The sequence below is a fragment of the Paenibacillus sp. FSL P2-0322 genome (assembly GCF_037975315.1).
Lineage (GTDB): Bacteria > Bacillota > Bacilli > Paenibacillales > Paenibacillaceae > Paenibacillus > Paenibacillus polymyxa_B.
The window spans coordinates 2585001-2642671 of record NZ_CP150243.1; the positions used below are offsets into that span (position 1 = coordinate 2585001).

A 57671-nucleotide genomic window follows, 5' to 3' on the forward strand; every position below is an offset into this window, starting at 1 on the left:
ATGAGGTGGGGGTAGCGGAGAAATTCCAATCGAACCCGGAGATAGCTGGTTCTCCCCGAAATAGCTTTAGGGCTAGCCTCGGAAAAAAGAATCGTGGAGGTAGAGCACTGATTGGGTGCGGGGCCCGCAAGGGTTACCAAGCTCAGTCAAACTCCGAATGCCATAGATTTAGTTCCGGGAGTCAGACAGTGAGTGCTAAGATCCATTGTCGAAAGGGAAACAGCCCAGACCATCAGCTAAGGTCCCCAAGTGTGTGTTAAGTGGGAAAGGATGTGGAGTTGCACAGACAACCAGGATGTTGGCTTAGAAGCAGCCACCATTGAAAGAGTGCGTAATAGCTCACTGGTCGAGTGACTCTGCGCCGAAAATGTAACGGGGCTAAACACACCACCGAAGCTATGGCTTGATGCTTGCATCAGGGGTAGGGGAGCGTTGAATGCGGGTTGAAGGTGTACCGTAAGGAGCGCTGGACTGCATTCAAGTGAGAATGCCGGTATGAGTAACGAAAAGATCTGTGAGAATCAGATCCGCCGAAAGCCTAAGGGTTCCTGAGGAAGGTTCGTCCGCTCAGGGTAAGTCGGGACCTAAGGCGAGGCCGATAGGCGTAGTCGAAGGACAACAGGTCGAAATTCCTGTACCACCGTAATCCGTTATGAGCAATGGGGTGACGCAGTAGGGTAGTGACGCGGACTGATGGATGTCCGTCTAAGCAGTGAGGCTGGTGTGTAGGCAAATCCGCACATCGTAAGGCTGGGCTGTGATGGGGAGCGAAAATTGTAGTAGCGAAGGTCATGATCTCAGACTGCCAAGAAAAGCCTCTAGCCAGGAGAAGGTGCCCGTACCGCAAACCGACACAGGTAGGCGAGAAGAGAATTCTAAGGCGCGCGGAAGAACTCTCGTTAAGGAACTCGGCAAAATGACCCCGTAACTTCGGGAGAAGGGGTGCCTCGGTAGGGTGAATAGCCCGAGGGGGCCGCAGTGAAAAGGCCCAAGCGACTGTTTAGCAAAAACACAGGTCTGTGCGAAGCCGCAAGGCGAAGTATACGGGCTGACGCCTGCCCGGTGCTGGAAGGTTAAGGGGAGTGGTAAGCCTTCGGGCGAAGCTATGAACCGAAGCCCCAGTAAACGGCGGCCGTAACTATAACGGTCCTAAGGTAGCGAAATTCCTTGTCAGGTAAATTCTGACCCGCACGAATGGCGTAACGACTTGGGCGCTGTCTCAACGAGAGATCCGGTGAAATTTTAATACCTGTGAAGATGCAGGTTACCCGCGACAAGACGGAAAGACCCCATGGAGCTTTACTGCAGCTTGATATTGAATTTGGGTACGATCTGTACAGGATAGGTGGGAGCCGTTGAACTTTGAGCGCCAGCTTGAAGGGAGGCATCCTTGGGATACCACCCTGATCGTATCTAGGTTCTAACTTGGTACCGTGATCCGGTGCGAGGACAGTGTCAGGTGGGCAGTTTGACTGGGGCGGTCGCCTCCTAAAGAGTAACGGAGGCGCCCCAAGGTTCCCTCAGAATGGTTGGAAATCATTCGAAGAGTGCAAAGGCAGAAGGGAGCTTGACTGCGAGACCTACAAGTCGAGCAGGGACGAAAGTCGGGCTTAGTGATCCGGTGGTACCGCATGGAAGGGCCATCGCTCAACGGATAAAAGCTACCCTGGGGATAACAGGCTTATCTCCCCCAAGAGTCCACATCGACGGGGAGGTTTGGCACCTCGATGTCGGCTCATCGCATCCTGGGGCTGAAGTAGGTCCCAAGGGTTGGGCTGTTCGCCCATTAAAGCGGTACGCGAGCTGGGTTCAGAACGTCGTGAGACAGTTCGGTCCCTATCTGTCGTGGGCGTAGGAAATTTGAGAGGAGCTGTCCTTAGTACGAGAGGACCGGGATGGACGTACCGCTGGTGTACCAGTTGTTCCGCCAGGAGCACCGCTGGGTAGCTATGTACGGAAGGGATAAGCGCTGAAAGCATCTAAGCGTGAAGCCCCCCTCAAGATGAGATTTCCCAATTAGTAAGACCCCTTGAAGACGACGAGGTAGATAGGTTGGGGGTGGAAGTGCAGTAATGCATGGAGCTGACCAATACTAATCGGTCGAGGGCTTATCCTAAGAATAAAACGCAAATGAGTTTCGGATCCAGTTTTCAGGGTGTAACCTTGAAAGTATGTACAAGTGACATACAATAAGCGCATGGCTATTCATTCACACGATAAGTGATGAACCGAATAACCGTACGGAAGAATTTACAGTGTAAATTCATGTTTGGTGGCGATAGCGGAGGGGTTCCACACGTACCCATCCCGAACACGACCGTTAAGCCCTCCAGCGCCGATGGTACTTGGACCGCAGGGTCCTGGGAGAGTAGGACGTCGCCAAGCAAGATAAAAGAGCACAGCCCATTAAGGCTGTGCTCTTTTTGTATACCATAAGGCTTTCGCATTTTGGAAAATATACAAGAAACCATTACATATACTCCATTCCACTAAATTAATAAGATTGGGGCATAACTATTATAAAGCTTACAACACTCTGCATATCGACCGATAGTGAAGTCAAACATAATGAAATTTATAAAGCAGCAAGTCTCCAACAACAGGGAGCCTTGCTGTTTGCCGTTACTGTTTTTTGAGGGGGAAGATTAAAAGTAAGGCTATAAATTTCTAGAGAACAGGTACTTTTGAAGCGAGATAGAAACGTTTCTATTAGAGTTTGAAAAGAAAATTCATAGCTTTGGGAGAGAAAAACTCAATCCGAACTGAATTTTTTAGACGAAGAGTCAGAAAAAAATATGAAAAATATGGTCCTTTAGGACTATGAAATAACAATATTTATTACAAAATTAAAGAGTTATTAATTTTGGCTTATGTGAGCTTGATACAAATTCGATCCATTATTTAGGAGGTTAAAGAGGGTTGCGGAAAAAGGCGGAATTTGTCGGATGATATCAGGTTGAATTTGTTACATTTATGTTAATGGCATGTAAAGATAAAATTGTTGTAGGATAAGGGGTTGGAGCTTCAATGTAAATCATAATGAGTTTAGTTTTACAAAATTCGTGAAAACCAAAAATTTCGTTTTAAACTAAATTAACAGATCATGATTGACAGATAACTAATACAAAAAGTGAAATTGTTGCTTTTGAAGTTTGGAAACAAATAACATAATATGGATTTTATTTTATTTTTATGAGCTCCATCAATTTAGCCCTTTTGTCCCATGCCAAGCGGTTTTAAAGTTTGTATATTTAAAAACAGTTAGAAAGTGTTGGAAGAAAAAAAGAGATATAAGGATTTACTGTAAAATTATGAACTGCATAGAGGATGGAGGAATTCATTTGACAACTCGATCACAATCTTGGTTCGCAAAAACAGAGGTCCAACCGACTGCGAAGCTCCAACTATTTTGCTTCCCCTACGCTGGTGGTGGCGCTTACATATTTAACTCTTGGAAGTCTAGGTTCGCGCCTGATATTAACGTGTTGCCTATACAACTTCCAGGACGTGAAAGCCGCTCAACAGAAGCTCCAATGGATACTCTTCAGGACATCGTTCAATCGTTGATTCCCGCTATGGCCCCATACATGCATAAGCCGTTCGCTTTTTTTGGGCACAGTATGGGTGCACTGATTGCATTTGAAACAGCACGACAGTTGTACAGCAAAACTGGAAAGCTACCTGTGCATATCATCATATCTGGTAAATCCGCACCACATCTTCCATACTCCAAAAAACGACTCCATGATTTAGCAGACGATTCTTTCACCGAAGAGCTTCGTTTGATGCAGGGAACACCTGAAGAGGTGCTGCAAAATGCAGAATTGATGCAAATTATTATGCCTCGTCTGCGTGCAGATTTTAAGGTATGTGAAACTTATGTTTATCAGCCGGGAAATCCACTGGTATGCCCGATGACCGTTTTAGGCGGAATGATGGATTTTGAGGTTAGCACAGATTCACTCCATGCCTGGCAACAGCATACGACATCACCTATGGATGTTCAGATGTTCGAAGGTAATCACTTTTTCATCCATGAACAAGAACAAGAAGTTATGAGCGCAGTCGAGAACATTCTTTCTACATCCTCGCCGATGGCCCACGCGGCGGCAGCTCATACAGCTTACAACACAAGCACCCTACAACCACGATTCAGACAGAGTTGAATGTCCCACACATCACGATACACTTCGTTATTACCATCTCAGCAACAATCGACAACCAACCCACAAACAAGATGCAAATTCCAGCATAGTTCAAAATCGCATTTTATTCTGTACGGATACTCATGCATCCAAACCCAGAGTTTATCTCAACGACGTCCACAGCCAATATAAAAAGTTCGCACTGAAAAAGTGTGGGCAACGAAAAGAGGGATGCCCTTGTTTCGATCAAATTCTGCTTTTCGGAGACTCGCACGTTATGTAAGGCCGTATAATCTATGGGTTTTCATAACGGTGATCGCCTCCTTGTGTTTGGCAGCTATTGACATTATTTTGGGTAAGGCTATTGAGCAAATGGCACAGGGGACATTCTCCTCTACCCAGAACATGATCTATCTGGTTGTTGGTATGACGCTAATTGGAATGCCCTGTAAGTTTGTGATGAGGTACGCTTCAGCGCGTTTTAGTGTTAGTGCTCTGCGCGACTTGAGAGGCGATCTCGTACATAAGTTTTGCGATTTACCGGTTTCCAGCGTGGAAAGGAAATTTACCGGAGATTTGGTATCCCGTCTAACCAATAATACGGCAGTATTACAGAACTTTTTTATCCAGCAGTTTTCCAATCTGTTTTATTTACCGCTTGTGTTTACGGCATCACTCATATTGCTTTTACTGACAAGCTGGAAACTGATATTGGCAAGTCTTGCGCTCATGCCAATAGGAATGATCATAACATCACTAATGAGCAAGCCGATTGAAAAATATTCCGCAGATCTTCAGGAGAAAATTGCTCATTTGAACGCTGTGGGGCAAGATGCAATCGGAGGAATCCCTATCGTCAAGGCATTCAATATGCAAGCTGTGCTGTTGAAGAAGTATATGGTGATTATGGAGGAGGTCGTCAAGCGCGGCTTAAGGCTAGAAAAGCGCTATGCAGCCATTACTCCAGTAGGTGTGATGATGCTGGCAACACCAATTATTTTGGTCATTGTATACGGAGGATACCTGATACAACAAGGAGAGCTGAATGCTGGAGGCATTGTACTTTTTTTATACCTGATTTCGTTCATATTACAGCCTATTGCCATGCTGCCGACAATCATTTCGCAAATGAAGGAAGCGGGTGGAGCCGCAAAGCATTTGTTTGAGGTGCTGGATTGGCAGAATGAACGTCAGGACGGCGAAATGACCTTGGTAGATCAGAGGCGAGAGAATAGGGCGCCTCATTTGGAAGACGATGCAGATGGGGAAGCCAACCGAATGAGTGAAGGCGGAGCAGAAAGCGATGATGGCGTTGATGGTGTTGCTGTAGTCAGCTTTGAGCATTTGACCTTTGGCTACGATGAAGGGAACACAGTGCTGAAGGATATCAGCTTCCAGGCAGGGCAAGGGGATATGGTGGCGATTGTCGGTGCCAGCGGTGGCGGTAAAAGCACGATTTTCAAGCTGCTTTGCGGATTTAATGAACCTGGAGAGCATGCTGGAACCATTCAACTATTTGGAAAGAGTTTGACAGATTGGAATTTAACAAGCCTGCGCAGTCATATTTCGATGGTATCTCAGGAGTCGTGGCTTTTTCCGGCCACCATTGCAGAAAATATCGGATATGGACGTCTGGAGGCGACTCGGGAAGAAATTGTCGAGGCGGCGAAAGCGGCACATGCGCATGATTTTATTGTTCAACTTCCCGAGGGCTATGAAACCCTGTTGAGCGAGCGGGGAGGCGGATTGTCTGGCGGTCAAAAACAGCGTATTTCTATAGCAAGAGCATTACTGAAAAATGCTCCGCTGCTTTTATTGGACGAGCCGACTTCAGCACTCGATAGTCAGTCGGAGGCTCAGGTGCAGAATGCGATGAATGCGGTAATGCAAAACCGGACGGTACTGGTCATTGCTCATCGACTGTCAACCGTACGTCAGGCGAACCGTATTATTGTACTCGATCAGGGGAGCATTGTGGAATCGGGTTCTCATGAGGAATTACTAGGTCGTGATGGTGTGTACCGAAAGCTGTATTTGAAAAATTTTGAAGAAGAACAGCATACGGCGGAAAACGGTAATTCGTTGCCTGAGGAAAGGAGTGAGCGTCGTGACCTTCAAGCAGGGGTTTTATGAATTTAAGCAGTTGATGTCCCTGATGAAGCCGCATCGAAAATGGTATTTTACCGGGCTGGTTGGCAATAGTCTGACCAATGCCAGCATCACGATTTTACTTTCTTTCGTGGTGCATTATTTGCTGAATTTTGCGGTTAATGGCGATGTACAGGAGCTATACCGAGCGGTCTATTTGGTCAGTGGTACATTTTTGGCATTAAGTCTTATTTCCCCCCTGTGCAGCTATATGTATAAACGGTGTGTAAAGCTGGCGATTGCCGATGTACGAATGAAACTATTTGGCCACATTGTCAAGCTATCGTACGAAAAAGCCGAAAAACACCATTCGGGTGATCTTGTATCCCGTATGACGAACGATGTACAGGCGCTGGAGCAGGCTTACACCGTTCATATCCGCTCGATTATACTAGAAATTTCGCTTTTCTTGGGCTCGTTGGTCATTTTGATGGTTCTGGATTGGCGATTTGGGATTATGGCGGTTTTACTTGGGCTGGCTTCAGCCTGGATAAACGCTCATTTCGCGAAGAAAATGCGAAAGACGAGTGAAGAGTTACAGGGACGGATGAGCAGGTTCACGGAACGATTGAGTGATTTGCTTTCCGGTTTGCAGACGGTGAAGTTGTTTGGGTTGAGGACAAAGGTAGGTGGACTTTGTAACGATGCAAGCGAGGACATAAACCGCATCAGCATTCGGCAGGGACGTCATATGGGCTTGCAGGATATGTGCAATTTTGTCATAGAGTTCATCACGCTGGGCGGTGTGCTTGTCGCCGGATTGATTCTGGTATCGCAGAAGCAAATGGAACTGGGGGTATTGGGACAGATTGTGCAGCTGCAAACCGGTATTTCAACGGTGTTTTTGGAGCTAGGGGCGGCTGTAACACTGTTACAAAACTCCTTGGCAGGCTTGGCGCGTATTCGCGAAATTCTGGATGAGTCGAAGGAAGAGGAGCAGTTCCCCGCGGCTAAAAAGAAGGGACCGCTGACTAGGCTTATCGATCCCGAGACGGCAGCTTTATCAGCCCGTGAATCTGGGGGATTCTATGGCGATGTTGAGACCTTGCGTACAGACCACGCCATTGAACAGACTCCGGCTGCGCTGGAGCTGCACGACATCACCTTTGGCTATCAGCCTGACCATCCAACGCTGCAAAGGTTAAACTTGGTCGTGGCAGAAGGGCAGGTAACCGCGCTTGTCGGCCCGAGTGGTGGTGGCAAAAGCACAGTCATGAAGCTGTTGCTGGGATTTTACCCACCGGACGAAGGTGTGCTGCGGGTTCGTGGTCGCTTGGCAGAAGAATTTCCGTTGGATGAGGTCAGGGATTTAATGGCCTATGTACCACAGGAGGCTACGCTGTTCCACGGTACAGTAGCGGATAATATCCGTTTTGGCTCACCGGCTGCCACGGATGAAGAAGTAGAGGCTGCGGCCAAAACAGCCTATGCCAGCGGCTTCATAGGCGAGCTGCCAGAGGGGTACGACACGATTGTCGGTGAACGCGGAGCCAATTTGTCCGGCGGTCAAAGACAGCGGATCGCAATTGCCCGTGCTTTGCTCAAAAATGCACCGATTTTGCTGTTGGATGAAGCGACCTCGGCTTTGGATGCAGAATCGGAATATGAAGTCCAGCAGGGCTTAAATGAGCTGATGAAGGATCGTACGACATTAGTTATTGCCCATCGATTGTCTACGATTGAACGGGCGGATACGATCTGTGTCCTTGCCGATGGCGAACTGAAAGAGCAGGGTACCCATGATCAGCTCCTTGCCGAGGGAGGTCATTATGCAGAGCTGTATGAGCTTCAATTTCGAAAGCATCCCGAGGAACAAACCGCATAAATATGCGAATGTCCTTTTTACCAATATCTATTTTGCGAGGAGAGAGACGGATGACACAGCAAGATGTTCAATTATTTTCGCTAAGCCAGCCACAGCAACGGATTTGGTATACGGAGCTTCTGTATCCTAATCGGAACACATCAACAATTATTGCAACAGTAAAAATCAGGGGAACTGTTCGTATAGATGCCTTGCAACAAGCAATGAACCGGGTGATTGCCCAAAATGATTCTTTCCGTATCAAGATCACTGCTCAGGATGGGATTCCATATCAATATGTAGAGCCGTTTACGGCGGAAAATATAGAAACGCTCCAAGTTGCCCCGGAAGAAGCGAATGTATGGTTAAAGCGTCATAATCCACAGCCGTTCTCATTGTTGGATTCGCAGCTGTACCGATTTGTTATCTTGCAGCTCGGAGCAGAAGAAACATGGTTTAATTTTAAAATGCATCATATTATTTCAGATGGCGTGTCCATGAATCAGGCCATTAATGAAATCACCGGACATTATATGGATATTGTGCATGGTACAGGTCAAGATGCACCGACCAAAGGCAATCCCTATCTGGATTTTATCCAGGTAGAGCAAAGCTATGAGCAATCAGACCGTTATCAGAAGGACAAAACGTACTGGACAGAAAAGTTTGCCGATTTGCCAGAGACTACAGGTTTGAAATCATATAACCCGCTGACACTGAGCACAGCTGCACGCCGGGAGAGCTTTATACTGGAACATGAGTTGTATCGTGGTGTTACGGCTTTTTGCGAGGAACATAAAATTAGTATTTTCACGTTCTTCCTGGCGGCTCTGTATATTTATTTGCATAAAGTGACGGGAGAGCAGGACCTAACCGTGGGGACACTCTATGCCAACCGTACGTCTAAGAAAGAAAAGGATACCATCGGTATGTTCGTCAGCACCGTGGCTACGCGTCTGTTGGTCGAACCAGAATCCGAACTGCTGACCTTCCTGCAAGGTGTAGGGAAGGAGCAGGCGTCCATTTTGCGGCATCAGCGTTACCCATACAACAAAATTATTCAGGATTTGCGTGAACAGCAAAGCAGTCTGGACATTCAGCGTCTGTTTGGTGCTTCCATCCAGTATCGTACATTGAGTTTCTCCCGGTTTGATGAAGCCATTCAGCAGGTAGATAACGATTTCTGCGGAGATACGGTGAACGACTTCGATATTCACATGGTTGAAATGCTGGATGACGATAGACTCGTGCTGTACCTAGATTATCGTACCGAGCTGTTTAGTGAACAGGAAATTGCTCGAATTATTCGACAATTTTTGAGTGTGGCGGAGCATATGGTGCAGGGCCCACACAAGCGGATACAGGAATTGTCGCTGATCAGTGAGGAAGAACGGGCACAAATCGTCGACGTATTCAATGCTACTGCGGTGGAATATCCACACGAAGCAGGCATTCATGAGTTGTTTGAGGAACAGGCTGAACGTACACCGAATCAGACAGCAGTTGTGTTCGGAAATGCCCGTTTAACTTATGGCGAACTGAATGTTAAAGCAAATCGACTGGCTCACACGTTGCGCGGATACGGTGTTACCGCCGAGCAAACTGTAGGTATCGTTGCTGAGCGTTCCACCGATATGATTGTCGGCATGTTGGCGATTCTCAAAGCGGGCGGCGCATATGTGCCGATTGACCCTGATTATCCGGCTGAACGTGTACGTTACCTGCTGGAAGATTCGGGGGCGAAGTTGCTGCTGGTGCAGCATGCAGAACAGCAACTGGAGGAATACACCGGAATCGTACTGGATCTGAGCGATGCTAAGGTGTACGGGGCAGAGAATGACCAAGGCTTGAATACCGTACATTGGGAGCAAAACGAGGCTTATCATGCGGATTATACCGATTATACTAATCTGAAAAATGAGATTTTAAATGAATCATCCTCGTCTGTCGTAGACAGCACTGCTGGAGAACAAGAACGTAATTTTGGAAACCGACTAGCTTATTTGATGTACACCTCGGGCACGACCGGACAGCCCAAAGGGGTTATGGTAGAACATCGCAATGTCGTACGTTTGGTGAAAAGTACAAACTATGCGCAATTAGATGCTGATACACGCATTTTGCAAACTGGCGCCGTTGTCTTTGACGCGTCCACCTTCGAAATTTGGGGTGCGCTATTGAATGGTGGACAGCTCGTGCTGGTAAGTCAGGATGTCATTTTGGACGCTCCAAAGCTCAAGGAAGCCGTGCGCGACCATGGTATCACGACAATGTGGCTGACTGCACCGCTCTTTAACCAGTTATCTCAGCAGGACTTGGAGCTGTTCGAGGGGGTACAAGAACTGCTGGTCGGTGGTGATGTGCTGTCCGTACCGCACATTAACCGGGTGCTGGAGGCTCATCCGTCCCTGCGGATCATTAACGGCTATGGGCCGACAGAAAATACAACTTTTTCTACAACTCATGCGATTGCCAGCGTGCAATTGGAAGCGGTGCCGATTGGGCGTCCGATTCACAACTCCACAGCGTATGTCGTAGACCGTTCCATGCAGCTTCAGCCTGTCGGGGCATGGGGGGAGTTGATCGTCGGCGGCGACGGGGTGGCACGTGGCTACCGGAACCGTCCGGATTTAACGGCTGAAAAGTTTGTAGACAGCCCGTTCCGCAGCGGAGAGCGCTGCTACCGCACAGGCGATTTGGTGCGCTGGAATGAGGACGGGACGTTGGAATACAAAGGACGGATTGACGCACAGGTGAAAATCCGGGGCTACCGGATTGAGTTGGGCGAGGTGGAAGCACAGCTGCTGAAGCTGGAGGCGGTGCAAGAAGCCGTCGTCATTGCACGTGAGGATGAGCAGGGGCAAAAGCAGCTCTGTGCATATGTAGTCACCCTTGCGAATATCGCGGCTAGCGAGCTGCGAAGCGCCTTGAGCCAAGAATTGCCGGGTTACATGGTACCGTCATATTTTGTGCAGTTGGAGCAATTGCCGTTGACACCAAATGGCAAAGTGGATCGTCGGGCATTGCCGCAACCAGAAGGAAGCGTGGATTCCGGTGAGGATTACGTAGCGGCACGTAATGAGGTAGAACGTACGCTAGTGTCTGTGTGGCAATCTGTACTTGGTATTGAGCATATTGGTGTGCTGGATAACTTTTTCCATCTGGGGGGCGACTCGATTAAGGCCATCCAGGTGTCTTCAAGACTGCTGCAAAATGGTTACAAGCTGGAAATGAGGGAGTTGTTCCAGTATCCGACGATTGCTGAGCTGAATGGACGAGTGCAGCGGGTGAGCCGCGTTTCCGATCAAGGAGAAGTCAGTGGAAACGTGGCATTGACACCGATTCAACACTGGTTCATTGAACAGCAGCCATCCAATCCTGAACACTATAACCAGGCTCTGATGCTGCATCGTGAGGATCGATTGGATGAAACGGCGCTTCGTCAGGCACTGCAACGCATTGTCGAGCACCATGATGCTTTGCGCATCGTATTCCGCCAAAATGCGGACGGTGGGTATGAAGCATGGAACCGTCGCGTGCAAGAAGGAGAATTGTACAGCCTCGAAGTAGTTGATTTTACAAATGAGTCTGACTTTGCTCATTTGCTGGAGGACAAAGCCAGCGAAATTCAAAGCAATATCCGTCTAGATGAAGGCCCTTTGGTGAAGCTGGGTCTGTTCCGTTGCACCGATGGAGACCATTTGTTGGTAGCGATCCACCATTTTGTGGTCGACGGCGTGTCTTGGCGTATTTTACTGGAGGATTTGGCATCCGGTTATGAGCAGGCTTTACAGGGCGAGTCTGTCCGTTTACCCAACAAAACGGATTCCTTCCGTCTGTGGGCAGATCAGCTATCCGCTTATGCGAACAGTGGAGCGTTGGAGAATGAGCGTGCGTATTGGGAGCAGATTGAGCAAGCAGGGAAGAGTCAGACATCCTTGCCTAAAGATTACACTCGTAAATCTCAGGCTAAGCCACAGCTTCGCGATGATCGGACACTGACAGTAGCGTGGACGGTACAAGAAACGGAACAATTCTTGAAACAAGCTCATCGCGTCTACAATACAGAAGCAAACGACCTGTTGCTGACAGCTCTGGGCACTGCAATTCAGGAGTGGGCAGGCATCCGTCAGGTGCTTGTAAATCTGGAGGGGCACGGACGGGAAGCCATTTTGCCGGATGTAGACATTACGCGTACGATCGGTTGGTTTACCAGCCAATTCCCGGTTGTACTCGATATGGGCGAGGATCGGAATGTGGGACGGCGTGTCAAGAACGTCAAAGAAGGACTGCGCCGTTTGCCGCATAAAGGGATTGGATACGGGATTTTGAGATATCTTGCTGACAGGGAAGGGGAAGCCCCTTTTATCAGCGAGCCGGAAATCAGCTTTAACTATCTCGGACAATTCGATCAGGATTTAAAGAATAATGCCTTTCGCATGTCTCCTTATTCCATCGGAGCTTCCATTAGTGACACGTTAACCAAGCGGTATGCTCTGGATATCAACGGCATGATCACAAACGGTGCACTGGAGTTGACGATCAGCTACAGCAACAAAACGTTCATGAAAAAGTCAATCAAAAAGCTGGCTGATCTGCTTCAGGAGAGCTTGCGTGAGGTATTGGCTCACTGTGTGGAAAAAGAGTTGCCAGAGCTGACGCCAAGCGATTTGTCCTTCCAAGGACTGACGGCTGGAGAGCTGGATCATATTGTAGAGCAGACGGCTGCTGCGGGAGAACTGGAAAATATTTATTCGCTCACACCCATGCAAAAAGGCATCCTGTTCCACGGCTTAATGGAGCCGAAATCCGGGGCGTACTTTGAGCAGGCGACATTTGATCTGCAAGGCAGCTTTCAAGTGGAGGCTTTTGCCGAAAGCTTAAATCAACTGGTGGATCGCCATCAAATATTCAGAACTAATTTTTATAGCGGCTGGAATGAGCAGCCTTTACAGGTGGTGTACCGCCACAAACATGCCGGGTTCCGTTTTGAAGATGTGCGTTCAATGGGACAAGGAGAGCAGGACGCATACATTGCTGATTTTGCTGAGCGTGACAAAGTCGAAGGCTTTAATTTCAGCTCAGGCGAGCTGATGCGGGTGTCTGTTTTGCGTACAGGCGAGGAGTCGTACCGTTTTGTATGGAGCTTCCACCATATTTTGATGGACGGCTGGTGCTTGTTCCTGGTTGTGGGGGAAGCATTTAATACGTACTTTGCCATCCTCGAAGACCGCAAGCCGGAGCTTGTCCCGATAACGCCATACAGCGAATATATTGAATGGCTGGAGCGACAGGACAACGCGGAGGCTGAACGGTTCTGGAGTGATTACTTTGCTGGTTTCGAGCAGCAGACGGTATTGCCGCAGGCAAAACAGCTGGACGGTCACGCTAAAGAATATGAAGCGGACAAGCTTTCGTTTACACTGGGCCGCGAAGTGACGGAACGGATGAACAAGCTGGTTAAGCAAAAGCAAGTGACGGTCAACACCCTTCTGCAAGCAGCATGGGGCGTTGTGCTGCAACGGTATAACAACAGTCGGGATGTTGTATTTGGCAGTGTCGTATCCGGCAGATCAGCGGATATTCCGGGCATAGACAAAATGATTGGTTTGTTCATTAATACGGTTCCTGTACGGATTCACAGTGAGAAAGATATTACGTTTGCTGCGTTAATGAAGCAGATACAGGAGCAGGCACTGGCTTCCCGTGCTTATGAAACCTATCCGTTGTATGAAATTCAGGCCCTGACAGAGCAAAAACAGGACCTGGTGAACCATATTATGGTGTTTGAAAACTACCCAGTGGAACAGCGTATGGAGCAAATGGGTAGCCGTGGTGAGAATGGTTTTACGATTACAAATGCTTCCGTATCGGAGCAAACGAACTATGATTTCAACATTACGGTTGTGCCGGGTGATGAAATTCATGTCCATTTAGAGTACAACGCGCGAGTATTGGAACGTACAGCTATAGAGCAAATCCGCGGGCATTTGCTGCATATTATTGAAGAAGCGATTAACAGACCAGATGCGCTGGTAGATGAGCTTGAGTTGGTGACTGCTTCGGAAAAAGCGAAAATCATCGACGGTTTTGGATCAGTGGGCGTATCTGCATGGAGTAATGAAAAGCAATCAGAAGGGTTGTTCCACGCCTATGTGGAAGAACAAGCGCAGCTTGTGCCGGATCACGTGGCAGTTGTATACGAGGAGCGGCAACTTACGTATCGCGAGCTGAACGAGCGTGGGAACCAACTTGCTCGTAGATTGCGGAATGAAGGCATTGGGCGTGAATCCATTGTTGGTATTTTGAGCGAGCGCTCGGTGGACATGCTGGTCGGCGTATTGGCGGTATGGAAAGCCGGAGGTGCATATGTACCTTTAGATGCGGATTATCCGTCTGACCGTATCCGCTTTATGCTGGAGGACAGCGGTGCTACGGTGCTGCTTACGCAAACAGGTTTGCAGGAGCGTGCCCAAGCATGGCTGAATGAAAGCCGATGGGCTTTGGCCGAAGGAAAGGCTGAGGGTGAGCTGGAAACGGCGGTTAGCATTGAAACGATGGAAAGAGACAGCCTTAATGAGGGATTAAGCTTGAAATCAGATTCGCCATCTGACAGCGAAGCAGCATCCGAATCCGCAGCGAACTTGCGTCTGCATGCCGTGCTGGCGCTGGACGATGAGTCGCTGTACACTGGGGATCCCACGGATGTGGAGCACATCAATGAGCCGCAGGATCTGGCGTACGTGATCTACACGTCCGGGACAACGGGACGTCCGAAGGGCGTCATGATTGAGCATCGCAGCTTGGTGAATACAGCTGCGGCGTATCGCCGGGATTACCGTCTGAACCAGTTCCCGGTACGGCTGCTGCAATTGGCAAGCTTCTCCTTCGACGTATTCGTCGGGGATATCGCGCGGACGCTTTATAACGGTGGAACGATGGTCATCTGTCCGAAAGATGATCGCATTGACCCAAGCCGTCTATACGGCTGGATTCGCGACTATCAGATTACGGTGTTCGAATCGACCCCTGCCTTGATTGTACCGTTTATGCAGCATGTGCATGAACAGGGACTGGACATGAGCAGTCTGGAATTGCTGATCACCAGCTCGGATAGCTGCAGCGTGACGGATTACCGGGTGCTGCAAGAACGATTTGGTGCGGATATTCGCATTATGAACAGTTATGGCGTCACGGAAGCGGCAATCGACTCCAGCTTCTACGACGAAGAACTGTCGAAGCTGCCGGACAGCGGCAGTGTGCCGATTGGTCAGGCGTGGCTGAACGCACGATTTTACATCGTGGACAGCCAGTTGAATCCGGTGCCGATCGGCGTACTGGGCGAGCTGTGCATTGGCGGTGCCGGGGTGGCACGGGGATACCTGAACCGTGCCGACCTGACGGCCGAGAAGTTCGTAGCGAATCCGTATGTACCGGGTGAACGATTGTATCGCACAGGTGACCTCGCGCGGTGGATGCCGGACGGCAATGTGGACTTTATCGGCCGGATGGACTATCAAGTGAAAATTCGGGGCTACCGGATCGAGCTGGGCGAGATTGAAACGGCAATTCAGCGGGTGCCAGGTGTGCGTCAAGCGGTAGTCATTGACCGGACGGACGAACGTGGACACAAGTACTTGTGCGGATATATCACAGGAGAATCCGAGCTGCGGATCGAGGAGGTACAGGCCGAGCTGGAAGCAGGGCTGCCAGCACATATGGTACCTGCACGCTTGATGCGTCTGGAGACCTTGCCACTGACCCACAATGGAAAAATCGACCGCAAGGCCTTGCCGGAACCGGAAGGAAGCATCCATACCGGGGCAGCCTATGTGGCTCCACGTACTACGGTAGAACAGGTTTTAGCTTCAGTGTGGGCCGGGGTGCTGGGTGCCGAAACGGTAGGCACGCAGGATAACTTCTTTGAACTGGGCGGCGATTCGATCAAAGCGCTGCAAGTATCGTCCCGCTTGCTGCAAGCAGGTTATCGACTGGACATGAAGGATTTGTTCAGCAATCCGACGGTAGCGTCACTCAGTCCTTTGCTTCGTACAGATGGCAAGATTGCCAGTCAGGAAGAGGCAGTAGGCAAGGTAGATCTGACACCCATTCAACGGTGGTTCTTCGAGCAACAGCCGGTAGACCTGCACCACAGCAACCAGGCGATGATGCTGTATCGAGCCGGGCGCTTTGACGTCGACGCGCTGCGCTGTACGATGGAACGCATTGTCCAGCATCATGACGCATTGCGCACTGTATTCCGTGAGACGGAGCAAGGCTATGCCGCCTGGAACCGCAGTGTAAAGGAAGGCGAGCTGTTCACACTGGACATCGTAGATTTTAGCGGAGTTGAAGACGAATCCACCGCTGTAGAAGCCAAGGCGAGTGGAATTCAAGCCAGCATTCATTTGAGCGAGGGTCCGCTTGTGAAGCTCGGTCTGTTCCATTGCGCTGGAGGCGACCATTTGCTAATCGTGATTCATCATCTGGTTGTGGACGGTGTATCGTGGCGCATTTTGCTGGAGGACTTGGCAGCCGGATATGAGCAGGCCGTTGCAGGTAAAACGGGTAAAGCTATTCAACTGCCGCATAAAACAGATTCCTACCAGGTATGGGCCAAACAGCTGTCAGCCTACGCAAATAGTGTGACGATGGAGCGGGAGTTTGCATACTGGCAGCATATCGAACAGGCGGAAGCCAGCCTCGCGAAGCCTTTGCCGAAGGATTTTGCGAATGACAATGCACTGCTCGGAGACAGCGAGGTTGTGACGGTCCGCTGGACGAAGCAGGAAACCGAGCAGCTACTCAAACAAGCTCATCGCGCGTACAACACGGAAATGAACGACCTGTTGCTGGCTGCGCTCGGAAAAGCCGTCTATGACTGGTCTGGTTCCGAACGAGTGCTGGTCAACCTGGAAGGCCACGGACGGGAAGCCGTTGTACCCGACGTGGATATTACGCGCACAGTCGGCTGGTTTACGAGCCAATTTCCGGTTGTACTGGATGGAAGTCTGGGACAAGGTGGAAATACCGCTCGGCTGATTAAACGGGTCAAGGAAGGGCTGCGTCATATTCCGCAAAAAGGCATCGGCTATGGTATTTTGCGATACCTGTCAGATATGAATGTTCTGGAGAAAGCAGGCGTGCAGTTAAAGACTCAGCCTGAGATCAGTTTTAACTATCTGGGTCAATTCGATCAGGATTATAAAGGCAACGATCTGGAGCCTTCCTCCTATTCCATCGGTGTGCCTGTTAGCACGAACGCGGCTATGGATTTTGCACTAGATATCAATGGATTAATCGAGGATGGCGAGCTGATGTTCACTATTCGCTACGGTACCACACAATTCCGGCACGAAACGATTGCACGGCTTGGAGAACTACTGGCATCCGGCTTGCGTGAGGTGATTAGCCATTGCATTGCGCAGGAAAGAACGGTGTTGACCCCAAGTGATGTCTTGTTAAAACATGTAACGCTGGACGAGCTGGAGCAATTGGTGAAAGATACACAAGATATGGGTGAACTAGAAAATGTGTATGCTTTGACGCCGATGCAAAATGGCATGCTCTTCTTCAGTCTAATGGATGAGAGTTCGGCAGCTTATTTTGAGCAGGCAACCTTTGAATTGAATGGACGTTTTGATGTGGTTGCTTTCAGCAAAAGCTTTGATTTGCTCGTACAGCGTCATGAGGCGTTACGGACGAACTTTATCAGTTCATGGAAGGATGAACCTGTGCAGGTCGTCTTCCGTAATCGTAGCGGGCAATTATATTATGAAGACTTGCGCGGACTAGAAAAAGAGGAACGAGAAGCTTGTGTTGAAGCTTTTGTCATCGAGGATAAAGCGAAAGGATTCAATCTTGCAGAGGATGCACTCATTCGTGTCTCCATTTTGCAAACCGGGGATGATACGTACCACTTTGTTTGGAGCTTCCATCACATTTTGATGGATGGCTGGTGCTTGTCCTTTATGACACAGGAGGTATTCGGTAGCTATCTGGCACTGCGTGCGGGTCATGAGCCAACGCTGGAGCCTGTCACGCCGTTTAGTCGATTTATTGAATGGTTGGAGCGTCAGGACCGTGAGGCAGCCTTGCAATACTGGCGTGGATATCTGGCAGACTACGAGCAGCAAATTACGCTTCCTCAGCAAAAAACACAGCCTAAATCGATGCAAGATGGGGAATATGTTGCTGAAGATCTGGAATGTGACTTCCAGCCGGAGCTGGTTGCTCAGATCGAACGGGTGGCGAAGCAAAATCAGGTGACGGTCAACACGTTGATTCAGACCGTATGGGGCGTTCTGTTGCAAAAATATAACAACAGTTCGGATGTCGTGTTCGGTAGCGTAGTGTCTGGTCGTCCAGGCGATATTCCAGGTGTGGAGCACATGATCGGGCTATTTATTAATACGATTCCAGTGCGTGTGCAGTCTGAAGAGGGCGAAGCCTTTAACGAGCTGATGAAACGAACACAGCGGCAAGCGCTGGCGTCCAATGCCTATGATGCGTTCCCGCTGTATGAAATTCAGGCACTGACCGAGCAGAAGCAGGATTTAATCAATCATATTATGATATTTGAAAATTATCCGGTGGAGCAGCAGGTAGAGCAGCTGGGAGGCCAAGGACAGGAACCGTTCACGATTTCGAATGTGGTGGCTACAGAGCAAACCAACTACGATCTGAACGTAGCCGTTATGCCGGGAGAAGGCATAAAGATTCGCTTTATGTATAACACGCTCTGTTTTGATCGGAAAGGCATTGAGCGTCTGTATGGACATTTTACTCGCCTCCTGGAGCAAATTTCGCTCAACCCAAATGTTCGGGTTGAAGAGTTGGAATTGGTCACAGCAGCGGAAAAACAACAGATTACAGCGGCATTTAATGACACTGCTTGTGCATTTCCGTCCAAACAGACGATCCATCAGCTGTTCGAGGATCAGGTGGAGTGTACGCCAGACCAAGTGGCATTGGTGTTTGGAAATCAGAGTCTGACTTATCGGGAACTGAATGAACGGGCAAACTCATTGGCCCGAATGCTTCAAGCCCAGGGAGTAGGACCTGACAAGCTGGTGGGTCTGATGGTGCAGCGCTCAGTGGAAATGATTGTAGGTCTCCTGGCCGTTCTCAAAGCAGGTGGTGCTTATGTGCCAATCGATCCCGAATTTCCGTCCTCTCGTATTGAATACATGCTGGAAGACAGCGAGGCCGCAGTGCTTCTGACCCGTCGTGAGCTGGCAGAAGAGCACCATTGCCATGCCCATACCATGTTTCTTGAGGATGCAGCATTGTATCAGGGAGAAAGTAGCAACCTGGAGACGATTGCCCGCCCAGAGCATTTGGCTTACGTCATCTATACCTCGGGTTCGACTGGAAATCCGAAAGGAGTTATGCTCCAGCATCGCTCGGTACTCAACTTTATTACCGGGATGCGCGAAGCCATTGACTTTGAAACGAGCCAAACCATTTTGTCACTCACGACCATTTCATTCGATATTTTCGTCTTGGAAACCATCCTGCCCCTGCTGGGTGGAATGTCTGTTGTGCTTGGCGACCGCCAGCATCAGGTGAATCCGCAGGCGCTTGGTGAGTTGATTACTCAACATTCTATTGAGATGTTGCAAATGACCCCATCCCGGTTGCAAATGCTGCTGGGTCATGAAGCAGGTTCCCGCGCGCTGCGAAACGTGAAGGTCATTATGGTCGGGGGTGAAGCCCTTCCGTCCAAGCTGCTCGCAGCACTGCAAGAAATAAACGGTCCCCGCATTTATAACATGTACGGACCTACAGAAACGACGGTGTGGTCGGCCGTACAGGAACTGACCCATGCTCAAGACATTAATATCGGACGTCCCATCGCGAATACCCAAATCTATATCATGAATGCGAGTGGAGAGTTGCAGCCCGTCGGTGTGCCGGGCGAGTTATGTATTGCAGGGGAAGGATTAGCCCGTGGGTATTGGAAACGTGAAGAACTGACGGCTGAGAAATTTGTAAATAATCCATTTGCTGGTGGCAAGGCAGGCCATGAGCGGATGTACCATACAGGCGATTTGGCAAGATGGACGCCGGACGGCAACATTGAATATTTGGGGCGGATGGACCATCAGGTAAAAATCCGGGGCTACCGGATCGAACTGGGCGAGATCGAATCGCAGCTGTTGCAGGTGGAGTCGGTACAAGAAGCGGTCATCATGGCCCGTGGGGACGAAACGGGCCAAACACAGCTCGTGGCGTACTACGTCGCGAGTCAAGAGCTTGGCGCCGGTGAGCTGAGACATGAGCTGGGGCGGGAATTGCCGAGCTATATGATGCCGTCGTATTTCATTCAGTTGGAGCAGATGCCGCTGACACCAAACGGTAAAACCGACCGCAAGTCCCTGCCAGCACCGGAAGGCAGCCTGCAAAGCGGAGCGGATTATGTAGAGCCGCGCACTGCACCGGAACGGGCACTCGTAGCGGTCTGGCAATCCGTCCTAGGCGTGCCAACCGTCGGAATGTTGGACAATTTCTTTGACCTGGGTGGCGATTCGATCAAGGCGATTCAAATCGTGTCCCGTGCGTTCCAGGCAGGCTACAAGCTGGACATGAAGGATTTGTTCCGCTATCCCATCGTCGCAACCCTGGCACCGCATATGCACGAGGTCAGTCGTATGGCAGATCAGGGAGAAGTGAGCGGAGAGACGGCGTTGCTTCCGATCCAGCACGGGTTCTTTGCACAGGAGCAAGTGGATGCGCATCACTTTAATCAGGCCGTTATGCTGCACCGGGAGCAGGGCTTTGACGAAGCTGCTTTGCGTCAGGCGCTTGGCAAGCTGACGGAGCACCACGATGCTCTGCGGATGGTGTTCAGCAAGACCGAGCAAGGCTATAAAGCGTGGAACCGCAGAATACAGGAAGGCGAGCTGTATCACCTGGACGTGCTGGACTTTAGAAATTTGACGGATGAAGCCATGCTCAGCGCGGCAATTGAAGCGAAATCCACCGAAATTCAAAGCAGTATCCAGCTTCAAGAAGGACCGCTGTTAAAGGCTGGTTTGTTCCACTGTGCCGATGGGGATCATCTGCTGATAGTGATTCACCATTTGGCGGTGGACGGGGTATCCTGGCGTATTTTGTTCGAGGATTTGGCTACTGCCTATGAACAGGCTGTTCATCAGGAAGTGCTTCAGCTGCCGAACAAAACGGATTCCTTCCGTTCCTGGTCTGGGCGACTCTCCGCGTATGCGAATAGCACAGCCATGGAAAGTGAACACGCCTACTGGGAGCAACTGAACGCAGCCGCTTGGGCTGACCAAGTGCGTTTGCCTGAGGATCAAGCGCAGGCTGAGCCATTTATCCTAGCTGACACGGATACAGTGGTCGTCCAGCTTACGGAAGAAGAGACTGAACGGCTGTTGAAGCAAGCACACCGCGCATATAACACGGAAGTGAATGATCTGCTTCTGACTGCTTTGGGCATGATGCTGTACACATGGACCGGCCATGAACGCAGCCTGATCAACCTGGAGGGACACGGACGTGAGGATATTTTGCCGGATACGGACATTTCTCGTACGGTAGGCTGGTTTACGAGTCAATATCCGGTATTGCTGGACATCGGTCGTGATCACGCTTTGTCGGGACGCATCAAACAGGTCAAAGAGAGTCTGCGTCATATTCCGAATAAAGGAATGGGCTACGGTATATGGAGATATTTGAGTGAATCCGGCCAAACGGTTGGTCAGCAAGCAGATGCACGGCACCTTGGTCAATATCAAGCTTTTGTCGAGCCACAAGTGAGCTTTAACTATCTCGGCCAGTTTGATCAGGACTTGCAAAATAGCGATATGCGTTGGTCTCCTTACTCGATTGGATCGGTCGTTAGTGCCCGGACGAAGATGAAATATGCTCTGGATGTGAGCGGAATCGTAACGAACGGCATCCTGGAACTGGACATTCGGTATAACGGCAAAGCCTTCCGTAAGGACACCGTCCACATGCTGGCTAATCTGTTAAAATCCAACCTGCTTGAAATGATCGAGCATTGTGTTACGCAGGAGCGGACCGAATTGACTCCAAGTGATGTATTGCTAAAAGGTCTGACCCTGGAGCAATTAGAAACGATTAAGGAGCAGACCAAGACGGTTGGGGAACTGGAAAATATGTATCCGTTAACCCCCATGCAAAAGGGGATGCTGTTCCATAGTCTGATGAATGCAGAAACAGGCGTGTATTTTGAACAGGCGACCTTTGATCTGGAGGGCCACTTTGAACCGTCCCTATTCGAGGAAAGTCTGAAGCTGCTGGTTAGCCGACATGCTATATTACGGACGAATTTCTACAGTGGTTGGTATGGCCAACCGTTGCAGATCGTCTATCGTCATAAAAATCCGAGCTTCCGTTATGAGGATGTCCGAGGCCGTGAGTACGCTATAGCTGAATTTGTGTCCCAGGATAAAGCTCAAAACTTTGATTTAGGCAAGGATGCGCTCATGCGCGTAACCGTCTTCCGCACGGGTGATAGCTCCTACCGTTTTGTATGGAGCTTCCATCATATTGTGATGGACGGTTGGTGCCTGTCGCTGGTGACGGATGAAGTGTTTGGTGCCTATGTTGCCCTGCTGGAGCACAAGCAGCCAGAGCTCGCACTTGTCAAGCCGTATAGTGACTATATCGAATGGTTGGAAGATCAGGATGTACAGGAAGCGACCCGTTATTGGAGTGACTATTTGGCGGGTTTTGAGCAGCAAACCTTGTTGCCTGGTGAGAACACGCAAGCTTCTGTAGTTGCACGGGATGAAGAACCAGACGGAAGCGGTGCGGGTTCCCATTCCGGCTATGTTTCGGAAAAGCTTCCATTTATGTTGGGTAAAGAACGGACCGCGGCATTGAACCAAATGGCCAAGCTACAACATGTCACGATTAACACCTTGCTGCAAAGCGTGTGGGGCGTTATTTTACAGCAATACAATAATCATCAGGATGTTGTATTTGGTGGTGTGGTATCCGGTCGTCCAGCAGACATTCCGGGTGTGGAGAATATGATCGGGTTGTTTATCAACACGATTCCGGTACGTATTTGCAGTGCACCGGATGCTACATTTGCAGAAGTATTGCAGCGCACACAGGAGCAGGCTTTGGCCTCTGGTGTCTATGACACGTTCCCGTTATACGACATTCAGGCACTGACTGCACAAAAACAAGACCTAATTCATCACATTATGGTCTTTGAAAACTACCCGATCGGGCAACAGATGAAGCAGGTGGGCGGTTCCGGTGAGACAAGAGCACAAAATGGCTTCTCTATTGCCAATGTGGAACTTGCCGAGCAAACCAACTACGATTTCAACCTGATTGTCGTGCCTGACGAGGATATCTCCATCCTGCTTGAATACAATGCTCTGGTGTATAACCGATCTGCTATGGAGCGTATCCAGGGGCATATCGACCATGTCATCGGACAAATTGTGGACAATCCGAATATCCGTGTGAATGAGCTGGAATTGGTAACCCCGCAAGAACAGGCGCAGATCGTTCAGGTGTGGGGAAATACGACGGCAGCCTACCCGCAGGATCAGACGTTAAGTGTGCTGTTCGAGCAGCAGGTAGCGAACACACCGGAGCAGGTGGCGGTGCTGTGCGGAGCGGAGTCGTTGACCTACGCGGAGCTGAATGAGCGAGCCAACCGTCTCGCACGCACCTTGCGTGCCGAAGGTATTGAACCGGATCAGCCGGTAGGCATTTTGGTTCAGCGCTCGCTGGACATGATCGTGGGTATCTACGCGATCCTCAAAGCAGGCGGAGCTTACGTGCCCATCGATCCAGAATATCCGGCGGATCGTATCCGCTTTATGCTGGAGGACTCGGGCGCGAAGCTGGTGCTGACGCAATCGCATCTGGCAGAGCAAGCATCGCTGAGTTTCGACGGCCAGGTGCTGGTGCTGGATCGCGAGGACATTTACCACGAAGACGGCTCGAATCTGGAACCACTGGCTGGACCGCACCATGTAGCCTATGTCATCTATACCTCTGGCTCCACCGGGAAACCGAAGGGCGTGATGGTGGAGCACCATTCTGTGCTGAATCGGATTTTATGGATGCATGCTCGTTACGGCTTGAGTGCGGAAGACACGATTCTGCAAAAGACGGCCTTCACGTTCGACGTGTCGGTGTGGGAGCTGTTCTGGTGGTCGCTGGTCGGCTCGAAGGTGAGCTTGCTGTCGGTGGGAGGGGAAAAGAACCCGGAAGACATCGTCGACACGATTGCCCGCGATGGCGTGAGCACGATGCACTTTGTACCCGCCATGCTGCATGCGTTCCTGGAGTACGTGGAGCAGCAGCCGCGGGAAGTGATGCAAGCGAAGCTGGGTACGTTGCGCCATGTCTTTGCCAGTGGTGAAGCATTACCGCCACAGCATGTCGCACGGTTCCAACGGCTTGTGTCGAGCCTGGCTGGAGCGAAGCTGGTCAACTTGTATGGCCCAACCGAAGCGACGGTGGACGTATCGTACTTCGATTGCGAGCCTAATGAAGCCTATTTGGTCATTCCAATCGGGAAACCGATTCAGAATATTCGTCTGTACATCGTGAAGGAAGGCACGGAGCAATTGCAGCCGATCGGGGTTGCAGGGGAGCTGTGCATCGGCGGTATCGGGGTAGCCCGCGGTTACCTGAACCGACCGGAGCTGACGGCCGAGAAATTTGTGAAAGATCCGTTTGCTGGCGGGGAAGCAGGCTATGAGCGGATGTACCGCACAGGCGATTTGGCGAGATGGATGCCGGACGGCAACATTGAATATCTGGGCCGGATCGACCATCAGGTGAAAATCCGGGGTTACCGGATTGAGCTGGGTGAGGTCGAATCGCAGCTGCTCCAAGTGGAATCGGTACGAGAAGCCGTGGTCATGGCGCGTGCAGACGAAACGGGCCAAAAACAAATGGTGGCGTACTATGTCGCGGGGCAAGAAATGGGTGCCAGCGAGCTGAGAAGTGAGCTGGGCCGGGAGCTGCCAAGCTACATGGTGCCATCGTACTTTGTACAGCTGGAGCAGATGCCGCTGAGTCCAAATGGCAAAATCGACCGCAAGGCCCTGCCAGCACCGGAAGGCAGCCTGCAAACCGGAGCGGATTATGCTGAGCCGCGTACCGCGCAAGAACGTGCTCTGGCAGCGGTCTGGCAGTCAGTACTGGGACTACAGACTGTTGGTATTTTGGACAATTTCTTTGATCTGGGCGGCGATTCGATCAAGGCGATCCAAATCGCATCGCGTGCGTTCCAGGCTGGCTATAAGCTGGACATGAAGGATTTATTCCAGTATCCAACGGTTGCAACACTGGCACCGCATATGCACGAGGTCAGTCGTATGGCAGATCAAGGAGAAGTGAGCGGGGAAACCGCTTTGCTTCCGATCCAGCATTGGTTCTTTGCGCAGGAGCGCGAGCGTCCGCAGCACTTTAATCAGGCGGTCATGCTCTATCGTGCCGAGGGCTTTGATGAGACGGCGGTTCGCCAAGTCATGGATCACATCGTGAAGCATCATGATGCGCTTCGTACAGTTTTCCGTCAGACTTCCTCGGGTTATACGGCTTGGACACGCGGTGTAGATGAAGGCGCGTTGTATACGCTGGAAACCGCAGACTACCGTGAACAAGTAGCCTATGCGGAAGTGATGGAAGCGAAGGCAAATGAAATTCAAAGCAGCATCCACCTGTCCGCAGGACCTTTGGTCAAACTCGGATTGTTCCGCACAGCAAAGGGAGATCATTTGCTCATAGCCATTCACCATTTGGTGATAGACGGGGTGTCGTGGCGGATTCTGTTTGAAGATTTCTCGACAGGCTACGAGCAAGCGATCAAAGGCGAGCCTGTACGATTGCCCTTTAAAACGGATTCCTTCCAAACATGGGCACGGGAGTTGTCGTCTTACGCCAACCGTCCTGCGGAGGCGTCGGATGAAATTTACTGGAAGCAGCTGGAACAGGCCAAAGCGGAAGCGGCGCCGCTGCCTAAGGATTTCGCCTACGAAGGCTCCTTGAATGCAGACAGCGAAGTGCTGACGGTAGAGTGGACCGAAGCTGAAACCCAGCAACTGCTGAAGCAGGCCCATCGCGCCTATAACACCGAGGTCAATGATTTGCTGCTGACCGCGTTAGGATTGGCGATGCACAATTGGACAGGCGCCGGACAGGTGCTGGTGAATCTGGAGGGACATGGCCGGGAAGCAATCCTGCCAGAGGTGGATATAACACGTACAGTAGGCTGGTTTACGAGCTTGTATCCGGTGCTGCTGGACACAGATGTCAACCTGACGCTGGCCCAGCGGATTAAAGAAACGAAGGAAGGTCTGCGCCGCATTCCACATAAAGGGTTGACCTATGGCACATGGCGCTACCTGTCCCCTGCGTTCGCGTCGGATGAAGCGCAGGCGATTGGAGCAGAACCGGAAATCAGCTTTAACTACTTGGGACAGGTCGATCAGGATGTGCAAAATAGTGGAATCACATTGTCATCCTATAGCGCAGGGGAGACAGAGGATGCCCATTCACCGTTACTCTACACGCTGGATTTGAACGCGATGATCTCGGAAGGCACGCTGCACTTGACGATCGCTTACAGTCGTAAGCAGTATCGCAAAGAAACGCTGGAACGTGTGGCGGGACTTCTGCAATCCGCTTTGCAAGAGGTGATTACACATTGTGTCACTCAGGAACAGCCGGAGCTGACGCCGAGTGATGTGTCCTTCCAAGGTCTGACGACTGGAGAACTGGAACACATGGCAGCGCAGGCCGCACATATAGGTGAGCTGGAAAATGTATACGCGCTGACGCCGATGCAAAAGGGCATGCTCTTTTACAATCTGATGGACTCGCAATCGGGAGCTTATTTTGAACAGGCCTCCTTTGATCTGCAAGGACATTTTAATATCGATGCGTTTGCGGCAAGTTTGGATGTATTGATGCAGCGGCATACGGCACTGCGCACGAATTTCTACAGCGGCTGGAAGGATGAACCGCTGCAGGTCGTGTACCGCAATAAGCGCAGCGAACTCTATGTGGAAGACCTGCGGGATATGGAGCAAGAGCAGCAAAACGAGTACATCCTCGAATATACGCGTAAAGACAAGCAGAGAGGCTTTGATCTGGCACAAGATGCCTTGATGCGTGTCGCTGTTTTGCGTATAGGTGAGGCTTCGTACCGTTTTGTATGGAGCTTCCATCATATCGTGATGGACGGCTGGTGCTTGTCGCTGGTGACCAATGAAGTGTTTGCAAGTTATTTTTCGATACTGGCCCATAAACAGCCGGAACTGGCCCCTGTAACGCCATACAGTCAATATATCGAATGGCTGGAGCAGCAGGATCGTCAGGCCGCATCAGGTTACTGGAGCAAGGTTCTGGAAGGATATGAGGAACAGTCCCGCCTGCCACAGGCTAAAATTCAGGGCAAAACAGGATATCAGGCGGAGCGTCTAGATTTTGACTTGGGCGCGGAGCTAACGGCAGGCATTCAGCGCATAGCCAAGCGTTATCAGGTAACGATCAATACGTTGATGCAGACGGTGTGGGGCCTTTTGCTGCAAAAATATAATGGCACAGATGATGTGGTGTTTGGCAGCGTGGTATCTGGACGTCCGGCAGACATTCCAAATGTGGAGCACATCATAGGTCTGTTTATCAATACCATTCCTGTACGCATCCGCAGTCAAGTGGACAGCTTATTCTCAGACGTGATGAAGCAAACCCAGGAGCAATCCATTGCTTCCCATGCCTATGATACGTACCCGCTGTATGAAATTCAGGGATTGTCAGAGCTTAAGCAGGATTTGATCAATCATATTCTTATTTTTGAGAACTATCCGGTAGAGGAACAATTGGAGCAATTAGGCAACGACGATGAGTCCAGCTTCAGTATCACCGGAGCCGAGTCTGTCGAGCAGACCAACTATGACTTTAACCTGGTGGTACTGCCAGGGAACACCATTCACATGAGTTTTGGTTATAATGCACTGGCCTTTGAACGGGAAAGTGTAGAGCAAATTCGAGGTCATCTGGTACAGCTGCTGGAACAGGTGACAGCGAAGCCGGACATTCGCGTACATGAGCTGGATATGGTAACCGCGCAGGAGCGTGAGCAAATCGTCGAGGTTTGGGGCAATACAACGGTAGCCTATCCAAACGAGCAAACGATTCATGGCTTGTTCGAGGCGCAAACCGCGCGGACGCCGGAGCAGACAGCACTGTTCTTCGAAGGAGAAGTGCTGACCTATCGCGAGCTGAATGCACGCGCCAATCGATTAGCTCGTACCCTGCGTAGTCAAGGTGTAACGAAGGATCGTCTGGTGGGTCTGATGACCGAGCGCTCGGTGGACATGATCGTAGGTATCTTCGGGATTTTGAAGGCCGGGGGTGCATATGTCCCCATCGATCCGACGTATCCAGAGGAGCGTATCCGCTACATGCTGGACGACTCAGGGGCGAAGCTGTTGTTGACACAAAGCCATCTGGTGGACAAAGCAGCTATCGACGGTCACGTGCTGGTGTTAGATGGGGAGCAAACGGTGTACCACGAAGATGATTCCAATTTGGAGCCGTGGTCTGGTCCGAACGATTTGGCGTATGTGATTTATACGTCGGGTACAACGGGGCAGCCGAAGGGTGTAATGCTCGAGCATCACGGGCTATGCAATCTGAAGACGTATTTTGATCAGACGCTTCGGATGAGCACGTCGGATCATGCGTTGCTGTTCGCCAGCTATTCGTTTGATGCGGCTTGCTGGGAAATCTTCCAAGCGCTGTTCTGTGGAGCCACGTTGTATGTGCCAACGTCAGAAACGATTTTGAACTACGAGCGGTTTGAGCAATATATGGCGGATCATCAAATCACCGTGGCCGCTTTGCCGCCGACCTATGCGGTGTATCTGGAGCCGGGACGGATGCCAAACCTGCGTATTCTGTTCACTGCGGGTTCTGCATCTTCAACAGAATTGGTGTACAAGTGGAAGGATCAGGTCGCGTACTACAATGGCTACGGTCCCACCGAAAACTCGGTGGCGACGTCCATCTGGCCGGTATCCGAGGATGAGAGAGCCGGACAGCTGATTTCTATCGGACGCCCTGTGCCGAATCATCGGGTATACATGGTGGATGTGCATGGACATTTGGCTCCGGTGGGCGTAGCGGGTGAGCTGTGCGTGTCCGGTCCGGGTCTGGCTCGGGGTTATCTGGATCGTCCAGAGCTGACGGCTGAGAAATTTGTATCGAATCCGTTTGCAGCTGGCGAAGCAGGCTATGAACGAATGTACCGTACAGGTGACTTGGCGAGATGGATGCCGGATGGAAACATCGAATATTTGGGCCGGATCGACCATCAGGTGAAAATCCGGGGCTACCGGATCGAGCTGGGTGAGGTCGAGGCACAGATTTTGAAAGTGGAGGACGTACAAGAGGTCATCGTACTGGCCCAGGCAGACGAACAGGGGCAAAACCAACTGGTAGCGTACTATGTCGCTGAACGAGATGTAAGCGCTGGTGAGCTACGCAGTTTACTGGGTGAGGAGTTGCCAAACTACATGGTGCCATCGTATTTCATCCAGCTGGAGCAAATGCCGTTGACACCGAACGGTAAAATCGACCGCAAGGCCCTGCCAGCACCAGAAGGCAGCCTGCAAAGCGGAGCGGACTATGTAGAGCCGCGCACAGCGCTGGAGCAGACGTTAGTGTCCATTTGGCAGGCTGTATTAGGAACGAAGAGAGTCGGGATTTTGGATAATTTCTTTGATCTGGGCGGCGATTCGATCAAGGCAATCCAGGTATCCTCCCGTTTGCTGCAAGCGGGCTATAAGCTGGACATGAAGGATTTGTTCCAATATCCTTCTGTCTCGTTGCTGAGTGGTTATGTACACAAGGTCAGCCGTACAGCCGATCAGCGGGTAGTTTTGGGAAGCGCCAAGCTAACCCCGATTCAGCAATGGTTCTTTGGACAATCCTCGGCAGAGCCGCATTATTTTAACCAGTCGGTGATGCTGTATAGAGCACAAGGCTTTGATGAAGCCGCATTGCATCAAACGGTGACCAAGGTAACGGAGCATCATGATGCGCTACGTATGGTCTTCCGTCAGACCGAACAGGGCTATGAAGCGTGGAATCGCGGTTTGAACGAAGGTCAGCTATACAGTCTGGACGTTGTTGATTTGACGGGTATCGAAGACGCTGCAGATGTGGCGGTGGCGATTGAAACGAAAGCCAATGCCATCCAAGGTTCCATTCGTCTGAACGAAGGACCGCTGGTGAAGCTGGGACTTTTCCGCTGCATGGATGGGGATCATCTACTGATTGCCATTCACCATTTGGTCGTAGACGGGATTTCGTGGCGGATTGTGTTTGAGGATTTTGCCACGGGATATGAGCAGGCGGTTCGTGGAGAAGCCATTCGTTTGCCATATAAAACGGATTCGTTCTCCACTTGGGCAGCGCGCTTATCACAATATGCGAATAGTCCGGCCATCGAAGATGAACGCGAATATTGGCAGCGTATCGCTCAAATAGAAACTGCATTGTTGCCTAAGGATCATGAGAGAGCGGAAGGACAGCATTATCCGCTGAGAGACAGTGAAATTGTGACCGTGGCTTGGAGCGAGCAGGAAACACGACTGCTGCTACAGGAAGCACACCGTGCGTACCACACCGAGGTCAATGATCTGCTGTTAACCGCACTCGGCACAGCGTTATATAACTGGAGCGGTCAAGAGCGCGTGCTGGTCAATCTGGAGGGACATGGCCGGGAAGCCATTGTTCCAGATATCGACATCACCCGTACCGTGGGCTGGTTTACAAGCCAATATCCGGTGCTGCTGGGTGTGGACGGAAAGGCAGAAGTAGGGCAGCGAATCAAACGGGTGAAGGAAGACCTGCGTCATGTGCCACAAAAGGGCATTGGCTACGGCATTTTGAAATATATGTCTCAGGATGATGCCCATCATTCCCTTGCCTTGCAGCCTGAAATTAGCTTTAACTATTTGGGACAATTTGATCAGGACTTGGAAAATGGGGATATCACGCTGTCTTCACATCCAGGTGGAGAGCCGATGAGTGATCATACCGTACTGGAGCATCCTTTGAATGTGAACGGAATGATTACAGCGGGCGCCCTGACACTGGAAATTCGCTATGACAGTAAGGTATATCATCAGCAAAATGTAGAAAACTTTGCGCAGTTGCTGCAGGAAAGCTTGCAGGAAGTGATCACTCATTGTGCCTCCAAAGAGCGGAGTGAGCTAACACCAAGCGATGTATTGTTCAAAGGCTTGACACTGGAGCAACTGGAGCAATTGACGGAGCAAACGGCTTCTTTGGGCGAGCTGGAAAATGTATATGCTCTTTCGCCAATGCAGAAGGGGATGCATTTCCATAGCTTGATGGAGCCGCAGTCAGGCGCCTACTTCCAGCAAGCCTCGTTTGATCAAAAAGGAAGCTTTGATGTTGAAATTTTCCGCAAGAGTCTGGATGTACTGACACAGCGTCATGAAGCGCTGCGCACGAATTTCCATATGTTTGAGACAGGGCAAAGTCAGGAGCCATTGCAGATCGTGTTCCGTCACAAAGATAGCGACCTTTCCTTCCAGGATGTACGCGGCATGCAGGAAGCGGAGCAACAGGCGTATATCCAGGCGTTTAAGCTGGAGGACCAAGCTAGAGGCTTTAATCTCGGAACCGATGCACTCATGCGCGTACAGGTATTGCAAACAGATGAAGAAACGTATCATTTGGTATGGAGCTTCCATCACATTGTCATGGATGGCTGGTGCTTATCGCTGGTTACAGGCGAAGTGTTTGGTACGTACTTTGCACTGCTGGAGCAGAAGCAGCCGGAGCTCGCTCCTATCACACCGTATGGCCAATATATCGAATGGCTGGGACGTCAGGATGAACGTGCGGCAAAAGAATACTGGAGCAGCTATTTGGCGGGCTTTGAACAGCAGACGTTATTACCTGGATCGGATACTTCACCGAAAGACCAAGTGGCGGACAGCGGAGATCATACTGTATCCACTACAACAAGCGACACCAGCGAATATATCTCTGAAAAAATAACGGTAGATCTGGATCCAACGTGGAGCGAAGCCATACACCGGATTGCGAAGCAGCAGCAGGTCACGATTAATACGCTGATGCAGAGCGTGTGGGGCCTTATTTTGCAGAAATATAACAACAATGAGGATGTTATTTTCGGTAGTGTTGTATCTGGACGTCCAACAGATATTGCCGGCGTAGAGCATATGATCGGTTTGTTCATTAATACGATCCCGGTGCGGATTCAAAGTGAACGGAATGCCACTTTTGTGGAAGTGATGCGGAAAACGCAGGAACAGGCACTGACCTCGGGAGCCTATGACAGCTTCCCGCTATACGAGATTCAGGCGCTGACCGAGCAGAAGCAGCATCTGATTAATCACATTATGGTATTTGAGAATTATCCGGTAGAGGAGCAAGTTGAGCAGCTGGGTGAAGCTCGTCCGTCCGCTTTTGAAATTACGAATGTAGAGGTTGTCGAGCAAACAAACTATGATCTGGACTTGATTGTGATGCCCGATGAAACCTTCCGCATCCTGTTCAGATATAACGCCAATGTATACGATCGGTCTACGATAGAGCGGATGCAGGGACATGTACTGCATGTCATCGAGCAAATTATCGACAATCCGCATATTCGAGTAAATGAGCTGGAATTGGTGACACCGGAAGAACAGGCGCAGATCGTTCAGGTGTGGGGAGATACGGCGGCAGCCTATCCGCAGGATCAGACGCTAAGTGCAACGTTTGAGCAGCAGGCGGCACGAACACCGGATCAGGTGGCAGTGTTGTGCGGATCGGAATCGTTGACCTACGCGGAGTTGAATGAACGCGCGAACCGTTTGGCTCGGACGCTGCGTGCGGAAGGTGTTGAACCGGATCAGCCCGTGGGCATTTTGGTTCAGCGCTCTCTGGACATGATCGTAGGCATTTATGCGATCCTCAAAGCAGGCGGAGCCTACGTGCCCATCGATCCAGACTATCCAGCGGATCGTATCCGCTTTATGCTGGAGGACTCGGAAGCGAAGTTGGTACTGACGCAATCGCATCTGGCGGAGCAAGCATCACTGAGTTTCGACGGCCAGGTGCTGTTGCTGGATCGCGAGGACATTTACCACGAAGATGGCTCGAATTTGGAGCCACTGGCCGGACCGCACCATGTAGCCTATGTCATCTATACCTCTGGCTCCACGGGGAAACCGAAGGGCGTGATGGTGGAGCACCATTCCGTTTTGAACCGGATTTTGTGGATGCATGATCGTTATGGCTTGAGTGCGGAAGATACGATTCTGCAAAAGACGGCCTTCACGTTCGACGTGTCGGTGTGGGAACTGTTCTGGTGGTCGCTGGTCGGCTCGAAGGTGAGCTTGCTGTCGGTCGGCGGGGAAAAGAACCCGGAAGACATCATCGACACGATTGCTCGCGATGGCGTGAGTACGATGCACTTTGTACCTGCCATGCTGCATGCGTTCCTGGAATATGTGGAGCAGCAGCCACGGGAAGTGATACAGGCGAAGCTGGGAACGCTGCGCCACGTTTTTGCCAGTGGCGAAGCATTACCGCCACAGCATGTCGCACGGTTCCAACAGCTTGTGTCGAGCCTGGGCGGAGCAAAGCTAATCAACCTGTATGGGCCAACCGAAGCGACGGTGGACGTATCGTACTTTGATTGTGAACCGGATGAGGAATATGGAGTTATTCCGATCGGAAAACCGATTCAAAACATTCGTCTGTACATCGTGAAGGAAGGCACGGAGCAATTGCAGCCGATCGGGGTTGCGGGTGAGCTGTGCATCGGCGGTGTCGGCGTAGCCCGAGGTTATCTGAACCGTCCAGAACTGACGGCCGAGAAATTTGTGAAAGATCCGTTTGCTGGCGGGGAAGCAGGCTATGAGCGGATGTACCGCACAGGCGATTTGGCGAGATGGATGCCGGACGGCAACATTGAATATCTGGGCCGGATCGACCATCAAGTCAAAATCCGGGGCTACCGGATTGAACTGGGCGAGGTCGAAACGCAGCTGCTCCAAGTGGAATCGGTACGCGAAGCCGTAGTGCTGGCGCGTGCGGATGAAACGGGACAAAAACAAATGGTGGCGTACTATGTCGCCGGACAAGAAATGGGTGCCAGCGAGCTGAGAAGTGAGCTGGGCCGGGAGCTGCCAAGCTACATGGTGCCATCGTACTTTGTACAGCTGGAGCAAATGCCGCTGAGTCCAAATGGCAAAATTGACCGCAAGGCCCTGCCAGCACCGGAAGGCAGCCTGCAAAGCGGAGCCGATTATGTCGCACCGCGGACGTGGGTGGAAGTGAAGCTGGCACACATTTGGCAGGATGTGCTGGGCCTCACGCAGGTTGGTGTGAAGGAAAACTTCTTCGAGATTGGCGGACACTCGCTGCGGGCGACGACACTGGCCTCGAAGATTCACAAGGAGCTGAACAAACCGCTTCCACTGCGCAGTATTTTTGAAGCACCAACCATTGAACAGTTGGCAACGGTGTTAGAAAGTCTGGATCAAGTAACATACGCGTCCATTCCGGTAACGGAAGAACGCAGCTTCTACCCGTTATCTTCGGCGCAAAAACGACTGTATGTACTGCATCAGTTCGACCCGAATGATGTGAACTACAACATGCCGTCGGTGCTGCAAGTGAGCGGTCCGCTGGATGTGAAACAAGTAGAAGATGTGTTCCGTCAATTGATCGATCGCCATGCAACCTTGCGTACCCGCTTTGAGCTAGTGGACAATGAGCCGATGCAATGGGTTGAGGACACCGTGCCGTTCGAGGTGGAATATACGAAGGTACAGGCAGAGCGTGCGACTTCGGATACAGATCAAGACACAGCTACGTACACGACGATCAGTCAGGAAGCACAAGAACGGGTTCGGCAGTTTGTCCGTCCGTTTGATCTGAAAGCTGCACCGCTGCTGCGGGTAGGCTTGGTGGACTTGGACATACAAGGAGCAGAGCAAGAACAACAGCATCTGCTCATGCTCGACATGCACCATATCGTTTCGGATGGTGTGTCGATGGAGGTACTGACCGATGAATTTGTCCGCTTGTATGGCGGTGAAGAGCTATCGCCATTGCGGATTCAGTACAAAGACTATGCGGTCTGGCAGCAAAGCGAAGCCCATCAGGAGTGGATGCAGCGTCAGGAAGCGTACTGGCTGGGTACCTTCCGGGGCGGAGTGCCTGTGCTGGATCTGTCAACCGACTTTGCCCGCCCGGCGGTGCAGAGTACGGCAGGAGATACGATCGAATTCGGACTGGAGCGTGAAGTTAGCGAACGCCTGAAAGAACTGGCTTCGCAAACCGGCGCAACCTTGTATATGGTGCTGCTGGCGGCGTACACTACGCTCTTGCATAAATACACAGGCCAAGAAGATATCGTAGTGGGAACGCCGATTGCCGGAAGACCGCATACGGAACTGGAGAGCCTGGTAGGTGTCTTCATCAACACGCTGGCAATCCGCAATTATCCGTCTGGCGACCAATCGTTCCTGGATTATCTGCAAGAGGTGAAGGAGCATGCACTCAGTGCTTATGAGCATCAGGACTATCCTTTTGAAGAGCTGGTTGAAAAGCTGAATTTGACGCGGGATACGAGCCGGAATGCGCTGTTTGACACGATGTTTGAGTTGAAAACATTGGAGCAGCAAGAGTTGCAGCTGGAAGGTCTGACCTTACATTCGTATCCGATAGCCAATAATACGGCCAAATTTGATCTGACCTTGGAAGCAGTGGAGCAACCGGAGGGTATTCTGTGCAGTCTGGAATACAGCACGGCGCTGTACAAGCCTGAGACCATCGCGCGATTGGCGCAGCATTTTACCGAGCTTGTTCGTGCAATTACACTGCATCCGCAGCAGCCACTGGCAGCTTTGGAGATGGTACCTGCCGAGGAAAAAGCACAAATCATCCATGGATTTGGAAATGTGGGGGTATCGGATGTTGCTGCGGTTGAAGCAGAAGCCTTATTCCATACCTTTGTGGAAGAACAGGCACAGCTTGTGCCGGATCGCGTGGCGGTGGTGTACGAGGAGCAGCAGCTTACGTACCGGAAACTGAACGAGCGTGCGAACCAATTGGCGCGTAGATTGCGGAATGAAGGCATTGGACGCGAGTCGATTGTCGGCATTTTGAGTGAGCGTTCGGTGGACATGCTGGTCGGCGTATTGGCGGTATGGAAAGCTGGAGGCGCCTATGTGCCGCTGGATGCAGACTATCCGTCCGAACGTATTCGTTTCATGTTAGAAGACAGCTGCGCCACGGTACTGTTGACCCAAACAGGCTTGCAGGACCGTGCGCAGGTCTGGCTGGATGAAAGCCGACAGGCCTTGACGGGAGGGCAGTTTAAGGCCGAGTTAGAAACAGCGGCTGGAGCTGGAACGATGGAATCAGGTACTCTCCATGGAACCCTGAATGGAACAGCAGATTCGCCACCTAGCGAAGCAGCATCCGAATCCGCAGCGAACTTGCGTCTGCAGACGATGCTGGCGTTGGACGATGAGTCGCTGTACACCGGTGATACCGCGGATGTAGAGCACATCAACGAACCGCAGGATCTGGCGTATGTGATCTACACCTCCGGGACAACGGGACGTCCGAAAGGGGTCATGATCGAACATCACAGCTTGATCAATACGGCTGCGGCGTATCGTCGGGATTACCGTCTGAGCGAGTTCCCGGTACGACTGCTGCAGCTGGCAAGCTTTTCCTTCGACGTATTCGTCGGGGATATCGCGCGGACGCTCTATAACGGCGGCACGATGGTTATTTGTCCGAAAGACGACCGGATTGATTTTAGCCGCTTGTATGGCTGGATTCGCGATTGCCAGATTACAGTATTCGAATCGACCCCGGCCCTGATCGTACCGTTTATGCAGCATGTGTATGAACAGGGGCTAGACATGAGCAGTCTGGAACTGCTGATTACCAGCTCGGATAGCTGCAGTGTGACGGATTACCGGGTACTGCAAGAACGATTTGGCGCAGATATCCGCATTATGAACAGCTACGGCGTCACGGAAGCGGCGATTGACTCCAGCTTCTACGATGAAGAGCTGTCGAAGCTGCCAAGCAGCGGTAATGTGCCGATTGGTCAGGCGTGGCTGAACGCACGCTTCTACATCGTGGACAGCCAGCTGAATCCGGTGCCGATCGGTGTACTGGGCGAGCTGTGCATTGGCGGAGCCGGGGTAGCACGTGGGTACCTGAACCGTGCGGACTTGACGGCCGAGAAATTCGTAGCGAATCCGTATGTACCAGGTGAACGATTGTACCGCACAGGTGACCTGGCACGGTGGATGCCGGACGGCAATGTGGACTTTATTGGCCGGATGGATGATCAGGTCAAAATCCGGGGCTTCCGGATTGAACTGGGCGAGGTGGAAGCGCAGCTGTTGACCGTGGAAGGCATTCAGAAAGCCATCGTCACCGCCTGGGAAAACGAAGACGGAGACAAGGATTTGTGTGCGTATATCGTAGCCTCTGAGGCGCTGAATTTGCCTGAGCTGCGCAACATGCTGCAGCCCAAGCTACCGGGTTATATGATCCCGACGTATGTCGTACAACTGGATCATTTCCCGCTGACACCGAACGGAAAAATTGACCGCAAAGCGTTGCCTGCGCCGGAAGCGCGCCTCGAAGGAGGCACGGCGTATGTGGCACCGCGGACACTGCTGGAAGAGCAACTGGTACGTATTTGGCAAAGCGTTTTGAATCATCGGCAGATAGGCATCCAGGATAACTTCTTTGAAGTGGGAGGACATTCTCTGCGCGCCACAACACTGATGGCGAAAATCCATCAGGAGCTGAATTACAAGCTGGCTCTGCGAGATATTTTCCAATATCCGACGATTGAGCAACTGGTGCAGGTGATGGGAGAAGATCAGACACAGCAAACGTATGTATCCATCCCTGTTGCGGAGGAACGTGTATATTATCCTGTTTCCTCGGCGCAAAAACGGATGTATGTGCTGAGTCACCTGGAAGGCGGAGAGGTTAGCTACAATATGCCAGGCGCTTTGATTATTGAAGGTTCCTTGGATAAAACGCGACTGGAGCAAGCCTTCCGCCAGCTGATTGCCCGTCATGAAGCCCTGCGAACCCGATTCGACATGGTGGATGGCGAGGTGATTCAACGGATTGAATCGGGCGTCGCATTCAACGTGGAGCATGTGCAGGCAAGCGAAGAAGAGACCCAGCAGTACGCACAGGACTTTGTACGTGCATTTGATCTCGCACAAGCACCGTTGCTGCGGGTTCAGTTGGTGGAAACCGGACCGGAGCGTCACGTCATGCTCTATGACATGCACCATATTATTTCGGATGGCGTGACTGAAGGCATTATCGTGCAGGAGTTCTCTCAATTGTATGAAGGCAAGGAACTGCCGTCCCTGCGCATCCAGTACAAGGACTATGCCGTTTGGCAGCATGCCGATATGCAAAGTGAACGTCTTCGTGAGCAGGAAAGCTACTGGCTGAACACGATGGCTGGTGACATTCCAGCGCTGGATATGCCAACGGATTTTGCAAGACCTGCCGTACAGCGTCTGGAAGGAGCTCGATTGGAATTTGCGATCAGCCTGGAGGACAGCGAGCAGTTGAAACAGCTGGCCGCGCAAACCGGCTCCACCTTGTACATGGTGTTGCTGGCCGCGTATAGCACGCTCTTGCATAAATATTCAGGGCAGGAGGACATCATCGTCGGCACGCCGATTGCCGGAAGACCGCATGCGGAACTGGAGGGCTTGGTAGGCGTATTCCTCAACACGCTGGCGATCCGCAATTATCCGTCTGGCGACAAAACGTTCCTGGATTACTTGCAAGAGGTGAAGGAGCATGCGCTCAGTGCTTATGAGCATCAGGAGTATCCTTTTGAAGAACTGGTTGAAAAGCTGAATTTAACGCGGGATACGAGCCGGAATGCGCTGTTTGACACGATGTTTGAGTTGAAAACATTTGAGCAGCAGGAGTTCGAACTGGAGGGTCTGACCTTTAAGACGTATCCGACGGACAATCATACGGCCAAGTTTGATCTGACCTTGGATGCAGTGGAGCAGCCGGAAGGCATTCTGTGCAGTCTGGAATACAGCACGGCGCTGTACAAGCCTGAAACCATCGCGCGATTGGCACAGCATTTTACCGAGCTTGTACGTGCAATTACACTGCATCCGCAGCAGCCACTGGCAGCTTTGGATATGGTAACCGTCGAGGAGAAGGCACAAATCATCTACGGTTTTGGAGATGTGGGAGTATCGGATGTTGCTGCTGTTGAAGCAGGAGCCTTGTTCCATACCTATGTGGAAGAACAAGCGCAGCTTGTACCAGATCACGTGGCGGTGGTGTACGAGGAGCAGCAGCTTACGTACCGCACACTGAACGAGCGTGCGAACCAATTGGCGCGCAGACTGCGAAATGAAGGTATTGGCCGCGAGTCGATTGTCGGCATTTTGAGTGAACGTTCGGTCGACATGCTGGTCGGCGTATTGGCGGTGTGGAAAGCTGGAGGCGCATATGTGCCGCTAGATGCAGACTATCCGTCAGAACGCATTCGTTTCATGCTGGAGGACAGTGGTGCGACGGTACTGTTGACCCAAACGGGCTTGCAGGAGCGTGCACAGGTCTGGCTGGAGGAAAGCGAAGCTACAGTCGAACCCGCAGCGCACTTGCGTCTGCATACCGTGCTGGCGCTGGACGATGAGTCGCTGTATACCGGAGACACCACCGATATCGAGCACATCAACGAACCGCAGGATCTGGCGTACGTGATCTACACGTCCGGTACAACGGGACGTCCGAAGGGCGTCATGATTGAGCATCGCAGCTTGGTGAATACGGCTGCGGCCTATCGCCGGGATTACCGTCTAAACCAGTTCCCGGTACGACTGCTACAACTGGCGAGCTTCTCCTTCGACGTGTTCGTCGGCGATATTGCCCGGACGCTTTATAACGGCGGCACGATGGTTATCTGTCCGAAGGACGATCGCATTGATCCAAGCCGTCTATATGGCTGGATTCGTGACTATCAGATTACGGTGTTCGAATCGACACCGGCCTTGATTGTACCGTTTATGCAGCATGTGCATGAACAGGGGCTAGACATGAGCAGTCTGGAACTGCTGATCACCAGCTCGGATAGCTGTAGCGTGACGGATTACCGGGTGCTGCAAGAACGATTTGGCGCAGATATTCGCATTATGAACAGCTACGGCGTCACGGAAGCGGCGATTGACTCCAGCTTCTACGACGAAGAACTGTCGAAGCTGCCGGACAGCGGCAGTGTACCGATTGGCCAGGCGTGGCTGAACGCGCGCTTCTACATCGTGGACAGCCAGCTGAATCCGGTGCCGATCGGTGTACTGGGTGAGCTGTGTATTGGCGGAGCTGGGGTAGCACGGGGCTACCTGAACCGTGCAGAACTGACGGCCGAGAAATTTGTAGCGAATCCGTACGTACCGGGTGAACGATTGTACCGCACAGGCGACTTGGCGCGGTGGATGCCGGACGGCAATGTGGACTTTATCGGCCGGATGGACTATCAAGTGAAAATCCGGGGCTACCGGATCGAGCTGGGTGAGATTGAAACGGCGATCCAGCGGGTGCCGGGTGTGCGTCAAGCGGTAGTCATCGACCGGACGGATGAGCGTGGACACAAGTATTTGTGCGGATACATCACAGGAGAAGCAGAGCTGCGGATTGAGGAGGTACAGGCTGAGCTGGAAGCTGGACTGCCAGCACATATGGTACCTGCACGCTTGATGCGTCTGGAGACCTTGCCACTGACCCACAACGGCAAAATCGACCGCAAGGCCTTGCCGGAACCGGAAGGAAGCATTCATACCGGTGCAGCCTATGTGGCACCGCGTACCACGGTGGAGCAGGTACTGGCTGCGGTATGGGCCGGAGTACTCGGCGTGGAAGCGGTAGGCACGCAGGATAACTTCTTTGAACTGGGTGGCGATTCGATCAAGGCCTTGCAAGTATCCTCCCGATTGCTGCAAGCAGGTTATCGACTGGAGATGAAAGACCTGTTCAGTCATCCAACCGTGTCTGCATTGGCACTGAAAGTCCAAACGGTGACCCGATTGGCGGATCAGAGCGAAGTGGTGGGCGCTGTGAAACTGACACCTGTTCAACAATGGTTCTTTGAGCAGAACCTGACGGATGCTCATCATCATAACCAGTCCATTATGCTGCATAGCAAGGACGGTTTTGATGAAACGGCCCTGCGCACAGCGATGGATCACGTCGTGAGCCATCACGACGCACTGCGTATCATTTTCCGTCCTACGGAGTACGGATATGAAGCTTGGAACCGTGCGGTTGGGGAGGGCGAGCTGTATACACTGGATCGGGCCGACTTCAGAAATGAGTCTGAGGTATCTACGGCGATCGAGGCCAAAGTAAATGAAATTCAAGCGGGTATTCATGTAAGCGAAGGACCGCTGGTGAAGCTGGGGCTGTTCCATTGTCCCGATGGAGATCATTTGCTGATGGCGATTCATCACTTAGTGGTGGATACCGTATCTTGGCGCATTTTGTTTGAGGATATTACGACAGCCTACGAGCAGGCATTGAACGGACAAGCCGCTCGTCTTCCGCACAAAACGGATTCGTTCCGCACCTGGGCTGATGGGCAGTCTCAATATGCGAACGGCCCGGCCATGGTAGCAGAACTCGCATTCTGGCAAGACATTGAACAGGGAATGTATGAGCCGCTTCCAAAAGACGAATCCCATTCTCATTCCTTGAATAGGGACAGCGAGAACATTACGGTCACGTGGACAGCTCAGGAAACGGAGCAGCTGTTAAAACAGGCGCATCGTGCCTACAACACGGAGATGAATGATTTGCTGCTTACCGCATTGGGACTGACTATTTATCGCTGGGCGGGCCTGGAACGAGTGCTCGTGAGCCTGGAAGGTCATGGACGGGAGTCCATTTTGCCAGAACTGGATATTACGCGCACCGTGGGCTGGTTTACGACTCAATTCCCGGTTGTGCTGGATATGAGCGTGGGCCAAGACCTTTCACAACGCATCAAACATGTGAAAGAAGGACTACGCCGCATTCCGCAAAAGGGCATTGGCTACGGGATGTTGAGATACCTGTCCGCAGCACGTGAGCAAGAGCGTTTTGCAACCGAACCCGAAATCAGCTTTAACTATTTGGGACAATTTGACCAAGATATGCAAAATCAATCCATTGGCGTATCTCCTTACTCTAGCGGTGCAGAGCTTAGCGCCCATGCAGCTAGAACGCACACGCTGGATATGAACGGACTGATTTCGGAAGGCGAGCTGCAATTGACGATCAGCTACAGCAAGCAGGAATATCGCTGTGAAACGATGGAGCAGTTAGCCGAAGCGTTCCGAACCAGCTTGCGGGAAATCATTACGCATTGTGTAGGCCGCAAACAGCAAGAGCTGACGCCAAGCGATGTCATGCTGAAAAATGTAACCATGGCCGAGCTGGATCAATTGGTAGAACGGACTCGTGACATGGGGGAACTGCAAAATGTATATGCGTTGACGCCGATGCAAAAAGGCATGTTGTTCCATAGTCTGATGGATGCAGAGTCAGGTGCTTATTTTGAACAAACGACCTTTGATTTGCACGGACGCTTCCAAGCGGATATTTTCCAAGATAGCTTGAATCATTTGGCGCAGCGGCATGAGATATTTAGAGCCAATTTCATCAGCGGTTGGCAGGATGAGCCCGTGCAGGTCATTTTCCGCCGCAAGGATGTTGGTTTCAAATGTGAAGATTTGCGTCATTTGGATGATCAGGAACGTGACGCGTATGTGAAGGAATTTATTCGCAAGGACAAGGCAGCCGGATTTGATTTGTCCCGGGATGCGTTGATGCGCGTGGCGATTTTACGAACAGGTGATGAGGATTATTATTTTGTGTGGAGCTCTCATCACATCTTGATGGATGGCTGGTGTGTGGCGTTAGTCACGGATGAGGTGTTTGAGGCTTATTTTGCAGCCGTGGAGCATAGAGAGCCGAAGCTTGCCCCCGTTACTCCATATAGTCAGTATATTGAGTGGCTTGAAGCACAGGATGTAGGGGCTGCAGCTTCCTATTGGAAGGATTATTTGCTCGGCTATGATCAGCAAACTTCGATTCCGACCGGAAAAGTAGGCGTGAAAGCGGACGGTGCACAATTTGAGCATATCCTGTGCGATCTGGGCAAGGACTTGACCGGACGTATGGAAATGGTGGCCAAGCAGCACCACGTGACCGCGAATACATTGCTGCAAACAGCCTGGGGCTTGCTGCTCCAAAAGTACAACGGTAGTGACGACGCTGTTTTTGGCGGTGTAGTGTCTGGTCGTCCAGCGGATATTCCGGGGATCGAAAATATGGTGGGCTTGTTCATTAACACCATTCCAATACGTATCCGCAGTGGGGCTGAGGACACCTTTGCCGACATGATCAGAACGAATCAGAAGCAGGCGCTGACTTCTCAAGATTATGAAACGTATCCGCTGTATGAAATTCAAGCCTTGAGCGAGCAAAAGCAAGATCTGATCAACCACATTATCGTGTTTGAAAACTATCCGGTGGAGGAGCAGGTCGAGCAACTTGGCGAAGGTGCAGAGTCGGATTTTGAAATTCGCAATGCCGGCATGATTGAACAAACCAACTATGATTTCAATCTGGTCGTTATGCCGCAGGAAGCGATGAAAATCCGATTTGAATACAATGCGAAGTTATATGATCGTGAAGCCGTTGAACGGACTCAGGGCCATCTGATACAGCTGTTGGAGCAGGTGGTGGCGAAGCCGGACATTCGAGTGCAGGAGCTAGATATGGTAAGTGAGCAGGAGCGCGAGCAAATTCTCAGCGTATGGGGAAATACAGCTGCTGAGTATCCAAGCGAGCAAACGATCCATGGCTTGTTCGAGACACAAACGGCGCAGACACCGGAGCAGGCAGCGTTGTTCTTCGAAGGAGAGCAGTTGACCTATCGTGAACTGAATGCACGCGCCAATCGATTAGCTCGTACCTTGCGTAGTCAAGGCGTGACGAAGGATCGACTGGTGGGTCTGATGACCGAGCGTTCTGTGGACATGATCGTAGGTATCTTCGGGATTTTGAAGGCTGGTGGCGCGTATGTCCCCATCGATCCGACGTATCCAGAAGAGCGTATCCGCTATATGCTGGATGACTCGGGTGCGAAGCTGTTGTTAACGCAAAACCATCTGGTGGATAAAGCAGCTTTTGACGGTAACGTGCTGGTGCTGGATGGAGCACAGAGTGTGTATCACGAGGATGGTTCCAATCTGGAGTCGTTGTCTGGTCCGAACGATCTGGCGTATGTCATTTATACGTCGGGTACAACGGGGCAGCCGAAGGGTGTAATGTTGGAGCATCACGGGCTATGCAATCTGAAAACGTATTTTGATCAGACGCTTCGGATGAGCACGTCGGATCATGCGCTGCTGTTCGCCAGCTATTCGTTTGATGCAGCTTGCTGGGAAATCTTCCAAGCGCTGTTCTGTGGAGCCACGTTGTATGTGCCAACGTCAGAAACGATTTTGAACTACGAGCGGTTTGAGCAATATATGGCGGATCATCAAATCACCGTGGCCGCTTTGCCGCCGACCTATGCGGTGTATCTGGAGCCGGGACGGATGCCAAACCTGCGTATTCTGTTCACTGCGGGTTCTGCATCTTCAACAGAATTGGTGTACAAGTGGAAGGATCAGGTGGCGTACTACAACGGCTACGGTCCCACCGAAAACTCGGTGGCGACATCCATCTGGCCGGTATCCGAGGATGAGAGAGCCGGACAACTGATTTCCATCGGACGCCCTGTGCCGAATCATCGGGTATACATGGTGGATGTGCATGGACATTTGGCTCCGGTGAGCGTAGCGGGTGAACTGTGCGTGTCCGGTCCGGGTCTGGCTCGGGGTTATCTGGATCGTCCAGAGCTGACGGCTGAGAAATTTGTATCGAATCCGTTTGCGGCTGGCGAAGCGGGCTATGAAAGGATGTACCGTACAGGTGACTTGGCGAGATGGATGCCGGATGGCAACATCGAATATTTGGGCCGGATCGACCATCAGGTGAAAATCCGGGGCTATCGGATCGAGCTGGGTGAGGTCGAGGCACAAATTTTGAAAGTGGAGGACGTACAAGAGGTCATCGTACTGGCACAAGCGGACGAACAGGGGCAAAACCAACTGGTGGCGTACTATGTTGCTGAACGGGAAGTGAGCACTGGTGAGCTGCGCAGCTTACTGAGCGAGGAGCTTCCAAACTACATGGTGCCTTCGTATTTGGTGCAGCTGGAGCAGATGCCGTTGACACCGAACGGTAAAATCGACCGCAAGGCACTGCCAGCACCGGAAGGCAGCCTGCAAAGCGGAGCGGATTATGTAGCACCGCGGACATGGGTGGAAGTGAAGCTGGCGCAAATTTGGCAGGATGTGCTGGGTCTGGCACAGGTCGGTGTGAAGGAAAACTTCTTCGAGATTGGCGGACACTCGCTGCGGGCGACGACGCTGGCCTCGAAAATTCACAAGGAGCTGAACAAGCCGCTTCCACTGCGCAGTATTTTTGAAGCGCCAACGATTGAACAACTGGCAGCGGTCATGGAAGGTCTGGACCAAGTGGCGTATGCGTCCATTCCGGTGACGGAAGAACGCAGCTCCTACCCGCTTTCCTCGGCGCAAAAACGACTGTATGTGCTGCATCAGTTCGACCCGAATGATGTGAACTACAACATGCCGTCAGTGCTGCAAGTGAGTGGTCCGCTGGACGTGAAGCGAGTGGAGGACGTGTTCCGTCAATTAATCGCCCGCCATGCGACCTTGCGTACCCGCTTTGCACTGGTGGACAGTGAGCCGGTGCAATGGATTGAGGACACCGTGCCGTTCGAGGTGGAATATACGAAGGTACAGGTAGAGGGTGCGACTGCGGACACGATGGTCAGCAAGGAAGCACAAGAACGTGTGCAACAGTTTGTACGTCCGTTCGATCTGCAAGTCGCTCCGCTGCTGCGGGTAGGCTTGGTAGATTTGGGTGTACAAGAAACCGAGCAGGAACCGCAGCATTTGCTCATGCTCGATATGCACCATATCGTCTCGGATGGTGTGTCCATGGGAGTACTGACCGATGAATTTGTCCGCTTATACGACGGTGAAGAGCTTTCGCCAATGCGTATCCAGTACAAGGATTATGCGGTATGGCAGCAAAGCGAAGCCCATCAAGAGTGGATGCAACGTCAGGAAGCGTACTGGCTCGACACCTTCCGGGGTGAACTGCCTGTGCTGGATCTACCTACGGACTTTGCCCGTCCGTCGGTACGAAGTACGGCAGGTGATACGGTGGTGTTCGGGCTGGAGCGCGAAGCTAGCGAACGTCTGAAGGAACTGGCGGCGCACACAGGCTCTACGCTGTATATGGTGCTGCTGGCTGCGTACACCGCGCTCTTACACCAATACAGCGGGCAAGAAGATATTGTGGTCGGCACACCGATTGCCGGACGACCGCATGCAGATTTGGAACCGATCCTCGGGATGTTCGTCGGTACGTTGGCATTGCGAAACTATCCGACAGCGGAACATACCTTCCGCAGCTACGTGGAAGAAGTGAAAGTTTGTGCTCTGCAAGCCTATGAACATCAGGACTACCCATTTGAGGAACTGGTGGAAAAGCTAAATGTTAAGCGGGATATGAGCCGCCATCCGCTGTTTGATACGATGTTTACCCTGCAAACCACCGAGGAAGGCGAGTTGCAGCTGGCAGATCTGAGCTTCCGTCCATACGGCTTGGAACAAACGCCAGCGAAGTTTGATTTGACGCTGGAAGCCAGAGAGGAAGAGGCAGGTATCCAGTTCGGATTGCAGTATGCAACTGCGTTGTACGAGCGCGAAACGGTAGAACGGATGACGCGTCACTTTGTTCGCTTGGCCGAAGCCGTCGCGGCGAACCCGGATGCGAAATTGGGTGAGCTGGAGTTGATTACGGCAGAAGAAACCGAGCAGATTCTGAAGGTGTTCAATGATCCGAATGCGCACAGCCTGCTTGGAGCATTACAAGGCCGTTCGCTCAGCGAGCGCTTTGAAGAGCAAGCGAAGCGCAACCCTGAGCGGATAGCAGTTGTGTCTGGGGCCACCGCGCTGACCTACACTGAGCTGAATGAGCGTGCGAACCAATTGGCTCGTGTGTTACGAGCGGAAGGGGTCGAAGCAGATCAACCGGTTGGCGTATTGCTGGAACGTTCTGCGGATATTCTGGTGAGCATTCTGGGGGTACTTAAGGCCGGAGGCGCATATGTACCAATGGATACGGTGTATCCACAGGAGCGCATCGACTACATGCTCCAAGACAGTGGGGCCAAGGTCGTGATTACAAGCAGAGTCGCCAACCTGTCGCTCAGCTTGCCATCCACAGTTCGAGCTGTAGTCTTGGATGACGAGGACGTTCAAGCTCAGTTGGGAGCACAGGATGCGGGCAATCTGATCCCTGTCGCCGGTCCGCACAACCTGGCCTATATGATTTACACGTCAGGTACCACCGGTCAGCCGAAAGGGGTCATGATCGAGCAGGGCAGTGTTAGCAATCTGGTAGATGCTTTATTGGAACGAGTATACAGCCGTTATGAACAGCCGCTTCATGTCGCATGGCTGTCGGCATTTGTATTTGACGCTTCAGTGAAGCAAATCTTTGCCAGCTTGCTGTTAGGCCACACCCTGCATGTGGTGTCCCGTGACGTCAGTCTGAGCGGAGAGCATTTGATCGCCTACTACCGCACGCACCGGATTGATCTGTCGGACGGCACACCTGCACATCTGCATATTTTGAACGAAAGCGTCAGTGTGACGGAAGCGCCGGAAGTGAAGCATTACCTGATCGGTGGCGAAGCATTATCCGTGCAACTGGTAAATGTGTTCTTGCACAAGTGGTCCGGGTATCGTCCAGTCATTACGAACGTGTATGGCCCGACCGAAACGACGGTAGATGCGACTGCTTATACGATTGAAGATGTGGAGTCCCTGAACGTACTGCTGGAAAAAGGGGAGCACACAGTATCCATCGGAACGCCGATAGCGAACCAGTCGGTGTACATCCTGAACAGCCAGCAACAGCTGGTACCGATCGGTATCGCAGGTGAGCTTTATATCGGAGGTGCAGGTGTGGGACGAGGATACCTGAACCTGCCGGAGCTGACGGCAGAGAAGTTCGTCCTGAATCCGTTCGCTGATGCGGCAGCAGCTGATCCAGCGGATCACGCAAACCGGATGTACCGGACGGGCGACTTGGCACGGTGGATGCCAGACGGCAGTATTGAGTATTTGGGCCGGATCGACCACCAGGTGAAAATCCGGGGGTACCGGATCGAACTGGGCGAGGTAGAAGCGCAGCTGCTGACCGTGGACGGCATTCAGAAAGCCGTGGTCACAGCATGGGACAACGAAGACGGACACAAGGACCTGTGTGCCTATATCATAGCTTCAGAGTCCCTGAGTTTGCCGGAGCTGCGCAATGCGCTGCAGCCGAAGCTGCCGGATTACATGATCCCGACGTATGTGGTACAACTGGATCGTTTCCCGCTGACACCGAACGGGAAAATCGACCGCAAGGCGTTGCCGGCACCGGAAGCACGCCTCGAAGGAGGCCTGGAGTACGTTGCACCGCGGACACCGCTGGAAACCAAGCTAGCCCAAATCTGGCAGGATGTCTTGAAGCTGTCCAGCGTAGGAGTTACCGACTCATTCTTTGACGTGGGTGGACACTCCCTGCGGGCAACGACGCTGGTGGCTAAAATCCATCAGGAACTGGACAGTCGGATTACGCTGCGTGAGGTGTTCCAACACTTCACGATTGAGCAGCAAGCCCAGCTCATCGCAACGCACGGTACAGACACCTATACGGTGATCCCTGCGGCGGCGCAACAGGCGTACTACCCGGTTTCCTCGGCTCAAAAACGATTGTACATTTTGAGCCATCTGGAAGGTGGGGATCTCAGTTACAATATGCCGGGTGTATTAACCGTGGAGGGACCGCTTCAGGCCGATCGGCTGGAGGATGCGTTCCGTCAGTTAATAGCCCGCCATGAAACGCTGCGGACTTCCTTTGAAATGGTGGAAGGCGAGGTCGTTCAGCGGGTTTACGATCAAGTGGAGTTTGCAGTAGAACACCTGCAGGCCAGGGAGTCCGAAGCCGAAGCCTATATCGAGTCCTTTGTACGCAGCTTTGATCTTCGCCAGGCACCACTGCTGCGTGTCCGTCTCATTCAAACTGGACCAGAGCGCCACCTCCTGATGTACGACATGCACCATATTATTTCAGACGGTGTATCGTCTAACAATATCGTGCAGGAGCTGGTACAACTGTACGAAGGGCAGGAATTGGAGCCGCTGCAAATTCAGTACAAGGACTATGCCGTATGGCAGCAGCAGGAGACGCAGCGTGAGTCATACCAACGCCGGGAACACTTCTGGCTGGAGCATTTAGCCGGAGAATTGCCGATACTGGATTTGCCAATTGCTTATCCTAGACCTGCTGTTCGCAGCTTCGAGGGTGCGATGTATGAATTTACAGTGGACGCGAATGTATCTGAGCAACTGCGCCGAATTGCGGCACAGACTGGAAGTACGCTGTACATGGTGCTATTGAGTGCCTACACCGTTCTGCTGTCCAAATACAGCGGTCAGGACGATTTGATCATCGGTACGCCAGTAGCAGGACGCTTGTTACCTGAACTGGAGCCGCTGATCGGAATGTTCGTCAACACGCTAGCCATCCGGCATCAGCCGAGGGGCAACCAAACGTTCCACAGCTACTTGCTGGAAGCCAGAGATCGTACGTTGCAAGCCTTCGAGCATCAGGATTATCCACTGGAAGAGTTGGTGGAAAAGCTGGATGTAGCACGGGATGCAAGCCGTAACCCGTTATTCGACACTATGTTTGTACTGCAAAATACGGAGTCACAGGAAGCGAAGCTTGAGACGCTGTCCTTCAGCCCGTATGTTCAGGAGCATCGTATCTCTAAATTCGATTTGACTTTGTCCATGAGTGATGAAGATGGGGAAATCAAGGGTTCCTTTGAATATTGCACGAAGCTGTTTGGGGCCAACGCTATTGAGAGATTAACCAGAGATTTGATAGCAATCCTGTCCCAGATTGGAACCGACCCAGATTTGCTGTTAAGCGATATTCAGGTGAACACGGACGAGCAGCCAGAAGGCTTCTCGCCGGATTCCATCGACTTTGTTTTCTAAATCAGTTTTCTAAGATGCAATGATTTCACTTTGCTGTGCAGAGGGCGGCGGCTTGTCCGACTGCCCTTGCCTGCAAAGTATTCTTTTTCTGACACAACGCTCATGTACGTAACAACGCACCATCCAACCGGGGGAACAGGCCCCGAGAAGCAGGAGGGATGTCATTGAAAGCCTTATTTGAGAAGGAAAAAAATTACTGGAGTCATAAACTGGAATCTGAGGATCATATCATCCGCCTACCATACACCAACCATGTGTCCAGAAGTACAACTGTAACGAGTTTAAATTCCCATACGTACACACTCACATTTCCAACTGAAATTTCCCAAAGAATATCATCTATAACAGGTGGCGCTCCATGGGCCGTGTTTATGGTCCTGCTTGCTGGAGTAGAGAGCTTATTGCATAAATACACAGGTGAGGAACGTGTGCTGCTGGGCATCCCGGTAGCCAAGTCTGGCAACGGTGCTACAAAGCCGATCAACCATCTGCTTTTATTGAAAAATACGCTGGATTCCAGCACAACCTTCAAAGCTTTGCTGTCTCAAATCAAAACCTCTGTCGGCGAAGCTATTGAACATCAAAACATTCCTTTTTGGAACTATTCTGAATTACTTGACATTCAACGTAATGAGGATGAAAAGCCTCTTATTCACACCACAGTATCCTTGCAAAATATTCATATTTCTGATTTTTTAAATCACGTACAATCTGAACTGGATTTCCAGTTTCAATGGGAACATGAAGCGGTCTCCCTGAACGTAAAGTATAGTAGCGACCGTTATAGCGAGACGACGATTGAGCACTTTGTTGAGCAGCTTCTGCGGCTGTACACTATTGTTTTGCAGCAGCCAGAGTTGGCGATTTCCACAGCACAAGTACTGTCAGAGCAAGAAGTAGAGCAGCTGGTCCATACCTTCAACGATACAACTGTGGATTATCCACGTCATGCGTCTATTCATGAATTGTTTGTGAAACAGGCGAAGCAGGCACCACAGCAGGTGGCGGTAGTGTGTGGGCAAGATAGCCTAACCTATGCAGAATTGAATGAAAAGGCCAACCGACTGGCTCATTCTTTACGTAAGCAGGGAATCCGCACCGAGCAGACGGTCGGCATTGTAGCTGAACGCTCGATCGAGATGATTGTCGGTATGCTCGGAATTCTCAAAGCAGGTGGAGCGTATGTACCCATTGATTCTGATTACCCGGATGAGCGTATACGCTATTTGCTGCAGGATTCCGGTGCGGACATACTGCTCGTGCAGCGAATGGAACATCGGCCCACTGATTTTAAGGGAATGGTGCTTGACCTTAGCGATGCTGCAATTTATGGAACGGATGATGCTGATCGTTACGATCCAATTTTGCCGAATGATCACGGGACGAATACTGATCCGGGATACGTGGACTGCCTAGATCCGTTCTACTCCATTTTCGCCAGTCCCGAACTTGCTTCTACGACAACCATACAACCAGAAACCATGCAACCAAAAGCTACGCAATCAGAACAAGCAGAACAAATACAGCAGGCTTATGCAGCTGGAGAACAACCGAAGGCGAGCGCAGCTGGTCGTTTGGCCTATATTATGTACACCTCAGGGACTACAGGCCAGCCCAAAGGGGTTATGGTGGAGCACCGTAATGTCGTGCGTTTGGTGACAAACACAAATTATGCACGCTTGAATGCCGACACACGCATTTTGCAGACCGGGTCTGTTGTCTTTGACGCGTCCACCTTCGAAATTTGGGGTGCGTTATTGAACGGTGGACAGCTGGTGCTGGTGAGTCAGGATGTTATTTTGGACGCTCCCAAGCTCAAGGAAGTTGTTCGCAATCACGGCATTACCACGATGTGGCTGACCGCACCACTCTTTAATCAGCTATCCCAGCAGGACTTGGAACTATTTGAGGGGATGCGGGAGCTATTGGTTGGTGGTGATGTGCTGTCCGTACCGCATATTAACCGGGTATTGGAGGCCCATCCGAATCTACATATCATTAACGGCTACGGTCCGACGGAAAATACGACCTTTTCCACCACACATGCCATTACCGGCGTTCAATCGGCATCTGTGCCCATTGGTAGCCCGATCCATAACTCGACGGCATATGTCGTGGACCGTTCGATGCAGCTTCAGCCTATTGGAGCGTGGGGGGAGCTGATCGTCGGCGGTGACGGGGTGGCTCGCGGATATCGCAACCGCCCAGACCTGACGACCGAAAAGTTCATCGACAGCCCGTTCCGTGGCGGCGAACGCTGCTATCGAACAGGGGACCTGGTGCGTTGGAATGCGGACGGGACGCTGGAATATAAGGGACGAATCGACGCACAGGTGAAAATTCGAGGCTACCGGATTGAGCTGGGCGAGGTGGAAGCACAGCTGTTGAAGCTGGAGGCAGTCCGAGAAGCTGTTGTAATTGCACATGAAGATGAGCAGGGGCAAAAGCTGCTCTGCGCATATGTGGTCACCCATGCGGAAGTAGCGACAAGTGAGCTGCGTAGTGCTTTGAGTCAGGAGCTGCCGGGCTACATGGTACCGTCGTATTTTGTACAGCTGGAGCAATTGCCACTGACGCCCAACGGCAAGGTGGATCGCCGAGCGTTGCCACAGCCAGAGGGAGGTGTAAGCTCAGGCGCAGAATATGTACCTCCTCAAAATCAATTACAAGCACAACTGGCTAGCATCTGGAAAGATGTGCTGGAGCTTGAGCGCATTGGGATTAAGGATAACTTTTTTGAGGCAGGAGGACATTCCCTGCGGGCGACACATGTCATATCACTCATCTATAAGGAATTGCATAAAAATGTGCAGCTAAAGGATTTGTTCCAGCATCCGACAATTGAACAGCTGGCGCAGGTTATTGAAGCACTGGAGCAAACCACCTATGAATCCATCCCTGTTACGGAGAATAAGCCATTTTATGCGGTCTCTTCGGCTCAAAAACGGATGTATATCCTCAATCAGCTTGATGGAGCGGGAATTAGCTATAACATACCTGGTGCCCTGACTCTGACCGGTTCACTTGATCACAAGGCACTGGATAACGCGTTCCGTCAGCTTATTGAACGCCATGAAACATTGCGCACAAGTTTTGAGACCATGAACGGTGAACCTGTCCAGCGAGTACATGACGAGGTTCCTTTTCGCATGGAATTGACCTATGCTCACGGAGCTGCCCCAAAGGAAACGGATGAGCTGGTACATAACTTTGTTCAGCCGTTCGATCTGGGGCAAGCTCCGTTATTCCGAGTTGGTTTGATTGAAACAGACCCAGAGCATCATATTTTGCTCATAGATATGCATCATATCATTTCGGACGGTACCTCTATAAATGTACTGATTCAGGACTTCATTCATTTATATGCAGGCGACACGCTGCCATCGCTGCGCATTCAGTATAAAGACTACGCCGCTTGGCAACAGAAGCAGCAGCAAAGTGAACGCTACCGGGAACAGGAAAACTACTGGCTCAATACCTTCGCAGGAGAGCTACCTGTGCTTGATCTACCGACTGATTATTCACGCCCAGCGGTGAGAAGCTTTGAAGGAGATGTGCTGGAATTTACGCTTGACCAACGACAAAGCGAAGGCTTAAAAAGCATTGCGGTGCAGACGGAATCGACATTATATATGGTGCTGTTGGCTGCCTATTCGGCTTTGCTTAGCCACTATAGCGGGCAGGAAGATATTATTGTCGGTTCGCCAATTGCAGGGCGGCCCCATGCAGATCTTGGCAGTCTGATCGGGATGTTCGTCAATACACTGGCAATCCGTAATTATCCAGAAGGCGGGAAAACGTTCCGCGATTATGTGTTGGAGGTCAAGGATAACGCGTTAAAGGCTTTTGAACATCAGGATTATCCGTTTGAAGAGCTGGTGGAGAAGCTGGGCGTGGATCGAGATTTAAGCCGTAATCCGTTATTTGACACCATGTTTGCACTGCAAAACCTAGAGCAAAAAGAGCAGCAGCTGGCGGGGCTGCAATTGGCATCTTATCCAAGTGAACAAACGGCGGCCAAATTTGATTTGAGTCTGTTCGCAGTGGAGGATGGAGAACAAATTTCCTGTGCTCTTCAATACGGAACTCGGCTGTACAAACGGGAAACCATCGAACGACTGACTGAACATTTGCAGCAGCTTATCAATGCGGTTATAAAACAGCCGGATATCGCTCTTTCGGCTATAGAAATGGTTTCGGCCCAAGAAAAAGAGCTGCTTGTGCAGAGATTCAATGATACGGTAGCAGACTATCCGTATCCACGAGATCAAGCACTGCATGTGCTGTTCGAGGAACAGGTAGTGCAATCACCAGATCGGCTGGCCATCACCTTTGCGGACATGCAGCTTACCTACCGCGAGCTGAATGAACGTGCCGACCGTCTGGCACGCATACTCGCTTCCCATGGGATACAGCGCGGGTCCGAGCCAGAGACACAGCGAGTAGGGATTATGGCTGAACGCTCCATTGAAATGGTCGTCGGTATGCTGGCGATTTTGAAGGTCGGAGGGGCTTACGTTCCCATTGATCCTGATTATCCTGAAGAGCGTATCCGTTATTTACTGGAGGATTCCAGTGCTGGGCTGTTACTGTTACAGCGACGTGAGCAGATTCCTTTTGAACCCGGCATTCCGGTCATCGATTTGAGTGATGAACAGCGATGCAATAGCAAGTCTGAATGTGACGCTCAGACGGATGGAACAATTGCGATTACAACAGGGGGATCTTCCTCCGATCTTGCGTACGTGATCTACACCTCTGGTACGACAGGCAAGCCGAAGGGCGTGATGATTGAGCACCGTAATGTCGTGCGCCTAGTGAAAAACAAAAGCTATGCCATGCTTGATGAAAATACACGTATGCTGCAATTGGGCGCAGTTGTGTTCGATGCCTCCACATTTGAAATCTGGGGAACGCTGCTGAACGGGGGACAACTGTATGTGGTAAGCCATGACACTATTCTGGATGCCTCCAAGCTCAAACAGGCAATTGACAAGTATCGTGTTAACACGATGTTCATGACCACGGCTTTATTCAATCAGTATTCGCAGCAAGAAATCGGAGTGTTTGCGTCCTTGAAGGAGTTGCTCGTGGGTGGTGATGTGTTGTCTGTACCACACGTCAATCGTGTGTTGAAGGAGTACCCGCAGCTTCGCCTGGCCAATATTTATGGTCCGACGGAGAACACCACCTTTTCCACCATCTATGACATTACAGAACCGCAAACCCAGGCTATTCCCATTGGACGTCCAATTGATCACTCGACCGCTTATGTGGTCAATCGTTCGTTGAAGCTGCAACCTGTCGGAGCCTGGGGAGAGCTGATCGTCGGTGGCGACGGTGTTGGGCGAGGATATCTGAATCGGCCCGAGCTTACGGCGGAAAAATTTATTGAAAGTCCATTCCGGTCTGGAGAATATTGCTATCGTACAGGAGACTTAGTGCGTTGGCGTGCTGATGGTGTACTGGAGTACAAGGGAAGAATGGATGAACAGGTCAAAATTCGCGGCTACCGCATTGAACTGGGTGAAATTGAAACCCGATTGTCCACGATTCCAGGTGTGAAGGAATCGGTTGTTACCGTGCGGCAGGATGATCACGGACAAAAACAGCTGTGTGCCTATTTTGCAACAGACAGTGAATTGAGCGCCAGCGACTTACGTAACATTTTGTCGCAGGATCTGCCTGGCTATATGGTGCCGTCTTACTTTGTGCAGCTCTCCAGACTGCCTTTGACGCTGAATGGCAAAGTAGACCGCAGGGCACTGCCCGCACCTGAGCACAATCTCGATACAGGTATGGATTATGTGGCACCCGAAACGGATGTTCAACAGGCACTGGCTACGGCTTGGGGAGCCATTCTTGGTATCCCGAAAGTTGGAATTCAGGATAACTTTTTCCATTTGGGTGGTGACTCCATCAAGGCCATCCAAGTATCGTCCCGCTTGTTTCAGGCTGGATACAAGCTGGAAATGAAGGACTTGTTCAAATACCCGACAATTGCGGGATTAAGCACATATATTCAGCCTGTTAACCGAATAGCCGAGCAGGGCGAGGTTACAGGAAATGTAGTGCTTACACCGATTCAGCGCTGGTTTTTTGAACAGCCAACGGGAGAACCACATTATTTTAACCAATCTGTCATGCTCTATCGTCAGGAAGGCTATGACGAACAGGCACTACGGCGGGCGCTCCATCAGATTACATCGCACCATGATGCATTGCGTATGGTTTTTAGTTTGTCGGAGAACGGATGTACAGCATGGAACCGCAGTGTAGAGGAAGGCGAACCGTACCATCTGGAGTGCTTTGACTATAATGACAGCGATGTAAACAAGCAAGATTTGGCGAAGATAATTGAAGCGAAATGCAATGAAATTCAATCTGGTATTTCCCTAAGCGAAGGTCCGCTGATGAGACTGGGGCTGTTCCGTTGCCCGGATGGAGATCATCTGCTGGTCGTGATTCATCATTTGGCGGTGGACGGAGTATCCTGGCGCATATTATTCGAGGATTTGGCGACTGCCTATGATCAAGCCTCCAAGGGTGAACAGGTGATTCAGCTGCCTCATAAAACAGATTCGTTCCAAACGTGGGCCGAGCAGCTGCACGCTTATGCCAACAGTCCAGCTATGGAACGTGAGCGAGCGTATTGGGGGAAACTTGCACAAGCGGAACTGGCTCCTTTGCCGCAGGATTACGGGCATAACGAGCACGAAAAGCCATTGATTGGCGATAGTGAGTCGGTTACTGCTTTGTGGACACATGCAGAGACAGAGCAGCTGCTCAAGCAGGCCAATCGTGCCTACCGTACAGAAATTAATGACCTGTTGTTGACGGCGGTAGGAATGGCATTGCAAGCATGGAGCGGACATGAGCGTTTCCTGATTAATCTGGAGGGACATGGGCGTGAAGCCATTTTACCAGAGGTGGACATTACCCGAACGATAGGGTGGTTTACAAGCCAATATCCTGTTTTGCTCGAAATGCCGGAAGAACTGGCACTTTCGCAACGGATTAAGCGTGTGAAGGAAGGACTGCGCGGCATCCCGCAAAAAGGGATTGGCTACGGTGTACTGAAATATTTAGCCGACCGCCAGACACAGGCACCGGAGGCATCTCCAGCCATATTTACGACAGATCCCGAAATCAGCTTTAACTATTTGGGACAGTTCGATCAGGATATGAAAGGGAACGACTTGCAATCATCCTCATATGAGGGTGGGATGCCGCTGAGCCCGACCATGGCTCGAACGTATACGCTTGATT

Annotated in this window: 5 protein-coding genes and 2 rRNA genes (2 of these 7 cut by a window edge); all 7 read left to right on the top strand. The window is 51.3% G+C overall.

Annotated features, from left to right (window positions below):
- Positions 1-2116, top strand: a 23S ribosomal RNA gene (locus tag MKY24_RS11625) (it extends 810 nt beyond the left edge of the window).
- Between the two features lie 152 nt (positions 2117-2268).
- Positions 2269-2385 (top strand): 5S ribosomal RNA (gene rrf / locus MKY24_RS11630).
- Between the two features lie 956 nt (positions 2386-3341).
- Positions 3342-4166 (top strand): alpha/beta fold hydrolase, encoded by an 825-nt coding sequence (locus tag MKY24_RS11635; protein WP_023988445.1) that lies wholly within the window; start codon positions 3342-3344, stop codon positions 4164-4166.
- A 216-nt stretch (positions 4167-4382) separates the two neighbouring features.
- Complete coding sequence (locus MKY24_RS11640) at positions 4383-6278, top strand: ABC transporter ATP-binding protein (protein ID WP_339202015.1); 1896 nt, start codon at positions 4383-4385, stop codon at positions 6276-6278.
- Positions 6253-8118, top strand: a complete 1866-nt coding sequence (locus tag MKY24_RS11645; RefSeq protein WP_053325359.1) for an ABC transporter ATP-binding protein — start codon at positions 6253-6255, stop codon at positions 8116-8118. The genes MKY24_RS11640 and MKY24_RS11645 overlap by 26 nt, the downstream gene beginning before the upstream one ends.
- A 50-nt stretch (positions 8119-8168) precedes the next feature.
- Positions 8169-50402 carry a non-ribosomal peptide synthase/polyketide synthase gene (locus MKY24_RS11650; protein WP_339202017.1) on the top strand — a complete coding sequence of 14078 codons (42234 nt, stop codon included), beginning with the start codon at positions 8169-8171 and terminating at the stop codon, positions 50400-50402.
- Between the two features lie 164 nt (positions 50403-50566).
- Positions 50567-57671: the 5' portion of an amino acid adenylation domain-containing protein gene (locus tag MKY24_RS11655; protein ID WP_339202019.1), read on the top strand. 4109 nt of this gene lie beyond the right edge of the window; only the first 7105 of its 11214 coding nucleotides appear in the window; the start codon lies at positions 50567-50569; its stop codon lies off the right edge, out of view.

Coding starts and splice junctions, on each gene's coding strand:
- MKY24_RS11650 (WP_339202017.1), top strand. CDS start 8,169: ATGACACAGCAAGATGTTCAATTATTTTCGCTAAGCCAGCCACAGCAA.